The 57,671-nt window shown below is 42.1% G+C and carries 44 protein-coding genes and 1 tRNA gene (1 of these 45 only partly in view); 16 read left to right on the forward strand and 29 right to left on the reverse strand.

Annotated elements, in window-relative coordinates; genetic code table 11:
* Positions 1 to 548 precede the first annotated feature (548 nt).
* On the forward strand, positions 549 to 1,217 hold the full coding sequence (locus GGU45_RS06850; RefSeq protein WP_435223234.1) for a LuxR C-terminal-related transcriptional regulator: 669 nt from the start codon (positions 549 to 551) through the stop codon (positions 1,215 to 1,217).
* A gap of 155 nt (positions 1,218 to 1,372) precedes the next feature.
* On the opposite strand, the gene GGU45_RS06855 is transcribed toward GGU45_RS06850, so the two are convergent.
* The 17 genes from GGU45_RS06855 to GGU45_RS06935 all read right to left on the reverse strand — a co-directional run bounded on the left by GGU45_RS06855 (position 1,373) and on the right by GGU45_RS06935 (position 33,133).
* Entirely contained in the window at positions 1,373 to 1,900 is a 528-nt protein-coding gene (locus GGU45_RS06855) for a hypothetical protein (RefSeq protein ID WP_435223236.1), read from the reverse strand.
* Complete coding sequence (locus tag GGU45_RS06860; protein WP_435223237.1) at positions 1,890 to 2,288, reverse strand: fibronectin type III domain-containing protein; 399 nt, start codon at positions 2,286 to 2,288, stop codon at positions 1,890 to 1,892. Before GGU45_RS06860 ends, GGU45_RS06855 begins: the two co-directional genes overlap by 11 nt.
* Positions 2,285 to 2,821: a hypothetical protein gene (locus tag GGU45_RS06865; protein ID WP_435223239.1), complete on the reverse strand. Its 537-nt coding sequence runs from the start codon at positions 2,819 to 2,821 to the stop codon at positions 2,285 to 2,287. Before GGU45_RS06865 ends, GGU45_RS06860 begins: the two co-directional genes overlap by 4 nt.
* A complete protein-coding gene (locus tag GGU45_RS06870) occupies positions 2,818 to 4,038 on the reverse strand; it encodes a hypothetical protein (RefSeq protein ID WP_435223241.1) in 1,221 nt (406 codons plus the stop codon). Before GGU45_RS06870 ends, GGU45_RS06865 begins: the two co-directional genes overlap by 4 nt.
* A gap of 3 nt (positions 4,039 to 4,041) precedes the next feature.
* Positions 4,042 to 5,982 carry a type II secretion system protein GspD gene (locus tag GGU45_RS06875; RefSeq protein ID WP_435223243.1) on the reverse strand — a complete coding sequence of 647 codons (1,941 nt, stop codon included), beginning with the start codon at positions 5,980 to 5,982 and terminating at the stop codon, positions 4,042 to 4,044.
* 19 nt (positions 5,983 to 6,001) lie between these two features.
* Complete coding sequence (locus GGU45_RS06880; RefSeq protein ID WP_435223245.1) at positions 6,002 to 7,426, reverse strand: GspE/PulE family protein; 1,425 nt, start codon at positions 7,424 to 7,426, stop codon at positions 6,002 to 6,004.
* A complete protein-coding gene (locus tag GGU45_RS06885) occupies positions 7,423 to 8,007 on the reverse strand; it encodes a hypothetical protein (protein ID WP_435223247.1) in 585 nt (194 codons plus the stop codon). Before GGU45_RS06885 ends, GGU45_RS06880 begins: the two co-directional genes overlap by 4 nt.
* The gene (locus GGU45_RS06890) at positions 7,967 to 8,392 is read right to left on the reverse strand and encodes a prepilin-type N-terminal cleavage/methylation domain-containing protein (protein WP_435223249.1); all 426 of its coding nucleotides are present in this window, start codon (positions 8,390 to 8,392) and stop codon (positions 7,967 to 7,969) included. Before GGU45_RS06890 ends, GGU45_RS06885 begins: the two co-directional genes overlap by 41 nt.
* A 39-nt stretch (positions 8,393 to 8,431) precedes the next feature.
* Complete coding sequence (locus GGU45_RS06895) at positions 8,432 to 8,887, reverse strand: hypothetical protein (protein ID WP_435223251.1); 456 nt, start codon at positions 8,885 to 8,887, stop codon at positions 8,432 to 8,434.
* 20 nt (positions 8,888 to 8,907) lie between these two features.
* Entirely contained in the window at positions 8,908 to 9,576 is a 669-nt protein-coding gene (locus tag GGU45_RS06900; protein WP_435223252.1) for a hypothetical protein, read from the reverse strand.
* Positions 9,577 to 9,637: 61 nt separating this feature from the next.
* On the reverse strand, positions 9,638 to 10,708 hold the full coding sequence (locus GGU45_RS06905) for a hypothetical protein (RefSeq protein ID WP_435223254.1): 1,071 nt from the start codon (positions 10,706 to 10,708) through the stop codon (positions 9,638 to 9,640).
* 663 nt (positions 10,709 to 11,371) lie between these two features.
* Positions 11,372 to 11,773, reverse strand: a complete 402-nt coding sequence (locus GGU45_RS06910) for a hypothetical protein (RefSeq protein ID WP_435223256.1) — start codon at positions 11,771 to 11,773, stop codon at positions 11,372 to 11,374.
* A gap of 7 nt (positions 11,774 to 11,780) precedes the next feature.
* The gene (locus GGU45_RS06915) at positions 11,781 to 18,065 is read right to left on the reverse strand and encodes an FG-GAP-like repeat-containing protein (RefSeq protein ID WP_435223258.1); all 6,285 of its coding nucleotides are present in this window, start codon (positions 18,063 to 18,065) and stop codon (positions 11,781 to 11,783) included.
* A gap of 580 nt (positions 18,066 to 18,645) precedes the next feature.
* Positions 18,646 to 19,251 carry a hypothetical protein gene (locus GGU45_RS06920; RefSeq protein WP_435223260.1) on the reverse strand — a complete coding sequence of 202 codons (606 nt, stop codon included), beginning with the start codon at positions 19,249 to 19,251 and terminating at the stop codon, positions 18,646 to 18,648.
* A 115-nt stretch (positions 19,252 to 19,366) separates the two neighbouring features.
* Entirely contained in the window at positions 19,367 to 25,738 is a 6,372-nt protein-coding gene (locus tag GGU45_RS06925) for an FG-GAP-like repeat-containing protein (protein ID WP_435223261.1), read from the reverse strand.
* A gap of 574 nt (positions 25,739 to 26,312) precedes the next feature.
* Entirely contained in the window at positions 26,313 to 26,765 is a 453-nt protein-coding gene (locus tag GGU45_RS06930; protein WP_435223263.1) for a DUF4304 domain-containing protein, read from the reverse strand.
* Positions 26,766 to 26,788: 23 nt separating this feature from the next.
* The gene (locus tag GGU45_RS06935) at positions 26,789 to 33,133 is read right to left on the reverse strand and encodes an FG-GAP-like repeat-containing protein (protein WP_435223264.1); all 6,345 of its coding nucleotides are present in this window, start codon (positions 33,131 to 33,133) and stop codon (positions 26,789 to 26,791) included.
* A gap of 174 nt (positions 33,134 to 33,307) precedes the next feature.
* On the opposite strand from GGU45_RS06935, the gene GGU45_RS06940 reads away from it, so the two are divergent.
* Genes GGU45_RS06940 through GGU45_RS06960 form a run of 5 tightly spaced genes read left to right on the forward strand, consistent with a single transcriptional unit; the run spans position 33,308 to position 37,188 of the window.
* Positions 33,308 to 33,832 (forward strand): toxin-antitoxin system YwqK family antitoxin, encoded by a 525-nt coding sequence (locus GGU45_RS06940; RefSeq protein ID WP_435223265.1) that lies wholly within the window; start codon positions 33,308 to 33,310, stop codon positions 33,830 to 33,832.
* 3 nt (positions 33,833 to 33,835) lie between these two features.
* Positions 33,836 to 35,119 carry a hypothetical protein gene (locus tag GGU45_RS06945; protein WP_435223267.1) on the forward strand — a complete coding sequence of 428 codons (1,284 nt, stop codon included), beginning with the start codon at positions 33,836 to 33,838 and terminating at the stop codon, positions 35,117 to 35,119.
* The gene (locus tag GGU45_RS06950) at positions 35,107 to 35,511 is read left to right on the forward strand and encodes a hypothetical protein (RefSeq protein ID WP_435223269.1); all 405 of its coding nucleotides are present in this window, start codon (positions 35,107 to 35,109) and stop codon (positions 35,509 to 35,511) included. Before GGU45_RS06945 ends, GGU45_RS06950 begins: the two co-directional genes overlap by 13 nt.
* Entirely contained in the window at positions 35,498 to 36,016 is a 519-nt protein-coding gene (locus GGU45_RS06955; RefSeq protein ID WP_435223270.1) for a hypothetical protein, read from the forward strand. The genes GGU45_RS06950 and GGU45_RS06955 overlap by 14 nt, the downstream gene beginning before the upstream one ends.
* A gap of 2 nt (positions 36,017 to 36,018) precedes the next feature.
* Positions 36,019 to 37,188 carry a type II secretion system F family protein gene (locus GGU45_RS06960; RefSeq protein ID WP_435223272.1) on the forward strand — a complete coding sequence of 390 codons (1,170 nt, stop codon included), beginning with the start codon at positions 36,019 to 36,021 and terminating at the stop codon, positions 37,186 to 37,188.
* A 325-nt stretch (positions 37,189 to 37,513) separates the two neighbouring features.
* On the opposite strand, the gene GGU45_RS06965 is transcribed toward GGU45_RS06960, so the two are convergent.
* The 4 genes from GGU45_RS06965 to GGU45_RS06980 form a co-directional block, all read right to left on the reverse strand.
* Complete coding sequence (locus GGU45_RS06965) at positions 37,514 to 37,813, reverse strand: hypothetical protein (RefSeq protein WP_435223273.1); 300 nt, start codon at positions 37,811 to 37,813, stop codon at positions 37,514 to 37,516.
* Between the two features lie 87 nt (positions 37,814 to 37,900).
* Positions 37,901 to 38,143: a hypothetical protein gene (locus tag GGU45_RS06970; protein ID WP_435223275.1), complete on the reverse strand. Its 243-nt coding sequence runs from the start codon at positions 38,141 to 38,143 to the stop codon at positions 37,901 to 37,903.
* A gap of 446 nt (positions 38,144 to 38,589) precedes the next feature.
* Positions 38,590 to 39,195 (reverse strand): hypothetical protein, encoded by a 606-nt coding sequence (locus tag GGU45_RS06975; protein WP_435223277.1) that lies wholly within the window; start codon positions 39,193 to 39,195, stop codon positions 38,590 to 38,592.
* Between the two features lie 723 nt (positions 39,196 to 39,918).
* Entirely contained in the window at positions 39,919 to 40,416 is a 498-nt protein-coding gene (locus GGU45_RS06980) for a helix-turn-helix domain-containing protein (RefSeq protein WP_435223279.1), read from the reverse strand.
* A gap of 510 nt (positions 40,417 to 40,926) precedes the next feature.
* On the opposite strand from GGU45_RS06980, the gene GGU45_RS06985 reads away from it, so the two are divergent.
* From GGU45_RS06985 to GGU45_RS06995, 3 genes are read left to right on the forward strand one after another with little or no spacing between them, the layout of a single operon-like run.
* Positions 40,927 to 42,204 (forward strand): TlpA family protein disulfide reductase, encoded by a 1,278-nt coding sequence (locus GGU45_RS06985; protein WP_435223281.1) that lies wholly within the window; start codon positions 40,927 to 40,929, stop codon positions 42,202 to 42,204.
* A gap of 4 nt (positions 42,205 to 42,208) precedes the next feature.
* On the forward strand, positions 42,209 to 45,466 hold the full coding sequence (locus tag GGU45_RS06990) for a SusC/RagA family TonB-linked outer membrane protein (protein WP_435223283.1): 3,258 nt from the start codon (positions 42,209 to 42,211) through the stop codon (positions 45,464 to 45,466).
* 22 nt (positions 45,467 to 45,488) lie between these two features.
* On the forward strand, positions 45,489 to 46,850 hold the full coding sequence (locus GGU45_RS06995; RefSeq protein ID WP_435223285.1) for a RagB/SusD family nutrient uptake outer membrane protein: 1,362 nt from the start codon (positions 45,489 to 45,491) through the stop codon (positions 46,848 to 46,850).
* A 94-nt stretch (positions 46,851 to 46,944) separates the two neighbouring features.
* Here GGU45_RS06995 and GGU45_RS07000 read toward each other — a convergent pair whose 3' ends face one another.
* Entirely contained in the window at positions 46,945 to 47,325 is a 381-nt protein-coding gene (locus tag GGU45_RS07000; protein WP_435223287.1) for a hypothetical protein, read from the reverse strand.
* 310 nt (positions 47,326 to 47,635) lie between these two features.
* On the opposite strand from GGU45_RS07000, the gene GGU45_RS07005 reads away from it, so the two are divergent.
* Positions 47,636 to 47,815 (forward strand): hypothetical protein, encoded by a 180-nt coding sequence (locus GGU45_RS07005; protein WP_435223288.1) that lies wholly within the window; start codon positions 47,636 to 47,638, stop codon positions 47,813 to 47,815.
* Positions 47,816 to 48,155: 340 nt separating this feature from the next.
* On the opposite strand, the gene GGU45_RS07010 is transcribed toward GGU45_RS07005, so the two are convergent.
* Positions 48,156 to 49,157, reverse strand: a complete 1,002-nt coding sequence (locus GGU45_RS07010; RefSeq protein WP_435223289.1) for a helix-turn-helix transcriptional regulator — start codon at positions 49,155 to 49,157, stop codon at positions 48,156 to 48,158.
* Between the two features lie 143 nt (positions 49,158 to 49,300).
* Here GGU45_RS07010 and GGU45_RS07015 point away from each other — a divergent pair, with 143 nt between their 5' ends.
* The 4 genes from GGU45_RS07015 to GGU45_RS07030 are packed head-to-tail and all read left to right on the forward strand — an operon-like array spanning position 49,301 to position 52,647.
* The gene (locus GGU45_RS07015) at positions 49,301 to 49,909 is read left to right on the forward strand and encodes a GNAT family N-acetyltransferase (protein ID WP_435223291.1); all 609 of its coding nucleotides are present in this window, start codon (positions 49,301 to 49,303) and stop codon (positions 49,907 to 49,909) included.
* Between the two features lie 34 nt (positions 49,910 to 49,943).
* Positions 49,944 to 50,990, forward strand: coding sequence for a hypothetical protein (locus GGU45_RS07020; RefSeq protein WP_435223292.1), 1,047 nt, complete (start codon positions 49,944 to 49,946; stop codon positions 50,988 to 50,990).
* A gap of 49 nt (positions 50,991 to 51,039) precedes the next feature.
* Positions 51,040 to 52,335 carry a lysine N(6)-hydroxylase/L-ornithine N(5)-oxygenase family protein gene (locus GGU45_RS07025; protein WP_435223294.1) on the forward strand — a complete coding sequence of 432 codons (1,296 nt, stop codon included), beginning with the start codon at positions 51,040 to 51,042 and terminating at the stop codon, positions 52,333 to 52,335.
* A 39-nt stretch (positions 52,336 to 52,374) separates the two neighbouring features.
* A complete protein-coding gene (locus tag GGU45_RS07030; RefSeq protein WP_435223296.1) occupies positions 52,375 to 52,647 on the forward strand; it encodes a hypothetical protein in 273 nt (90 codons plus the stop codon).
* Between the two features lie 452 nt (positions 52,648 to 53,099).
* On the opposite strand, the gene GGU45_RS07035 is transcribed toward GGU45_RS07030, so the two are convergent.
* The 4 genes from GGU45_RS07035 to GGU45_RS07050 all read right to left on the reverse strand — a co-directional run bounded on the left by GGU45_RS07035 (position 53,100) and on the right by GGU45_RS07050 (position 55,619).
* Positions 53,100 to 53,570, reverse strand: a complete 471-nt coding sequence (locus tag GGU45_RS07035; protein WP_435223298.1) for a JAB domain-containing protein — start codon at positions 53,568 to 53,570, stop codon at positions 53,100 to 53,102.
* 223 nt (positions 53,571 to 53,793) lie between these two features.
* Entirely contained in the window at positions 53,794 to 54,915 is a 1,122-nt protein-coding gene (locus GGU45_RS07040) for a hypothetical protein (RefSeq protein WP_435223300.1), read from the reverse strand.
* Positions 54,916 to 55,278: a hypothetical protein gene (locus tag GGU45_RS07045; protein ID WP_435223301.1), complete on the reverse strand. Its 363-nt coding sequence runs from the start codon at positions 55,276 to 55,278 to the stop codon at positions 54,916 to 54,918.
* Positions 55,275 to 55,619 carry a helix-turn-helix domain-containing protein gene (locus GGU45_RS07050; RefSeq protein WP_435223303.1) on the reverse strand — a complete coding sequence of 115 codons (345 nt, stop codon included), beginning with the start codon at positions 55,617 to 55,619 and terminating at the stop codon, positions 55,275 to 55,277. The genes GGU45_RS07045 and GGU45_RS07050 overlap by 4 nt, the downstream gene beginning before the upstream one ends.
* Before the next feature lie 126 nt (positions 55,620 to 55,745).
* On the opposite strand from GGU45_RS07050, the gene GGU45_RS07055 reads away from it, so the two are divergent.
* Entirely contained in the window at positions 55,746 to 56,117 is a 372-nt protein-coding gene (locus tag GGU45_RS07055; protein WP_435223305.1) for a hypothetical protein, read from the forward strand.
* A 65-nt stretch (positions 56,118 to 56,182) separates the two neighbouring features.
* On the opposite strand, the gene GGU45_RS07060 is transcribed toward GGU45_RS07055, so the two are convergent.
* Together GGU45_RS07060 and GGU45_RS07065 are read right to left on the reverse strand one after the other, a co-directional pair.
* A tRNA-Asn gene (locus tag GGU45_RS07060) sits at positions 56,183 to 56,256 on the reverse strand.
* Positions 56,257 to 56,356: 100 nt separating this feature from the next.
* Positions 56,357 to 57,247, reverse strand: a complete 891-nt coding sequence (locus GGU45_RS07065) for an aldo/keto reductase (protein WP_435223307.1) — start codon at positions 57,245 to 57,247, stop codon at positions 56,357 to 56,359.
* A gap of 201 nt (positions 57,248 to 57,448) precedes the next feature.
* Between GGU45_RS07065 and GGU45_RS07070 the strand changes: the two genes are divergently transcribed.
* On the forward strand, positions 57,449 to 57,671 hold the 5' end (the start) of the coding sequence (locus tag GGU45_RS07070; RefSeq protein WP_435223309.1) for a MarR family winged helix-turn-helix transcriptional regulator. The gene runs 227 nt beyond the window's last position; only the first 223 of its 450 coding nucleotides appear in the window; its start codon is at positions 57,449 to 57,451; the stop codon falls past the right edge of the window.

The raw sequence follows: 57,671 nt of genomic DNA on the forward strand, positions 1-57,671 counted from the left end.
AACGTTCACTTGCTCTATGTATACGCTTCTTTATGGGGATGAAGAAGTTCTTTTCACTCCTTTAAAAAGCCACTGAGAGAATTCTAAACCTGAAGAACAACTGTTGCAATTTCCGCTTACTTGAACGTTCGCATATAGAAAATCTCCGTTTGCATAATACTTTTTCTTAGAAAAAGGTTTTTGTATAGATTAACGACTGAATTTATAATAGCCCTGCTTATGAAAAGAACATTATTGCGAACTATTAAAAAATCGCCTATTGGCCCTTCTAACCCAGTAGGAATGCATTTGTCGCTCCTTTCTGAGATTAATTTTGAAATAGGCTGGCCTTCCTACCGGCCGCGATTTCATATGCCATCTCATTCACCCCCATTCATATTGGCTAAATGATATTTATTGCCGAGCTTATAGAATTTCCCATTACCAAAAAGCGCCATTTACCGCTATTAAATAACATAAGCCCTCGCCAACCGTCTCTTAATTCATGATTCAAGAGATCGGAATAGCTATATCTTTTAATTTTTACTCACCCGATAAACATAGCTGCTATGAATACGACTTTACAATTGTTGATTATTGAAGATCATTATATTATGAGAGTTGGACTTAAATATACCATCCATAACTTTGGATTTGGTCACGACATACAAATTTTGGATTCAAAATCCATTGAAGAAATCAAAACCTTTCTCGCAGAGAACGCACATAAAATCGTCATCGTTGATTCAACGTTTTTTGCTAATCAATCCAAGATGTTTCTTTCTTATACTAAAAGCGATACAGCCAGGACCTCTGTTTTAGTTCTATATGAAAACTCCGATTTTGTTGACTATAACGTCACAGTTCGATTTGACAATATCGTATATATTTCAAAAAATGCACATCCCCAGGAATTGAAGCTTGCACTTAATAAATTAAAAAGAGGAGAGTCATATTGTTCGAATCCGATAAGTAATATGGTTGATCTATCCCTTACCACGGATCATCTCAAAGATTTAAATCTAACAAAAAGAGAAAAAGAGGTACTCGCCCTAGTGTTGAAGAATATGACTTCACGTGAAATCTCAGAAACAATGTTCCTAAGTCAGAGGACAATAGAAACTCATCGATACAACTTACTAAAAAAACTAAAGGAATCTCATATCTACGAAAATAATTCTGAGTACTTATATTCGATATTCACAAACAATGACACAATGCTACAACGTCGTTCATAGACTTCTAGTATTGGTTTATTTTTTAGCAGAAACAGCAGTTCTTAGTTCCTCCAAGATAGATTGAGCAGATGTAAAGAAAAACTCTTGATACAGTGATATAACCTAGGCAACATAACATACCTTTTTAAGATATAGATGGCAGTTTTTGTACAAACTCAGCCGCCTATTTGATAATCCAGCTTCTTTCCATTATGTTGTACAGTTATTTTTTGATCAGAGATCTCCAATACTTTGGTTTTGTTATCAATTTGGTCATTCACTCCTACACTCATGCTGCGGCCATTCATTGTTATCATGGCCGTTTTTCTTCTTGTTTGCGGATTGTAAATATAGCCGGCATATTTGATTTCCGGGGGTGGCAAAGGGGAAACAATTGCGGGAACCACTGTTGGCAATGAAGGTGTTGTTATATCATCTTTACTGGTCATTTGTTCAGAAGGCTCAATTTCTGTTTCATCTTCGACCTCCTCGAATGCCAGTTCATTACTAAATGGATCAGGGTACTGCATGGAGCTAAGAACATACGTGGTAAGTGTATCCTCGGGTTGAGGTGGTTTTGCCTTTGTAGCCACCGGCGGCGGATCATCACCCGCTAATCCCTTGATCACTTTGTAAATGATCAGTCCCCAGATCAGCGCTACCAGGCCGATCAGCAGGTATTTCATATTGGGATTATTCTTCAAGGGCTTGATTGTTTTGTATAAAGAACATCCAGGGTTTACTATACGGACTCACCGTGTTTTTGCCGATGGCACGCACGCGCCACTGGTATTTTTTACCCCACTCCAGTGCAGTGATCCGGATACTATTTCCGCTGGTGATGGTATCCTTTACCAGCTTTGCCAGGGAATCAAATTTAGGCTGAGCTACCTGTACCTGGTAATCGGCCGGTTGCTGAAGCGGCGTCCAGCTCAACTGCACCAGGGTGTCGGCCAGCAACATACTGTCTGCCGGCGACGCCAGTTTTACCGTATAAGATGAGTAATCATCATCAAAGATTTCTTCGCAGGAAGCCGATGCGACGAGCAATCCCGCCAGTAAAGCACCTATTATGATACCGCTGTTTTTCATTTTTTATTCACTACGTTTTGAATATATAAACTGCAATTCAACACCTCACTGTCGCCCTCCTTTATGTGCTGATATTTTATGGATGCGATCCGGCATAACTGCTCCTGTTGTTCCAGCTGGAAGGTCAATTGCAGGATCTTATGAAACGTTCCCTCCACCGTTACCACACGGGTCCAGATATCCTGGGCACTTGTTCCCAGCGGCTTGTACTCTTTAAACTGCAGGCCCAGTTCATCACACCGGCTGTTGATTGATGCAAGAATGGCGCCATCCAGCCGGGAGCTGTCTACCAGGTATTGTTTTTGCCAGCGATCGACCGCCTCCTGTTTATTCTCAAATACCAGCATACTGTCTGCCATCAGTGCACCCTGTTGCTGCAGCCGCTGATTTTTGTGGTAATCACTGATCACGGCGGCCGTTTTCCGGAATCCCATGAGGTAACAAAGCAACAACAGCGGAGCCGCCGACCATAGCAGCCGCTGCAAACGTTTCCGATATGGAACAGTTGGTTTTATGTTCATTTCTTTGCTCATGGCTGTATAGTAATTTCCAGGGTAAAAACCGCCGCCAGCAGGTCCCTCTTGTATAAATAATTATTGATGGTGGCCGATTGCACACCCTGGATGTTCCGAACAGCGCGGCTGAAGATCTCTAAGTCGGTGGGGTCTGTTGAAGTTCCTTGTATGATAATCTTATTCTGTGCGAAGACAAAATCCCCCATTCCCACCGTTTCCTGCATCGGCGCTGTTTGTAGCAAAGAAAAGCGTACCGTTTCGGGAGCCAGCGCGGCGATACGATCCGCATAATACCCATGCCGGGTATTTTTGTTCCACCCGGCGTTTATGAAAAAAACATAGGAAGAGTCAGACCGACCTTTTGCCAGCAGACTTTGCTGCGTTGCCGCCTGTACAAGACCGGCCTGCAGTGTCAATGTTTTATTCTTCCCAAAATAGTGATTGAACACAAAAAAATTACCCAGCAGCAATACCAGCAGTACGGCCAACACCGTCCATTTGGTGAAATGAAATAATTTATAGTATTTATAGTTCTCCCCAGCAGCCACTACCGCTTCTGTAACAATACTTCCTTCTAATTGATCTACCGGCTTTAATAATGCCTGCAATACTGCTCCCAGTGGATTCATACTGTAGGCAGCATATTTTTCACCACCCACTGACAGTGTTACCATACCAGCATCGTTGCGAGGTCCATAGTCGATCGCCTGGATTGCCTGCTGTGCAATCGTTACTGAATATGCAGGTGCGGTTATCACCAGCTCCGGTTCCTCAACAAAAGGCAGTGCTTTTAATAAAGGCTCCAGTCCAATATTCACAGATACCGGCATCAGGCCGGCAGCCTTCAAGGTATCCAATACCTGTGCAACCAGTGTCTTACGGCAAATAAAATGATATTGCCCGGCTACTCCGGCTGGGCTGGTGACGGCAAAAAAATCAGACGGATTGGACCCGGGGAACAACTGGTTCACCAGGTTACTCACCGGGTCTGCCGTTTGGCGCATTAGGATGCCTTTTCCATTGATCACCAGTACCAGGGGCGTCTGCTTGGGTAATTGGTCCTTTAGTACCTTCGGCTCTACGACTCCTTTATACTCCGCAACTTTCCTTAGCTTTTTATCAATAAATTTCACATAAACACCGTTGAACTGCCACTTATCATCCGCTCCAATGTGCAGCTCAATGCCAACGGCTTCCTTGATGGTAATGATGGTATCTTTAAGCTTTCGAAACATGAATCAATTATAAACAATGGTGGGTTTAATAAAGACCACGGACACTACTTTTACATTTTTCCGGTTGCGCGAACTAAACAACCATTTTAACACAGGGATCCGTCCCAGCAGGGGAATGCCGTCATAACTATCGCCTTTCTCGGTACGTTCGATTCCCCCCAACAACACCATATCATCATTTTTTACCCGGATGATCGACTTAAACTTACTGGTCGCCGTGGGAGGCGGCTCATCAATCTTGGTATCTGCCGTGAAATTGGAAATATCCATTTCCATATTTAAGGTTACATCCTCATCCGCCGATACAAAGGGGGTAATCTTTAATTCAAGGTTGGCTTCTACAGAATTGAATTGCTTTGTGGAAACGATCGTTGGATTTAAAGAACCCAGGGTATTTTGTGTAGATACTTCGTAGTATCTCGTATTTCCGATACTCAAAGATGCGGCGTGCCCATTTAGGGTGGAAAGCTTCGGCGTCTGCCGCATCTCCACATTCTGGCGGTTTTCTATCGCCTGCAACTGCAGGTAAAAATTAGGGGTGACATGCCCTAGATTAAACACATTGTTCAATCCGATCTTGTCAATGATATTATTAATAGTCCGGGAACCTAGTGTAAAATCTAGCCCGCCTCCCAATAGGTTACCACCCGTACGCATGCTGTCCGAAATGCCCGCTTTTAATCCCGCCTTTACTACGGAGCCTTTATTGATGTCCATAATGATCACTTCAATAGTGATCAGTGGTACCTTACGGTCCAGTTGCTTGACCAGTTGTTCAACTTTATTGAGCTGCGGTTCGGGACCGGTGGCAAGGAAGGCGTTCAGCTCTTTAAACTCTTTTACGGAGATATCTTTTTTGAGATCATCCGGCAGAAAATGCACCAATGAATCTACCGAGCGATGGTGCAACTGGATGAGGCGTTGGCCTCGAATGCCCTCAAAATTCTTTTCGCCAATCATATAGATACCGTCCTGCTGCGAAAAGGAATAAGGTGTTCCCAGCAGAATCTTTTGCAGCACCTCTGCATAGCGCAGGTTATGGGCTTCCGCCGTTACATTGCCATTCAACTCCGCATAAATAAAGTATGGCACCCCGGCCTGGGCAGAAAGGTTTTTTACCAGGTCTTTGAGTGGGGTGTTTACGGCACTTACATTCAGTAGTTTTTCATTTCCCACCTGGCTGGCATCGATCGACATCCGGCCAGGTGCATTTTTATCACCGGTGCCTGTCTTCCGGGCAATGGTATATCCATCCGTTGCCTGCTTTGTATTTTTGAGCACGTATTCCTCATCATCCTGCAGGGCATCCAGGATAAAATTATCCCCGTCGCCGGAGGTCATTTTAATACGGTTGGATACGGCGATCTTCCCCAGGGCTTCCCCCACCGGCAGATCTTTTACAAAGCCGGATACCAGTTTATTGATGGAGGCCGGCATTACTGCAATATTTACCCCTGTTAACTGCGTGATCTTTTTGGTAACATCATAGAGCGTATCATTGGAAAGATCCAGCGAGAGCAGCTTTGTAGCTGCATTATAGTCCGCCTTTATAACCCTGGGCGGCGGTGGCAGATCGAGCTTCGGATCGCGGTAATTCCGTACATTAATGATCGTTCCCTGGAAATCATAGGCCAGGCTGTACTGGTCTGCTATAAATACCAACACATCCCGTACCAGGGTGTTGGAAAAATGATTGGTCATTTTCTTATTGACATCCGGCGCTATATTGATGTTGAGCTTATAGGACTGGGCCAGTCCACGCATAAAATCAGCAATGGAAATATCGGCTACATCCATCTGGATGGGCTGGTTCAGTCCTGGCAGGTCTGCAGACAGCGTAGTAAGGATATTGCGCAACTGCATCATCCGGTCCTGCTGGGCCATCGCTCCCCGGGGCAGGCACCAGCCCGTCAACAATACAATGATCAAATAGTACTTTTTCATAAACGTTTCTCCAGGGCGCTCAGTTCAGCAGCATGGGATACACTTCCTCCAGGGAGGTTTCTCCCGTCTTTAGTAACTCAAAAGCGTTATCCGCTAATGTTTTTATTTGTTTTGTTTTTAAAAGATCATCCACCCGCGAACTGCCCTTTTTTATTTCATCCGCCAGCTCAGCATCTACAGGAATAACTTCATAAATGGCCTTACGTCTGCGGTACCCCGTATTATAACAATGACTACAGCCTCCCGGTACCCAGTGAGTTTGCAGTGCCTCCGGCGGCCGGTAATTTTTGGGGAAGAAAGAAGGCAAAAAGGGTTCTTCCCGTTTGCAATCCGGACAGAGCAAACGCACCAATCGCTGCGCAACTGATGTATTAAGTGTATTTGCGATTAGGAAGGAAGGTATGTTCATATCGATCAGTCGGGACACCGTACCCCAGGCCGAGTTGGTATGAATGGTGGAAAGTACGAGATGCCCCGTCAACGCGGCCCGTATGGCCATATTGGCGGTTTCCGCATCCCGGATCTCTCCCAGCATGATCACATCTGGGTCCTGCCGCAAGAAGGTGCGTAATGCCACTGAAAAGCTCAGCCCGATATTTTCTTTTACCTGTACCTGGTTGATCCCTTTGAGCGTGTACTCGATCGGATCCTCGATGGTCAGGATATTTTTGGTGGAAAGGTTCAGCAGTTTCAGCGTGGCATAAAGCGTGGTGGTTTTACCTGACCCCGTAGGACCGCTGATCAGCACAATGCCATAGGGCTTTTTTAATCCTTCGAGATAGTTAGTTAAATCATTTTCCGAAAAGCCCAGGGTTTCCAGCCGGATATCGGTGGCATCATTGCTGAGCAACCGCAGCACTACTTTTTCGCCATGCAGGGTGGGCACGATCGAAACCCGGATATCAAATTTATCATTGTCTTTCTGGAAGAAGATCCGGCCATCCTGGGGCAGCCTTTTTTCTGCGATATCCAGGTTGGCGCTGATCTTGATCTTGTTGATAAGAGCGGGATATTGCTTTTTCTCGATCAGGTAACGCAATACCAGCAATCCATCTACCCGGATACGTACACGGCAATCATTTTCATACGTTTCAATATGAATATCACTGCTCTTCAGGCTTTTAGCCTCCGCGATCAGGTCGTTTAAAAAATGATCGGGGTGACCGGTATAAAAATTATGCTGCCCGCGCCGGTCGACCGTATCCTTTTTAGCATACGCGGCGCCGATCTTTTGGGTAAGCTCCGTGGTAACCAACTTTTCAAAACGTATAGGGTAACCGGTGATCCATTCCAGCTCTTCCTGATGCTGATTCAGCGTCGATTCTGCCGCTGACGCATCCGCCCATAGCAATAACACACCGTTTTCGAAGCCAGCAAATGCCGTATGGTATTTCCAGGCCAGCTCCGGAGTGATCAGCTTTGATATGTCGGCTGTCGAATTCATAATGACAGATAGAGTGCTGTTAACAGAAGCGGTTCTTCAAAAAAGTTATAGTGAAACCCAAGCTGGTTCGCCAGGAGCAGAAGACCTAGCAGCAGAGCCTGCATACCTGCCAACGGTATGGTGACCCCTAGCTGATTCCGGCTTCCCGCAAGATGAACAGCCCCGTACACCACCAGGATAACCAAAAACGAACCGATCATCCACGAGATAAAATTAACGGGGGTAAAGAGCGGCGCGGTACCCAACCAGAACAGCAAATCGCCCATTCCCAGCTTGGTACTGAAAATCTCCCGCAAAGAAATACCCTTCCGCACTTTAAAATAGCCCCATAGCGTCGCCATTAAGAGCAGCAGCAGGCACCCATTGATGAGCATGTTTGAAACCAGCAGGTCGGCCGGGGCACGTAATACGGCATAAAAAACCACCGCCGCAGCCAGCAGCAGATAGTAATACCCCTCAATGGCCCTGAACCGGAAATCCCGGACCGCCATTGCCGCAAAAACGGCCGTTAATAAAATCAGGCTCAGAAGTTGCATAGCGTTAGTCCGGAACGGTTTCCACCAATTTTTTGTTGTGATCAATTTCCCATTGGTTAAACGTGCCATCCCCGTCGAAATCCACCACCGCCGTGGCCCGGGCCTTAAACCCCTTGGGAGAGGCATCCATAATTTCTATTTTGTAATTGGCCTGTCCGCCATTGGTCGTCAGCTGCTGCTGCTCAAAGGAAATGGCGTTCAGGTCATTGGTATAAACAGAGTTTTCGAAAAAATAAGACCGTTCCAGGGTATACACATGCTCCAGCTGCAGTTTGGCTTCCGTGCTCTTGGCCTTGGAGATCAGAGGCATCAAACTGGGCAGGGCCAATAGCACCAGGATGCCGATAATGATTAAAACCACGAGCACCTCAGTAAGAGTGAATGCAGCGTGGTTTTTGAATACAAGGGCGCGATTCTTTTTTAAATACATGTCAGTAAGAGCAACTTATTTGAACAATACAACCACCAACTATTCTTTTTTCTTCGGACCCAACGGATTAATTAAATTCATTTTACTTCTTGAATAAATTTGATACTGTTTCTCTGTTAAAACCGATTTATAAAGATTATCCCGGCCTTTTTCTATTCGCTGCAATTCCCTTCCCACGATGGCTCTGCTCGTATCAGACTTGAAAGCGAGAGCTTTCTGTTGTTCAATTCCGGCATTAATATTAATAATATCTGCCCGTTGGGTTTGGCTCAAACCCAGACTATCAGTCATTTTATCAGCAATCTTTTTCGACCGGTCCATTCGGAGTTCATTGCTCTTTTTTTCACGTAACTGTTGAGCCTGAGCTTGTCGTTGTGGCGTAATTTTGGAAGGCTTGGCCGATGATTTCGTCTGAGATGTCTTTGGTGGTGCTTGCTGACAAAGTCCCGCAAAACTTAAAAAAACAAAAGATGTAATTAAAATAACAAATTTCATGGTATATTTTTTTTTAAAAATCAGTAATAACAGGGGCTATAATTCATTTCCTCATAGTCATAGGACCAATAACCATCACTCCATTCATAATGATATGTGCATCGATACATACCATAGCTATAATCATAATAAGAGTTGGTATAAACTTTATATCCCGTCTCACAATAGCCGTAAACACAGCGATATTCAGGCCCATTAGATTCACAAGTGGAATAGGAGCAAGAAGAAGGAAGGGGACAAGAATTTGTGTCATAATAATCCAAGATCCATTGAGTCTGATTATAGGTAGCACTTCCCGGATTACTATCAACTTGCTCGGTTTCAACATACCCTGTATTATTGTAACTTCCATCAACCTGGCAACGCCAATTCCCAGTATTTACCCAATTCGGAGGAAGAGGACAAGAAGTTGTGCTATAACCACTTAAAACCCATCTTACCTGATTATAAGTACTACTGCTTGCATTATTGTCACGTTCCTCCCGTTCAATATTTCCATTATTTACGTTATTACTGTTCACTGCACATCGTGTATTACCCGTAAATGTCCATTGCGCAACGGTTGAAGAAGTAGTTCCTTGCCGATTGGTTCTATTCCCAGCGTTATCATAGGTGTATTTGACAATATTCTGAGAGAAGGCCCCCAGTGTTATCAAAAACAGTCCTAATAATATGATTATCTTTTTCATAATTGCAATTAAATTTATCTGGTGATGTTATCTAAAAAATGCGAGGCTTACATTGAGTAGGTTACAATTCCGGTGTACCTGTGTCGCCGTTTACTTTGGTCGCCTCGGCGTTGACCCCTTTGTTTCTGTAATTGTTAAGACCCAAGACATACCTCTCGTCAAAAGGATTCTGCGCATTCCACTCCTCAAAGCGACTTCCAACAGTCCCTCTCCAAAAAACACCGTTATTTTTTCTAACTTCCGGATCTAAATATTTAGAGAACACCAGGTTATTACCATAGGCTTCAACCGCCCGAAGCATCCCATCCTGGTAAAGGTAAAGTTCATTCGCAGAGGCAATTGCCCACACATTTTGAGTTGGGACTAGTGTGCTATCCTCAATGGTGAATGAGTTAATCTCAACCGTTTTGTGGCTGGTATCAGTTCTTAAGTAGAAGTGATCAAATGACGGCTTGCCCTTTTTAAAATCATCGTAGCTTAGATATATTCCCGTTGGAAAAACACCCTTGCTGATAAATGTATACTTTTCCTTTTCTCGTTTTAGTAATTCCTCCACCGATATTCCTTTTGCGATCTCTTTAGTCACAACTCCTGTTGCGCTGGATGTAACTGCTGCTACGATAGAGGAACTAAGCAGCGCCGTTGCATTCTTTATATTTGATCCATTTTCCGTAGATAGATAATCCACCTCCTTTGTTTGCGTGTAACTATTGGTTGCCGCCTGACTTTCATATAGAACACCCTTTATCCTTGCAAAAATGCCGGAACTAGTGTAGCCAACACCGACATCATGCACGATCAATATTCCCTGAACTCCTTTGCTCGCAAAAAAGCTATTTAGGTTTTCTCCTACGCAAGCTTCCAAGTACTCTTGTTTATCAACCGGTGATATTAGTGCAATTCTTTCATTTCCCTTTTCAGGCAAGGGGATATATCCTAAGATCAGGGAATCACCTGTTAAATTTACAATTTGAAACGCTTTCACTTTTTCATTTTGAGACGAAGTTCTCTCCCCGGATGTGCCTGCAAGGAGTAATGCTTCCGGCAAGCTCAACGCTTCCCTTTTCTGTTGGCCAAAGGCTCCTCCAGAAAGAAAAAATCCAAGCACCGTAACTATAAGTTTTACTTTCATATTCAAATTATTTTAATGGTTAAACACGGCTTCAAAATTTATAAGATTTGCTTTTAACAACTCGATCGAATTATTCTGAAAATAGCCTTGTAGTTTTTATATACTTTTAAAGCATCCCTTTAAATTTGATCGTTAGTCTTTCAATAATCAAATCTATCACGAGTATATCAATAAAAAAATACGTACCGGTACGTATTTTTGAAGCAAAAATTAATGCTGCCGTTTTAGCAAATCAAGAAATTATAAAAATGGGATATCCACAGGAATTTAACTTTAACAGCTTGAAGAGAATAAACCGAATTTTATACACTCGTTTCTCTTTCCTATTAATCCCTGTGACAATTTTCCATGGATAAAGTTACAGTTGGTAATTACCTTTTTATGGTATCTACGTAGGTAAAGTAATGTTGATTTTAAATCTGTTTTAAGCAGCAGATAAACAGGTTTTGGCCCAGATCATTCATTAAAAAACGGACCTCTGAAAACAAATTTCGCCAATCCAATTGGGATTAGCGAAATGATCAAAAAATTTGTTGATTTCCTCAGCAAAGCTCAACCGGCAAATTAAAAGCTTGGGTATATTCCCCATATAAGGTAAACAGGATCGTCGAAAACATTAAGCTACTACTTTTTAGGGAAAATTTCCACTACAGTTGCAATCTCTTACTCAAGGCCGAGGGGCTCTTTAAAGACATAACTTTTCATATCCGAAAAATCGATCAAGGTTGTTGTTTCTGGTATGTAAATAAAGTAATGCTTTTTATCTCCAAGGGTGTAATTTCCACCATAACGTACACCGGCAATTTTTTGCTGGAAATGTTTCTTTACTGTTGATTTCGCAATCCGATCCCTAAATAAGTTCAAATCAACACTGATCACCTTTGCTGAACTGGGAGAGTGTTGCGATAGCTTATAAACATGATTTGACAAACTAGTTGAACTCCCATTGGTTTTATCGAATTGATAAATCTTAACATCTGAAATTTGGCTACTATACGCTCCTAAGTTAACAGAGCGGCAGGACATTAAAATTCCCAAAAAACATAAAAAACTTCTAACTCCCATCACACTTTTAATTATGAACAAATGTATTCATTAACATCGCAGGCCTCAAACCCGCATTGGACAACAAAGCACTGATTCTCAAAAGATAAGGATGTATTCCACCAAATAAATATCTTCCAGAAAACAAGAGGCTTCTCGAGGCAACAGACGAACAACTCCTTAGCAGAAAATTATAACCACCCGGATTATTATTAAGCTTTTGCGAAATTGCCGTAATTCTTTTCAAATTTACACCTTTTAAGGTTATTGGAGTTTTAAAAATGTTGTCTGGTTTGGTGCTAACCGCATGGGCCCCCTGTCCAGAAACAACTTCCCATGAATTGGTACCGGGACGTATCTTAGTATAGCTTGCATCACCTGGCTTGCCTGGACCAAAATCTATCAAAAGATTCCCATTTTTATCGGTAACCTGACTATGTCCTATTAGATCTTTGCTACCCCCATTTGCTTCATTAGTTAATTTTTCCGTTTCCAAATTAACCTCTCCAGGTCTAAACCCTGCCAAAACATCTTGAATATTTGCTAAAGCGCCCAAAGCAAAACCAATATTTTCCAGCAACGAATTTCCCTTTTTGCCTAAAAAATCAAATTCTCCGCTGGTAAAGTTAAATGAGGCAATACCAAAAGCCATTGTAATATCGGTTTGGCCGCCAGTATAAATATTTGTTCCGACTGAATTTACTAAAGATGATGCCATTATTGATAATGTATTGGCGTACGGAATTCCGGAAGTCGCTATGTATCCACCTACACCGCCACTTATGCCTCCCACCAAAGCCCCACCGATCATGTAACCCCACGTCTTTCCATTCTGATAGTCCCACTTAACTGGATTATACTCTCCATCATTTGCTAACACTCCTCCTGTGTAAGCGCCAATTACAGCACCTATAATAACAGGAATCCAAAGGAATTCACCGTCAGGATCAGTAAACTTAAGAGGATTACCATTGGCATATAAAAACCTATTATATCCTCCTGGACTCCATGGATTTGCAACATAATCGTCCGGTCCAAGCATCATGCCTGTCATTGGATCATACATGCGGCCATTCATGTTAATTAGGTTGAATACAGCCAAGTGTTCATGCCCGGTAAATCCTCGATACAACCAATCTGGGACAGTTGGGATGTTATTATATGTCCAGTCTCCAGGATTTCGTTTCCTACCCCACGCATCGAAGTTCTGTTCAGCTATCAAAGTACCTGCTTCGTTAGTAACCGCAACGATACTTCCCAACTGATCTGTATATGGATAATAAATACTGATCACTCCATTCTGCTTAACAATGATATTATTGAGTCCATTACCAGCTTGTATATAATAAATTTCATACGTATTGCCATTTTTTACAAGACCCTCAATATCGCCCCAGTAGCTTTTGGTTTCAACTGTTGAACCGTTAAGTTTTAATTCGCTGGTAAGACGCTGTTGATCTGAACCATAGGTATATGTCTGAACATAGCCGTTTTCGTTAATAGACGCCGTCTTTTCAAATGCAGTGTAAGTAATATTATGAACTTGAGTTCCAATGACCGTATTAGGATCTGCACCAGATGGATTGATAGAACTAAGGCTAGCCAGTGCATGAGGCTTAGTAATGTCATAATTGTAATTACCAATATCTGTCTTTTGCAAAATTTTCCCCTGACCACCGTTATCATATGTCATTGCAAATTGTTGAACTCCGTTGACCTTTGCACTTGTCAATCGGTCAAAAGCATCATAGGTAAATTCTTCCTTTATGCTCCTAATTGCATCACGCCTGCTCAGAAGGTTCATTGTATTCGATTCATAGTCCAAATTCAAATCTTGAATGCCTGCGGTATAGTATCTTGTTGCAGCCTCTTTATTATAATCCCAAGTAACACTTTTTGCTTTTCCATTTCCCGTACTATAACTAGTATAAACTCCTCGGCTATTAATTGCTGTTGCCGTAAAAAGTGTTTTAATGGTCGCTCCTTGTTCATATTTCTTCTGAACAATTATGTCATTATCATCATAAATATTTCTGATTAAAAATCCAGCAGGGTAGGAGGTTGTCGATAAGTTTCCACGACCATCATAAGTGTAGGTTTTAGTCATACTTCCACCAGTAGCAGTAATGGTCTCCGATTGAAGCCTTTGGAGATTATCATATTGAAAGCTTCGAACATCACCGCTAAAACCGACAACCTGGGTTATATTATCATTACTTTTCCCAGTTCCACCATCATAATAATAAGTATAGGTAGTCGTTCCCTGAGGACCAGTAGTCGTAGCCACTCGCCCAAACGCATCGAATACGGTTGTATGAATTTGGTTGTTTCCGTCCGTTTGTTTAACAACTCTGCCTAATGCGTCACGTTCATAAATAATAGTCCCAGCATTTATATCTGCCTGAGAGGAAACTCGCCCGTAACTGTCATAAATATTAGTTATAAAGGTTTGCCCGTTACTACCGGCCGTCAACTGATTACCCCAACTATCATATGTAAAATTCATATTTGCGCCATTCTCAGACGTTGATATAACCTTTCCGCTAGCATCGCTAGTTTTGCTTGTCCATTGCCCCAACGCGTTAGTCGTCTGAGCAGTATAAGTTGTCCCACCAGTTGTAGAATAACTTGTTGATATGGATCCCGTTACGCTAACTGTAGAACTAGGCCTTCCGTAACTATCATAATAATAATATGTGTAATTGACTTGCTCTCCTGGATAATAAGGAGCTGTTTCACTGCTAAGCTGCCCATAATAATTGTAATATTTGGTTGTGGTTAGCCATTGATTTCCAAAACCTCGTTTTTCGGTTTTTATCTCTCGACCTAAGATATCTAAATAACTCTTCTGTGGGCTGCTCCCGTCCGTACGCTGCGTAAAAACACTGAACTGAGCAAATCCACTACTTGCCTCCCAACTTCTTGTACTGGTCACCGCATTTCCATCGGGAAGGTTCGTTCGATACAAACCTCCGTATTCATCATATTGATAGGTGGTTGTTAACCCATCAGTTGAAGTGCTGCTAAGTGGCACTCCCCACCGATCGTCATAGGTTGACGTTTCTTTTTTTGTAATGCCACTACCAGTGAGTTTTTTTTCAATTAAAAATCTACCTGTTGGGTCATATACGTTTTCAACCACTGGTGTTGTAACTCCAGGAGCTGTTGTAACAGTTTGAGTCGGAAGACCAAAACTGTTATACGTGTTTGTGACAGTTGTCGCTATTGGCGTTCCTGCATTATCTGTTACAGTTTGTGGAAGTCCATTGGCGGTATACGTATAGTTAGTGGTTTTGCTAACCTGAGCTTGGCCACTTCGAGTCTTCTCTGAGATTATTGATGTTGGAAATCCAGGGTACGGAGCACCTGCATATGTTCCGTATGTAGTGGTGGAAGTAGCCGTTTCCAGTATTGATGTAATATTAAAGTCATCCGTGGGACCAGCCTTAACATCTGTTTTGGTGATATTACCAAAATTGTCATAAGTATTCAACACCTCTTGCCCCTCGGTTGTCAGCCAATTGTGTTTAAAAACTCTGTCTTGCTTCATAAAGAATCGCTTATCCTGGTATCCCGTAGACAAAGATTGAAATGTCGTACTGTAACGAGTGCGAGTTAATAGTCCACCATAATTCAGATGTATCTGCGTAACATCTGGAAATAACATCGAGTAGGCTAAATTGATATTATACCATGTTCGATTTACATGACCCATGTCATTTCGTACATCCGTCTTAAGGAAACCTAAGGCACCACGACCCGAACTATGAATAGCTAAATCCTCATACGTGTAATACTCATTGGACTGGTAACCTAGGCCATTCGGTCTCCGGATATTTGATACAACATACGTTGCCGGGGCAGGTACTACGTAATCCGGTATGTATGGAGTTGGTGAGGACCAGTCTGATGGATTATACTCCCCTTTTGTACGACTATAGACTCCACTATAATCTTTATTATTCAATAGTCCATAATCAAAATTGGTCTGGTAGCCAAGATTGCTGGCTGCAACCAAAAGATTCTGCTCTTTAAATGGCTTAGCCAACAAAAAACGGCCATAGTAAGAAGTTGAACTTGCATTGCGGATCTTCATAAAATCCGGCTTTCCATCACCATTGAAATCACCGGTGGTATAAGCTGATTCAGTGTTAATGCTTGACCCGAGCGTGTATTCTTCCGATGAGAAGGCAGTTCCATTAAAATAATAAATAACATGGCTGCTTGACGAAGTTGTACGATCAATAGAGTGCCAAATCTCAGATTTTCCATCTCCATCATAATCCCCAACCGTGATCATATGTCCATTAGAATACCCATCTCCAAGCAGAGAAATTCTATACCGTTCGCCAGCAAATTGGGTGACATTAAACGCCTTGCCAGTACCCATGAATATTTGCCATTGTACGTAATCGTTGTCTTTAGATGGCCTAACAAACAGATCCGTAATTCCATCCCCGTTAAAATCGCCTGGGAAAATTCGATAATCAGTTTTAATGCTACTTGTGGTATATAAAACCGTGCTGCCATAACTATAGCCAGTTGAAGCGGGAATAGGCATAACCCTAAGGACATAACTTCCTTCATTCCTCACTACCAGCAACTCCATTTTACTATCGCCATCAAAATTGATAGGAATGATTGCTTTAGATTCAGCTACCGAATTAGCAGCAAAATCACCTGATGCTCCATTTACCCCCTGTCCAAAACCAAGAATCTCTTCATTAAACACCCCTTTTGATGGACTCGAAAAGAAAGCTTTGTATGCATTTGAGTATCCGCTAATTCCCGTGATCATTATATAGTCAGAGTGTCCATCGCCATCAAAATCACCCGGTACAAAAAAACTCCCTCCTTGCTTCCATTGTTTATGTACTCCATAAAAGGAACTTGGAAGTGTGTTGTAGTCCATCTCCTTATAGTCATAGGATTTATCCCCCGGATTCAAACCAGGCGACACCCGCGAATAATTAATATGTAGGCCAGTAAGGTCATAACTGTTCTGATTAAACTTTGCCAAGACCACATCATCCTTACCGTCCCCGTCAAAATCCGTTACTGCAAATGGGTTCTGTGCAGGATCAAATCCCATTACCTTTACGTCCTGGTATGGAATCTTCGCCTGAATATCATACACATATTTCCCAACACCAGTTGATTGAGTTGTAATATCATAAATCTGATATTTTCGAAACCAAGTTTCCCCATTACCCGTATTGTACCTAGTAGAAAACGATTGTACATCTGTCATACCATCGCCATCAAAATCCCCCGAGTAATTTTGATTGGTATTATAACCATGCTCATTCATTAGTGTTACCTCAGACCCACTGGTGTTTTTTCCATAGGTAAAACTGATCGGGTTCAACGCAGTACCATTAGCGCCACTCTCCGTAATACTAGCAAGAAAATACTTCTTCCGTAAATATTGATGTGATAAAACATAACTTCGAATCTGTGTTCCATCTGACTTTTTTACATCTATTCGATCCAGAAGGTTAGCTGAATACAATGCTTCACCGGATATATAAGCAGGGGAGTTTGACCAATCAGATTTTGTGGAATATGTAAAAAGTACCTGATAAGCAGGGGAGGTTCCAGTATTTATGTTGCCAGGATAAGAAATACTACTTAGGCTAAAATACCTGCTTGTAGTATTAATGTTATATGAGTATAACACATAGTTACCACTTGCATCGGTTGCTCTGCGTAGCAACCAGATAACAGTTTCTGCGCCACTAGCTGTGGCCATCTTCATATTGTCAGAGCCATATTCTAGTACTGTTCCATTCTTAGTTGTAACCTTAAACCAATCCGGAGAATTACCAGTGCCATTTATTGCTTCAATTTTATTAAAACTCTCTTGCTCTGTCCCATATACCGAGCCGGCCGCTCCGTTATTACCGCTGATTAGCATTAGACGTTGCCCGTCAAGTATGAAAGCATCATTACTGCCAGTAAAATCAACAGGCGTAGCAATTCCATTATGAAACACATTTTTTCCAGAACGAGTAATCATTGATAATGGGGATATTGACCATCCTAAACCACTGTATCCATTTCCCCCACCCTGAGAACTATAGCTTAACGCAACTTGCGGCTGCATTTCCTTTACCCCGTTAGGCACATCAATTGGGATTGTATACAAAGCGGCACCTCCACTACTACCGGCAGTCCCTTCGGTCATTCCTACAGGCCTATTAAGGTCTATTGACTGCCCATTGGCATCATTGGTTAACGTCGTTAATATGACTATAAATACTCTGTACTTATAAATCTTCTTTAACAACAGTTGAAATTTTGGAAAGCTCATAAGAGTCTGTTTATCGAGTTATTTTAAAGTTCATACTCTCCAAAGCTATAAATACAGAAGGCAATAAAAAATACGTACCGGTACGTATTTTTAACATACTTGCGAATTTAAAGAGCGTGATTTTGATCACGTGGCTAATTGCGGTTAATTATTCCTCCAACGGTTAAAAAACCCCTCTCAAAAATATCAGGGAAACAATAATAGCACACAGACATTGCTCTCCTCAGTTATGCATAGTTTGAACTTTAACAGGGTTTCGAAATTGTCATCAACATTACAAATCAAAATCTTGATGGATATGTCGTTTTAGTGAAAGCAGAATTGTTGTGTCCATAACAGAAAAAGATCCATCATCTCTTGGCAGAGATGTAGCTAACTTTTGATAGATACGAAATAGCCGGGCGAGACTGACAGTTTCCATTTTTGTCAAAAGCTTAAAAGAATAAGCTGAGAATTTCGTAAGGAGAAATTAATTTTACTATTCTCCACTGGTTAATTTGTTTCTAGAAAATTTTCAATCCTCATAGGATTCGTTCTCTATTCAAAATACACTCCATTGCATTTTGACGACTAAACTTCGTCAGTTATCTTTCAAACATTTCACGGCACTATTCTCTTGAAAATGTAGTTGGTTGGGTTTAAAAATTCTTCTATTCTGTTCATCGTTAATTTCTGTTTTTCCAACCTTATCTGGAAATGGAGATACTGCGCGCCAATTAACAATCGTATCCCTGTTTTTAATTTCTCCCTTAAAATGCAACCAATACCTTGAAAAATAACTTCCGCCCTTCATTGCAAGGGTTACTAACGCAAATGCAATGATCTCATTGTTTTGTATGTAATATCTGCCAATATCGGCGTTGTTTACATTGACGTAGGTATCGCACCTTACTGAAGGATACCCTACCGCTGTATTACCAGAAATAATGTATACTTTGTTGTTTTTAGTGAACGTGACTGGATAAATAGAAGTAAAAACGCCTTGGGTCCTTTCTCCTGAAGGTAGAATTGATGTATCAATTACGGAATAGAATCCATCAAACTTTAGCAAGGCAGTATCACACTTTGGGGGGTTACGAAAATAGCCAGGAAAAGTTAATTGTTTAGCCTTCAAACAGGAAGTTAATAGAGTCGTAGCTACTATCGCCGTCGTAAAAACCAAACTAAAACTATTTTTTTTTCTCATAATTCCTGTGTGTCTCCGTAAAACAATGATATTTTCACTTTCTAAAGGTCCACTAAATTTTTGAAAATCTGCAATTTTTGCTTTGAAGTATTCGGGTTTCTACAATAACATTCAGTTAGTAAAATAGATAATTGGGGTTAAATCCACCAATAAAATGATAATAATCGCTCTGACGATTTCTGTCTGGATAATACGGCGAGTTTACAACTTTTCGGTGTATCCAGTTTTGTACATTGTGAAGCCTTTTCTCAGAATTGTTTCCTGCAAAATACGCAATACCTCTATAAACAACCCCTCCATAAAAAGTACCCGCTCTTAAGGTAGGCAATATTTCTGTTGCTGGGTTATATAGGCCTTGTCTATTTGGCATTCTATCGTTATTATAGTTGCTTGGTCCCTCTATTACATCCTTTCCATATCCTGTCATCATACTACCTCCTGCCGCCAAAGTCAGTTGATCATTTATTTTATAAGTTATTAGTCCACCGCCAGTTCGGAACTTATCACCACTGAATGCAAAGAAATCGTTATCTAACCTAAAACCGAAATCACCAACTTGAAATTGCATGGCTCCGGTTGTTTGAGCAGCTTTACCACTAAAGCTTGTTAAGGTGTAACCAGCACCATAATTAGCGTGGCCATCATAATACCCGGTAAATCCGCTAGCATTCCAAAACGTACTTTTCCCAACAGACTCCCCAAGGCTACTTACCCCGGAATTGTACCCAAAACCTAAACTACCGGAATAAGAAAAACCTTTACCATCTCCATTTTGGTCAATCATTCCGCTTACATTTACACTTGCTCCAAAAGAGAATCCAGAACTACCTAAACCAATCATTGGGGAAATTCCTATACTGAAATTTTCAGATTGGTAAATTGGAATGTTTGGCATTAGCCTATTAAGTTGACTGACCCCTGCGTACAAAAAGGCCTTTCCAACAGATGTTATTGATCCTCCTCCAATCAGTCCCCCAATTGCACCACTGACTGCAGACATCGCAATTTGACCGAAGTTCATATGCCCCTTGCTAACAATTAAATCCACCGCCACATTTACTGCCGCATATATCAATGGAACAAACCAAACAATCTCACCGCTAGGATCTGTAAATTTGAAGGGATTGCCGTTGCCATAATTATATCTATTGTATCCTCCAGGGCTCCAAGGATTAGCGACATAGTTGTCGGGGCTCATCATCATTCCCGTCATGGGATCATACATACGGCCGTTCATATTTATCAACCGCAACTCCACTATGTGCTCATGTCCGGTAAACCCTCGGTACAACCAGGCCGGAACGGAGGGCACACTATTATAGGTCCAGTCAACGGGATTCCGCTTCCTTCCCCATGCATCAAAGTTCTGTTCAGCAACCAATGTACCGTTCTCGTCGCTAACTGCTACTATACTTCCCAGTTGATCTGTATAAGTATAGTAGATGTTGATTGCGCCATTCTGCTTCACGATTATATTATTCAATCCGTTGCCAGCCTGGATATAATAGATTTCATATGTGTTACCATTTTTAACAAGCCCCTCCACATTACCCCAGTAACTTTTACTTTCAATAGTAGCCCCATTGTATTTGAACTCACTGGTCAGCCGTTGTTGATCTGAACCATAGGAATATGTTAATTGATATCCGTTCTCAGTTACAGTGGCAGTCTTCAAAAACGGTGTGTATGTGATAATATGCGACTGGGTACCGATAATAGAGTTCGGGTCAGCTCCAGAGGGGTTAATGGCACTCAAGCTTTCAAGGGCATGAGGTTTACTGCTGTTGTAATTATAATTTCCGATATCAGTCTTTTGAAGGATTTTACCCTGCGCACCATTGTCATAAGTGATTGCGAACTGCTGTGTACCATTTACCCTGGCGCTCGTCAACCTATCATAGATATCATAAGTGAATTCTTCCTTCAAATTTCTGATTGCATCGCGACGACTTAACAGATTTGTTGTATTCGCTTCGTAATCCAAATTCAAGTCCTGTACTCCTGCGGTGAAATAACGGGTTGCAATTTCTTTATTAAAATCCCAAGAAACAGCCCTTGATTTACCATTGCCTGTGTTGTAGCCTGTGTAAATCCCCCTGCTATTCATAGCAGTAGCGGTAAATAAAGTTTTTACAGTTGCACCTTGCTCATATTTCTTCTGTATAACAATGTCATTATCATCATAAATATTCCGAATTAAAAATCCTGCAGGGTAAGTGGTGGTAGAAAGATTGCCTCGGCTGTCGTATGTGTACGATTTTGTCAAACTACTTCCCGAAGCTGTAATGCTTTCGGCTTGCACCCGTTGAAGATTATCATACTGATAAGTCTGCACATCCCCACTGAACCCAACTACCTGTGTGACATTATCATTGCTTTTACCACTTCCTGCATCATAATAATATGTATAAGTCGTTGTACCTTGAGGGCCTGTTGCAGTGGCAATTCGACCGAAAACATCGTAAATCGTTGTATGAATGTTTCCGTTACCGTCAGTTTCTTTTGTAAGCTGTCCTAATGCATTATATTCGTAGTTGATGGTTGACGCATCGGCATCGGTGGTGCTTGACTTTCTACCGTAGGTATCAAACACATTTGAAACAAAAGTTTGCCCATTGCTGCCTGCTGTAAGTTGGTTACCCCAGCTATCATAGGTAAAACTCATGTTTGATCCATTATCGCTGCTAGCCACAACCTTGCCACTGGCATCTAATGTCTTGCTGGTCCACTGACCAAGCCCGTTTGTGGCCTGCGTCGTATAGGTCATTCCTCCCGAAGTAGAGTAAGTTGTTGTAGTTGAACCAGTAACACTGTATGTTGAGCTAGGCCGTCCATAACTATCATAATAGTAGTATATGTAGTTAATTTGCTCTCCGGGATAATATGGCGATGTTTCACTACTTAGTTGCCCATAGTAATTATAGTTTTTAACAGCGGTAAGCCACTGGTTGCTAAAGCCTCTTTTTTCCGTCTTAATCTCACGCCCCAATACATCTATATAACTTTTTTGTGGATTGCTGCCATCCGTACGCTGAGAATAAATATTGAACCGAGCGTAACCATTGTTGGTTTCCCAGCTCCTGGTACTGGTTACAGCATTACCATCTGGAAAATCTGTTCTATTTAAATTCCCGTATTCATCATATTGATACGTTGTTGTTAGTCCGTCTGTTGATGTTTTTGTAAGCAGCACGCCCCAGCGATCGTCATAAGTGAACGTCTCTTTCTTTACTACACCTCCGCCACTTAGCTTCCTTTCACTTACGAACCGCCCTGTAGGATCATACACAATCTCTGCAACAGGCGTTGTCACTCCAGGAGCGTTGGTAACCGTCAGCGTAGGCAACCCTAAACTATTATAGGTATTCGTAATCGTGGTAGCAATAGGAGTTCCCGCATTTTCTGTAACTGCCTCAGGTAAGCCTTGCGTTGTATATGTCTGGCTAGTCGTTTTACTTACCTGTGGCTGCCCCGTTCTTGTCTTTTGTGTGCTGGTTGATGTCGGGAACCCAGGGTAGGGGCCTCCCGCATATGTCCCATACGTTGTCGTCGTTGTTGCAGTCTCAAGGACAGACGTAATATTAAAATCATCAGTTGATCCGGCTTTAGCAATACTCTGTGTAACGTTTCCATAATTATCATACGTGTTCAACACTTCCTGCCCCTCCGTCGTTAGCCAGTTATGTGTAAAAACACGATCCTGCTTCATAAAGTAGCGCTTGTCCTGATACCCGGTTGACAATGACTGGAAGGTGATGTCATATCGGGTTCGCGTCAACAATCCGCCACCATTCAGCCCTACCTGCAACACCCATGGGTAAAGTGTTGAATAGGTTAGGTTAAGCTCATTCCAGTTGCGGTTTACATGGTTCATGTCATTGCGCACATCCGTTGTCTGAAAGCCCAACGCTCCCCGTCCTGAATTATGAATGATGAGATCCTGGTAAGTATAATATTCGTTAGACTGGTAACCGATCCCATTCGGGCGACGGATATTTGACACCACATACATTGCAGGTGCTGGAACTATATAGTCTGGAATATATGGTGTTGGAGATGATCCATCCGGTTGACTGTAGTCTCCCTTTGTCCGGCTGTATACACCACTATTGTCTTTGTTGTTCAATAGTCCATAGTCAAAATTGGTCTGGTAGCCAAGATTGCTCGCTGACACTAGCAGGTTCTGCTCCTTGAAAGGCTTATTGAGTAAAAAACGACCATAAAAAGTTGTCTGGCTTGCATTACGGATCTTCAAAAAGTCTGGTTTCCCATCTCCATTGTAGTCACCTGTAGAATAGGCAGATTCTGTATTGATGGCAGACGATAGTGTGTTATCCTCATATACAAATGATGTACCATTAAAGTAATAAATCACATGATTGCTTGAAGAGGTTGTTTGGTCAATAGAGTGCCAGATCTCTGACTTCCCATCTCCATCAAAATCCCCAACGCTTATCAGTTGGCCATTACTGTATCCGTCGCCAAGCAGGGTGATACGATAACGCTCTCCTGCAAATTGTGTAACATTATACGCCTTACCCGTACCCCAAAAAATCTGCCACTGAACAAAAGCATTGTCTTTTGATGGCCTTACAAATAGATCCGTGATTCCATCTCCATTAAAATCACCGGGGAAAAGACGGTAATCCGTTTTGATGCCGGTTGTTGTATAAAGAACAGTACTTCCGTAATTATATCCAGATGAAGATGGTATTGGCATTACACGCAATACATAACTACCCTCATTCCTGATAACCAGCAACTCCGTTTTGCCATCACCATCAAAATTGATCGGCACAATGGATTTTGATTCAGCAACCGCATTTGCAGCAAAATCACCCGTTGCCCCATTCACCCCCTGACCAAATCCCAGGATCTCCTCGTTAAACACACCCTTTGAGGGGCTGGAAAAAAATGCTTTGTACGCATTGCTATATCCGTTGACACCCAATATCAAAATATAATCCGTATGACCATCTCCATCAAAATCGCCAGACACAAAAAAGCTTCCACCCAGTTTTGATAATGTATGCTGGCCATAAAAAGTACTTGGCATCGTATTATACTCTACTTTCTTATAACCATATTGAGGAGACCCCGTGTAGGTTTTTCGAGTGTAGTTTATGTTTACTCCTGCTAGAGTCATTGCATTTTTGTTGTACTTAGCCAAAAACACATCGTCCTTACCATCACCGTCGAAATCCGTCATCATCAAAGGCCCCTGGGTTCTGCCAATAACTCCACCTATTGCACCTCCAATTGATGGGATTTTTACATCATAACTCGGAATATCAGTGTCCATATGATAGACGTATTTCCCTTGCGTTGTTGTCTGCGTTTCTTTATCTATTATCTGATACCATCTATAAAAAGTCTCTCCTGTACCCGAATTATAAGTGGAAGCAAGGGACAATACATCGGACATCCCGTCTCCATCAAAATCTCCGGAATAATTTTCATTAGTTGTATAGCCTTGTTCATTCATTAATGTCACCTCGGGTCCGCTGGTACTCTTGCCATAGGTAAAGGTGACAGGGTTCAGCGCTGTTCCATTTGCTCCTGCTTCCGTAACACTCGTCAAAAAATATCTCTTCCGCAGATATTGATGCGCCAATGTATAGCTACGGATCTGTGTGCCGTCGGCCTTTTTTATGTCTATGCGATCCAGTAGATTTGCCGAAAACAATGCTTCACCAGATATATAGGATGGAGCACCAGTCCAATCAGCCTTTGAGGAGTACGTAAACAATACCTGGTAGGACGGCGTTGTGCCGGTATTAATGTTGCCAGTATAAGAAATACTACTTAAACTGAAATACCTGCTTGTTGTATTAATGCTATATGAATATAAAATATAGTTACCGCTTGCGTCGGTTACTCTGCGTAGCAACCACAAAACAGTTTCGGTGCCACTGGCAGTTGACAACTTCATATTATCAGAACCATACTCCAGTACTGTACCATTCTTGGTTGTCACCTTAAACCAATCTGGAGAGTTTCCGTTACCACTCATTGCCTCTATCTTGCTGAAGCCTTCCTGTTCAGTTCCGTATACGGAACCCGCTGCCCCATTGGTACCACTAACCAGCATCAACCGTTGGCCGTCAAGAACAAAAGCATCATTGCTCCCCGTAAATTCTACAGGAGTTGCTATCCCATTATGGAAAACATTCTTTCCCGTACGGGTGATCGCTGACACTGGAGATAATGACCATCCCAGACCACTATAGCCATTACCATTACCCTGGGAAGTATAAGTCAATGACACTTTCGGCTGCACACCTTTTATTCCTGCCGGAACATCAATGGGTAGCGTGTACATAGCAGCACCGCCACTACTGCCAGCTACGCCTTTCGTCATGCCTACCGGCCGGTTCAAATCAATGGACTGTGCGCCCACGATGTTCACCAACAACATCATTACAGTCAGAAATAAAATTTGCTTGTAATATCTCTCATACGACAGTTGGTATCCCGGTAGGCTCATAAGAATCAATTTAAAGATTTATCTTAAAAGTTCATCTGCCAAAACTATCAATACTGAATACAATAAAAAATACGTACCGGTACGTATTTTTGAGGAAATTTAATTGATCGTGAGCCCGAGGAACGATGACTGTAAAACTCGCACAAACGACTCTTCTACTTGCAAAAATGTTTTGAATTCCAACTCGGAACAAGATTATATAACTTGTGAACTTTAGAGGATAGAGTATGATCACAAACCGGCAATAAGTCAGTTTACACTGATACTTATTCTTTAAATACTCTTATGGATTCCAATATCACAGAGCAGGTCTGAAAAGCTAGCAAGTGCTTCTTGGCCGCAATTTGCAATTAATTTGGTTATATCGGCGCAAACCTTCTAATTGCGATCTGTTTTTTGACAAATGGGCCATTATGAAGGGTAATTCTTACTTCTTTCCCCTGTATATCAAGTCGCTTTTAAACTCATAGTCGTTCATATCCGAAAGAGTAGACGCGTCTTACAATACCATTCGTGGCTGAATGGCAGCAGTATAAATTTCCGACAGTTTCAATATCATTAAATCAGCTAATTACTAATCCATTGGTAGATTAAAAAACTGCTTCACAATTAGCGGCACATCAAATAAATGTTTCCGATTTTTCAAGTTATTTAAAACTCCTTCCTCATTTTCGACATCATTCATCTCTCTTACAACTTGATCTTGAATGTATTTTGACAAGTATATTGTACGATCATCGTTATTCATTGTATGATCCAAATCCAATAAATTCTTAATAAAAGCCTCCTCATTACGGTCACCATTCTTAGATCCAAGCCGGTTGACAATATGAAACCATTTCTCAGCGCCTATGTTTTTAATAATATATCCATAATTAATATAGAATTGATTACCGTAAAACGCCTTTTGGAGAAAAACTTTCTTAATCAGCTCCTGCTCCTCCTTAAACCATTTTTTTCCCTTCTTTTTAAATCCTTGTGGGATCAATTCTCTATCTAAAATGAACTCAATAATGTTTCCCTCCATTTTTAATAATTATCTTCACAAATCTAATAAGTATCTAAATAAATCTGAAAATTTCCACCAAATTGAATATTTGCCGCCTTTTGATACCGTAGTAATTGATTGAGTCCCTGTTGCATAGCCCTCGGATTAAAAGGTTTCAATTCATATATTGATTTATTTTGAAAGTCCATGAAATCGGCATAGTTACCTGATTTAATGTATTGATCTTTAACCCGAACCCCAGCTTCAACTTGACTTGCTCTGTAATCTTTATGCATTTGCTTTCCTAAAGATATACTTGACTTTGTATAGGAAAAGTCGAATCCTGAATTCTCATAATAACTGCTAACATACTTTGCAAGTGAAATTTCTGCAAGCATCATTTCATCATATTTGGCAATATACTCCCTAAACAGACTTTCGGGAGCCCTCATCTGCGATCCTTCACCGATACTAATGCTATTGGTTATCTGTTTCTGCTGTTTTGCCAACTTTAATCCTTGCGAAATCCCGGCCGCAGCCCCAGTTACAAGCCCCAATTTTAATCCCTGCAAAGCACCATCTCCGAAATTTCCTCCTGCAATTAAAGACATTGTTCCTCCAGTAATTGCGCCAGATGCAGACTGGAGAACCGTTTGCGTTAGTGTTCTACTTGCTACAGGACCTAGGCTGCTGGTTACTTGGCTCATTGCAGGTCCAAGGGCTGAGCTTACCACACTTCCAACACCTGCACCAACAGCACCACCAATCGCGCCTGTTATTGTATTTGTACCAACGCTGCCCCAGTTTATAGCTTGCCCAGTGCCAACACTTCCTGCGAGTGTTGAAGCGAATCCTCCCACCGCACCGCCTGCTATAGGACCAGCAACCGCAGTTACAGCACCACTAACAGCTCCCGCTCCAAAATAGCTTAACCCGGTAAGAAAATTCCCTTGCTTTATAGTTTCCCAGTTCGTCGCAACATTAATTACTCCGCCAACTACAGCAGCAATTACTATGTGCCAAAATTCGCCATCAGGATCTGTGAATTTAAGTGGATTTGAGTTTGCATAATTATACCTGTTATATCCTCCCGGGCTCCAAGGCGAGGGAACATAACTGTCCGGGCTCATCATCATCCCGGTCTTGGGATCATACATCCGGCCGTTCATATTGATTAATCTCAGCTCGGATATATGCTCATGTCCCGTAAACCCCCGATATAACCAGACAGGGACTGCCGTCACATTATTATATGTCCAGTCCACAGGATTACGTTTTCTTCCCCAGGCATCAAAATTCTGCTCGGCAACAAGTGTACCTGATTCATCTGTCACCGCTACGATACTACCCAGCTGATCAATATAAGTATAATAGATATTGATTGCACCATTCTGTTTTACAATGATGTTGTTCAGCCCATTTCCCGCCTGAATGTAATAAATCTCGTACGTATTGCCGCCTCTAACAAGCCCTTCAACATTTCCCCAATAGCTTTTGCTTTCTACAGTCGTTCCGTTGTATTTCAACTCACTTACCAATCGCTGCTGATCAGAACCATATGAGTATGTTTGAAGGTATCCACTCTCCGATACAGTAGCTGTCTTCAAAAAAGGAGTATATGTTACTACGTGAGCTTGTGTGCCTATGATTGTGTTTGGATCAGCCCCTAATGGATTAATCGCACTCAGGCTTTCCAGCGCATGAGGTTTGCTGCTATTGTAATGATAATTTCCAATATCTGTTTTTTGCAAAATTTTACCCTGTCCACCATTGTCATATGTAATTGCAAACTGTTGAGTACCGTTCACCTGTGCACTGGTTAACCTATCATAAATATCGTAGGTAAAGTTCTCCCTTAGGTTTCTGATAGCATCACGGCGGCTCAACAGGTTCATTGTATTGGATTCATAATCCAGGTTCAAATCCTGTATGCCTGCCGTAAAATAACGGGTAGCCATCTCTTTATTATAGTCCCAGGCAACGGCCTTGGTTTTCCCGTTGCCGGTGTTATAGCTAGTGTATAGACCACGGCTGTTCATTGCCATTGCAGTAAAAAGTATTTTTACAATTGCGCCCTGTTCATACTTCTTTTGGATAACTATGTCATTATCATCATACACATTACGAATCAAAAACCCAGCGGGGTAGGTGACGGTCGCCACGTTACCGCGACTGTCATAGGTATACGTTTTGGACATGCTGCTTCCCGAAGTAGTGATGCTCTCTGTTTGTAGCCGCTGGAGATTATCATATTGGTAGGTCCTTACATCTCCGCTGAACCCAACTACCTGCACCAGATTATCATTACTCCTTCCGGTTCCCGCATCATAATAATATGTGTATGTTGTGGTACCTTGGGGACCTGTGGAGGACGATAGCCTGCCAAAAACATCGTAGCTTGAAGTTTGTATATTACCATTTCCATCTGTTTGTTTTGTTATTTGACCCAACGAATTATACTCATAGCTGATCATTGAGGCATCGGCATCTGTGGTACTTTGCTTTCTGCCATAACTATCATATCCATTTGTTACAAACACCTGTCCATTACTTCCGGCAGTAAGCTGGTTACCCCAGCTATCATAGGTAAAACTCATGTTCACGCCATTATCACTGGAGCCAATAATCTTTCCACTTGCATCTGTCGTCTTACTTGTCCACTGACCAATGGCATTGGTGGTTTGTATTGTAAACGTAGTACCCCCAGAGGTTGCATAGTTTGTTGTTATCGTTCCCGTATTGTTGCTTGTATAATTTGGCCGGCCATAACTGTCGTAATAGTAATAGGTATAGTTTACCTGTTCGCCAGGATAATAAGGAGATGTTTCACTAGCTAATTGTCCATAACCATTAAAATACTTTGAACTGGTCAACCATTGATTATTATAACCTCGTGATTCTGTTTTTATGTCCCGCCCTAATATATCCACATAAACTTTTATTGGATTGCTGCCATCCGTACGCTGAGAAAGAATACTATAACGTGCATAACCATTGTTGGTTTCCCAGCTTCTGACGCTTGTAACAGCATTACCATCAGGAAAATCCGTCTTACTTAAATTCCCATATTCATCATACTGGTATGTTGTTGTTAGCCCATCTGTTGAGGTTTTTGTAAGAGGTACTCCCCAACGGTCATCGTAAGTGAATGTTTCTTTCTTAATAACTCCACCACCAGTTAGCTTCTTTTCACTTGCAAACCGCCCTGTGGGATCATACACAATGTCTGCAACTGGCGTTGTTACTCCCAATGCATTGGTCACCGTCTGCGTGGGTACCCCAAAACCATTATAAGCATTAGTAATCGTTGTGGCGATAGCAGTACCTGCATTTTCGGTAAACGTCTCCGGTAGGCCCTGAGTCGTGTATGTCTGGCTCGTTATTTTACTTACCTGCGGCAGACCGGTCCTCGTCTTTTGGGTTGTAGTCGATGTCGGAAACCCAGGATAAGGAGCTCCTGCATAAGTTCCATAGGTTGTTGTCGTTGTTGCGGTTTCCAGCACTGAGGTGATGTCAGTATCATCAGTGGAACCAGCATTGACTACACTCTGTGTAACATTGCCATAATTGTCATAGGTATTCAATACCTCCTGCCCTTCAGTCGTCAGCCAATTATGCGTAAACAAACGATCCTGCTTCATGAAAAACCGTTTGTCGTGGTACCCTGTAGACAATGACTGGAATGTAATGTCATAACGTTCGCGGCTCAACCACCCACCGTTGTTAATAAATACATCCGACACCCATGGGTAAAGCGTTGAATATGTCAGGTTAATCTTATTCCAGTTGCTTTTCACATGGTTCATGTCATTGCGTACCTCCGATTTCAGAAGGCCCAACACCCCCCGCCCCGAGTTGTGAACGATAAGATTCTGGTACGTATAATACTCATTGGATTGATAACCGATTCCATTGGGGCGGCGGATATTGGACACTACATACATCGCGGGAGCAGGAACCATGTAATCGGGAAGATACGGCGATGCTCCATCTACAGGGTTATACTCTCCTTGATCACGGGTATAAACGCCGCTGTTATCCTTATTATTCAGTAATCCATAGTCAAAGTTGGTTTGATACCCAAGATTGCTTGCCGACACCAACAGGTTCTGTTCTTTGAAGGGCTTATTGAGTAAAAAACGACCATAAAATGAAGTCTGGCTCGCATTACGGATCTTCAAAAAGTCCGGCTTCCCATCTCCATTAAAGTCTCCCCCGGTAAATGAAGATTCTGTATTAATGCTTGACGCCAAATCCGAACTCTCCAATGTAAAGAACGTACCGTTACCGTAATATATATAATGCCTAGAGCTAGACGTTGTAAGGTCGGCCGCATGAACAATATCGCTTTTTCCATCGCCATCTACATCCGCCACAACAAGCATATGCGCATTATTGTAACCATCACCCGTTAACGCAGGAATATGAGTAAAATTGAAATTGGCAGATAGAAATGCCTTTCCTGTACTCGTGAAGATTTTCCACACTCCATAAGGATTAGACGGAGATTGCCTAACCAACAAGTCTGTGTTCCCATCACCATTAAAATCGCCCGGAAAAATCTTGTAGCCGGTTTTAATATCTACAGTAGAAAATAACACTGTACTTCCATAATTGTATCCCGACGAGGAGGGTATCGGCATTACACGCAATACATAACTCCCTTCATTCCTGACAATCAGTAACTCGGTTTTACCATCCCCATCAAAATTGATCGGTATAATCGACTTTGATTCCGCAACCGCATTTGCAGCAAAATCTCCCGTTGCGCCATTCACTCCCTGGCCAAAACCCAGGATCTCCTCATTAAATATACCTTTCGAGGGGCTGGATATAAAGGCCTTGTAGGCATTACTATAACCGCTTATTCCCGTTATCATGATATAATCCACATGACCATCCCCATCAAAATCCCCGGTTACAAAAAAACTCCCTCCTTGTTTCCATTGCTTATGAACACCATAAAAAGAACTCGGAAGACTATTGTAATCCATCTCTTTATACTCGTACATATCCGGGTAACCTGGTAAACCACCGGGACGAACCCTCGAATAATTAATATGAATACCTGTCAGATCATAACTGTTTTGATTGAACTTCGCCATAACCACATCATCCTTACCATCACCATCAAAGTCGGTTACTGAAAAAGGGTTTTGGGCTGCATCAGAGCCCATTACTTTCACATCCTGATAGGGAATTTTTGCCTGAATATTGTAAAAATATTTACCCACTCCAGTTGTTTGTGCTACCATATCATAGACTGTATATTCTCGAAACAAGATTTCTCCACTGGAGGTATTATACCTGGTAGCAAAAGTTTGCACATCTGTCATCCCATCCCCATCAAAATCTCCCGAATAGTTTTGATTGGTCGTATAGCCATGCTCATTCATTAATGTCACTTCGGGCCCGCTGGTGCTCTTGCCATAGGTGAAGGCGATCGGGTTCAACGCCGTTCCATTGGCCCCCGCCTCTGTAACACTTGTTAAAAAATACTTCTTCCGAAGATACTGATGCGCCAGTGTATAGCTACGGATCTGGCTGCCGTCCGCTTTCTTAACATCAATACGGTTCAAAAGGTTATCACTATATAAGGCCGTACCTGAAATATACGATGGAGATCCCGCATCCTGCTTTGTGTTGTAGCTAAACAATACCTGGTAGGCCGGAGCCGTACCGGTATTTATATTACCCGTGTAACTAATACTACTAAGATAGAAATTGCCTCCGCCCGCTTGAACAGGCTGAATACTATAATTGTACAGCATATAGTTCCCACTTGCATCGGTTACCCTCCGCAACAACCACAGAACAGTCTCTGCCGCATTGGATGTAAGCACTTTCATGTTATCAGAACCATACTCCAGCACCGTCCCGTTCTTGGTTGTCACCTTAAACCAATCAGGAGAGTTTCCACTCCCACTTATCGCTTCTATCTTGCTGAAGCCTTCTTGCTCCGTTCCATATACCGAACCCGCAGCACCATTAGTACCGCTCATCAACATCAGCCGCTGCCCATCCAGCACAAAAGCGTCATTGCTCCCGGTAAAATCAACCGGGGTTGCAATACCATTATGAAAAACATTCTTACCCGCACGACTGATCGATGATACAGGAGACAATGACCAGCCCAAACCGCTATATCCATTACCACCTCCCTGGGAACTATAATTCAATGACACCTGCGGCTGGACTCCTTTTATCCCTGCGGGAACCTCAACAGGGATCGTATAAGTAGCAGCACCACTACCATTGCTTCCAGCAACACCTTCCGTCATGCCCACCGGCCGGTTCAAATCAATGGTCTGTGCGCCAACGATGCTCACCAACAACATCATCACAGTCAGAAATAAAATTTGCTTGTAATATCTCTCAAACAACAGTTGGTATCCCGGTAGGCTCATAAGAATCAATTTAAAGATTTATCTTAAAAGTTCATCTGCCAAAACTATCAATACTGAATACAATAAAAAATACGTACCGGTACGTATTTTTCTAATCGGGTAGAATTGATACCTTGTCAGTTATTGATAAATTTTATACTCCAAATAGATTCAGCAAATGAATACTTTTTTGCAATGAAAGTTTATTTCATAATATTCATTACGCTTTTTATACTAAGCATTCCTGACGCTCACTCCCAATATTATAATGGGCAAGTACGTATCGATTCATTGGATCGTTCCTACATATTTCAGGTAACCGATGTTAAACCTGATCTACATTCCTGGCATTTTTATACCTGGTTTAAATCCGGACGTATCCATACCACAGAGGGCGGGTACTATGGAAAACTGTTGCATGGCTATTATAAAGTGGTAGATAAAGAACGCCGCCTGCTGGAAGAAGGCCGGTTTAAACGGGGTGAAAAAAAAGGCCGTTGGCGCACCTGGCATACCAACGGAAGATTACAATCGTTAACGCACAAACGGTTTTGGGACGGTGCCTGGCGCATAGATGCGTACGCCCCCGATGGCCAGCGCATAAAAAAGGGATTTGAAAAAAACAACCAGTTTACCGGGCGCCAGGTGGAAATGGTAAAAGACAGTGCCGTGGTGGTCCTGTATAAAAAGGGCATCCGACAGCCGGCTGCAAAAAAATAACCTGTGCCGATCCGTGCTTTTTTTTACAAGAGGCTTCCGGCCGGTTCACTGATTGCTACATTGGTGCTGGCCCTCGTGATCTTTATTACCTGTGGTATGCTGCTGCTGGCCCTTTATCATTTTAAATATTTTGAAATAAAAGATCAGCTGGAACAGCGGCTGCATGATGACCTGCAATCGGGTATTGAACGGGTATTGGCTACGAAACGCATTACAGCAACGCCGGAACAGGATAGTAGCCTGCTGTTTGAGGATCAACCCGATTCATTGTATTACTGGAATGAACCCTGGGGCTGTTTCCGGGCATCCGGAATCAAGGTGACTTATAAAGGAAGGATCAAAACAACTTCCTTTTTGTACGGTGCAGAACATTTCCGTTACGAAGATGCCAGCCTCTATCTGACAGATCACGACCGGCCGTTGTCGTTAACCGGCGATACCTATATTGAAGGCAAGGCCTACCTACCTAAATCCGGCCTGCGGAGCGGCTTTTTCCAGCAGAAGGGCTTTTCCCGTAAAAATCTGATCGAGGGTACGATTGATAACAGCAGTAAACAATTGCCACCGTTGGTAACTGCGTTCAGGAAACAGCTGCGTGCGCTGGGTAACCGGATTACAGATACACTGCTGCCGCCCTCCGGCAATACCGCTGATTCCCTTGAACAATCTTTTTTAAATGCCCCCCGGCAACTTCTTTTACCCCGGAAAGGTGTACTGGCGCATCAGTACCTGAAGGGGAAACTGATCGTATTGTCTGATTCGGTGATTGAGATAGGCCCCGGAGCCTACCTGGAAGATGTGTTGCTGGTAGCACCCTTTATCCATTTTACCAGCGGCTTTAAAGGTGCCGTGCAGGCCATCGCTCTGGATAGTATTACCGTAGACAGCAGCTGTGTTTTTGAATATCCGTCAGCTCTGGTAGGCATCGGGCGCAGCAGTGCCATCGGTAATACCAGCGCCACGGTAACCTTGCACAATGGAGTTACCTTCCGTGGTATGATCCTGGGCCTCACCGAAAATGACCGCTCTAATATCAAACCCGTGGTGAAAATAAAACCGGGCGCCACGGTAAAGGGATTGGTGTATAATGAAGGGTATACCTACCTCAACGGGCGTATGGAAGGTGCATTGTTTACGCATTTTTTCTTTGAGCAGCGCGGACCGATGAGCATGGAAAATATCCTGATCGATGCGACCATTGTTCCTTCCCGATGGTTCCGGGATGCCGGTTATTTTTCTATTTTTAAAGACGCTACGCAGCAAACTCTTTTGAAATGGCTCTATTAGGCACACATAGCTATAAAACACCGATCAGGGCTTTTTCCCTGATCGAATCGATTGTGGCACTGGTGTTGGTGCTGCTGGTATTCTTTATCAGTATCCATTTTTTTGTATCGGTAAAGGAATCGGGATTCAGCATGCAACGCATGAGCGCTGCCAGCACACTGGAAGAGTATATACAGGCCTCCTTTCTGCACAAAGACTTCAGCGTTAAAAAAGAGGTTGTCAATAACTGGACCGTCAGCCGGGAAAGCAGTCCGGACGCCAAAGAAGCCGCCCTGTTGCAGGTGCGCTTTACCGTTTATAAAAGAGACAGCCTGGGTGCTCCGTTCTTAACCCGCACCTTCCTGGTCGGATCTCAAACCGCTTCTGAATCATTCCCCGATGCACAGCCTTAAAAAAATATATAGCCGGAGAATCCCGGCATTTACGCTTCCGGAGCTGGTAATCGGTTTGCTGCTGATGGCCATTCTTTTTGGAGTGATTGCAACGGTGTACATGATCCTTTCCCGGCAATCTGCGCACTATTTTGCCGGGAACCGCTTTTTCACCGATTATTATATTACCAAAAAGCTGTTGCAGCGCGATTTTGAAAAGGCCCGTACCGTAAAACTGGATCCGGAGCGTAACCAGATCATCCTGCAAACGAAAACCGGCAACGCGTTAAAGACCACGGTTTACCAGCTGGATACGGCCTTTATCGTGCGAACCGAACCGGGCCGGGCCGATACCCTCCGGCCGGGCGCGGGCATCGCTGCACAACGCAATGTGAACGACAGTACGCCCTTGCTTGCCACTTTAAAACTACGGCACCGCTATCGGGAGCAATATTTTTATACGTATCTTCAGAAACGCTATGCACGGGCAGATATCCTCAATGACTCGATCCAAACAGTACCATAAACATGCACCAACCCATCGATATACATACACTTAAAAAGCAGGGCAGCAAGGAGCAGCAAACAGCTGCCAATAAGGAAACCACTTCTTTCATGAAGCAGTTGGAGGGATTGCTCACCCGGGAGTTTTCCCTGTTTGGAAAACCGTTTTCCGATAAGATCAAGGAGTCTTTTTATTTGGAACTGGGCAGCCTGATGGACGCGGGCCTGGATATCCGCACCGCCCTGCAGCTGATCCGGGACGAGCAAACCAAGAAAGCGCCCAGGGCCATTCTCACTACCGTTCTTGAAAAAGTGGTGAATGGCAGCAGCCTTTCGGCAGCCATGCGTGAAAACAAAAATTTTACCCCTTATGAATATTTTACCGTGGAGATCGGAGAGGAGACGGGCAAACTGAACACGGTATTACAACAGCTGTCGGTTTATTATAAAGCCAAGATCAAACAGCGGCGGCAGATCATCGGGGCGCTTACGTACCCCCTCATTGTACTGTCTGTAGCATTTTGTTCCGTGTTCTTTATGATGAATTATGTAGTGCCCATGTTTGCCGACGTGTTCCAGCGTTTTGGCGGAAACCTGCCCTTTCTTACCCGGCAGGTATTAAATGCTTCCAATTTCATGCAAGCCGCTGCCGGCAAACTATTCCTGCTACTCCTAGCCGTTATCGTATTTATGAGTATTAACCGCAACAAGCCCTGGTATAAAAAATATAAAGATCTTTTATTGCAGCGAACGCCGGTAGTAAAAAATATTGTTTCCAAGATCTACCTGGCGCGGTTTGCTTCTACCATGCAGTTACTGTTAGGTGCCCGGGTACCGCTCGTACAGGCCCTAAGCCTGAGCAAACAGGTAATGGGCTTTTACCCGCTGGAACATGCACTTGACCAAATGGAGCAGGACATCCTGAAAGGGCTTCCGCTCCATGAAAGCATGAGCACCAAAAAGATCTTCCCCTCTAAAATGACGGCCCTGGTAAAAGTGGGAGAGGAGGTCAATGAACTTGAACTCTTTTTTAAAAATCTTTCCGACCGCTACAGCGAAGACCTGGATTATCAAACCACACAGCTGAGCAAATTTATTGAACCGGTGATCATTATTGTATTGGGGCTGGTCGTTGGCGTTGTGCTTATTGCCATGTACCTGCCTATGTTCAATATGGGGAATACTATACAATAGATCTATTTTCACTCTAAAAAATGGTTAAAATAGATTAAGATCATAGGCCCCGCCTGTTTATAACGCAGTATATTAATAAAACACAGATGGCCCATCAAAAGAACGAGCCTCTTTATAAGAGGTTATATAATTCTTTCAGCATAAATTAAACCCTCAGAAACTATCCCGCATTTTCGGTCACATCATTTATTTTCAGTTTTTTGGCTAAAGGCAGGAGAGCTCCATTTTTAAACTGTTCGCTTACAGCCAGGCTTTTAATGTCAAATAAAAAAGCCCTGCCCCGGAGAGAGCCGGGCGTTGCTAACCTATGAAAAACTCTTGACGTTTATTTCACATTATTATTAATTGCTTGCTGCTCCTCCTGCTTCTTTTTGCTAACGGGGCCGCTGTGCACCACAATCACCATTACATAAAGAAATATGCCGGCGAGTATCAATACCCAAGCCACTTTTCTTAACACATACTCAACGGATTCAATACCCGTCTTATGTTCATAACTCTTGAATGTTTGCACTCCCGCAAAATTGTTCCGGTTAAATCGGCGGCGGTTCATCCAGTAACGGAGTGCCGCGCCTACAATAAAAAGGACAACGGCAAACACTTTTATCGAAATCATAGAGGACATAAGGTTGGCATTTTCTCAAAGTTACAATTACCCGCAAAAAAACTCAATAAATTCATTTAAAGGATTTTCTCTTGAATATATACTTTGTTACAAAACATATATTCCGCGTATATTCTCCTCCCATCCGTCTTTCTCCATTTCTATACGCAAGCCTTCCGGCAGCTCAGCATACTCAACCTTCAGAGAATTGAAATGTTCGCTCATATCATCGCGTACTACTTCTCCGTCCTCAAAGAGGTATAAAAACCAATCATCTTCTTTATTCATCCAAAGGTAGGATGTGGGAGGTTTTTTGTATGTAACGATGAATTTATAAAATTGTTGGTTCATATGGTTTTCAATTTAGGATGAGAATTACTCACTTTCTATATTTCTCATTTGAGTGTTTCTTTTGGCTACTTACGTACTGATGAAACACCGGGAAAGAACGACAAAATATGCCGCTCTTAATGAATAGGTCTATAATGCAAGTATTCTAAAGTTAAGCTATTAAAATCAGAAGTCATATTTTTTCAAAGCAAGAATTATTATACCGGCGCCACAATATTTAAATTGTGTACACCGCCTTAATATTTTCTTGAAAGTCATCCAATTCCATTTCCCTTTTTAGACTATCGGGCAGGTTTGCATAACTTTTTTCACTTTGTTTAAAATTTTCATCCAGAACTGGTGAACACCTCTGCCATCGAAAAAAGCAAACGTAAAAAACCATTGACGGCCAGTTTTCATCTATAAATAAGATGACAACCCTTAAATATATAAATAGAAAATTACAATCATTTATTACCAAGAATCTTCTTTACAAAATTGCTATGGCTCTGAATTCGTCTTTGGCGTCTTTCCATGACTTTATTTAATTCAGATTTTAGGTCGGCTACCGGGTCCCAATTATTGTATATTTTCTTTTGAATACTATACTTCCTACAAAGTTCTTCCGACAATCTATAGGCCTCCAGGCCGAATTGACTATAGTGAAATTTGCGCTCGTTGAACCAATCTTCAAAGTCTGGTGGATCAGCAAAATTCCGTGTCCCTTTAATCAATCGATCAGCATATTCAACTTGGGATGGAAACGATAGAATTTGATACATTAATTCATGGTCTATACTCTTCCAATCAACATCGTCAGGAAAAACAGGCGCTCCTGGGGCTTTAACCTGCGGCTCTAAATATCCTTCTGATGAGCGTTGCCCAAAGGATAGGCCATCATCCTTTACGACCTCTGTACAATCTTCAAGGTACTTATCAAGAATGCATACAACGCGAATGGCAAGATATCTGGCGCTTTTCCTAGTAATTCGGTTGTCGGCCCAATAACTTTGGAACAATGAAATTGCGGACCCCATTAAAACCCCAATAAGTCCAAAAATCGCTTCCGTCATTTTAGTATGTCTATTTGATGCGAATTTAATTTATTATATTTTGTTGTAAGTTGGTTCTCAAAAACTATTTATGCCAAAGTATAAAACTGAAATTCTGCAATTGCTAAAAAAGACTAGGAGAAATATCAATATACCTGGGTTCGTTCTACGGCAAGTAGATTTAAAAAAAATTCCCGGTAGACCTTATAGATATTTGGGTAGCGTTCTAGGTGAGCACAGGTCGGAGAAATAATGCATTCAGCCGCTAATACTATGTTCCGCAATTCCTAAATTTTGTACACGGCCTTAATATTATCTTGAAAGTTATCCAATTCCATCTCCTTTTTAAGACCATCAGGAAGGTTTGCATATTTCGTCTCACTGTATTTAAACCTTTCCTTAAGCACAGGATGAACATCTCTGCCATCGAAAAAAACAAACATAAACCACTGGCTGTCACTTTTCATCCATAAATAAGACGACAACCCTTTGTCATTGTAGACGACTATAAATTTACGGCTTGGGCTCATAGAGGTTATTGGTTTTAGTTGTCCTGGTGTTGCTAATACAATATTACTTCAAATATCCCCTATAAATGTGCGGCGCTTGTAACGAATTTTAGTGACACAATTCCGCCGGATCAGGTGTCACCAATACTCCTTTTACCCTCATTAGTATAAATAGAACTCCTCCTTTTTAAGAATTCAATAATTCTTTTTTCCCTGCATTTATTTTGGAGAAAGCCTATGACTTTTTCGTCTTCTTGTAATAGTTGTATCGGCTATTACTCCTTTTAGAAACCTCTAATTTGCCGTTATTATTCAACCTACTTAGAATTACCGATATGTTTTTTGTAGATATCTTTAGGTTTGGAAACCTCTCTGCCAATTCTATTTGTACCTCCTTGGATGCCCTCCAGGTATTGAAAAAGCCACCGCCGCATAATTCCAAGATTCTGGTTGTAATTCTACTTTTCTCATGCCGAACGGCAGAAAGCTTAAACCTTGGCTTGATAACTACATCTACATTTAGAAGTTCTTTCGGATGAATTTTTAAGGCAAGTGCGATTTCGGCGATATGGCTAATGTCAGTATTTGTTCCATTCTCAATTGATATGATAACATTTCTATGAAATCCTGTCATCTCAGAAATATCCTCTATTTCCAATTTGGCGTGCTCCCGTTCCTTTTTAACTTTTGCACCAACTTTTTTTGTAAACTCTTTATTGTGATATCTGGCCACTAAGCAAAATGACCTATATATTTGGCTACAAATTATTACTTAAAAATATTTTTGTAGCCAAATGATTATATTACTATCTTTGGTAACAGAATATATAAATTTGCGATTCTTCATAAAGTAATTTGAAGCTTTCGCTTTGAGTCTTGCACAGAAACCTCGGAAATTTCGATGCCACAAGACAATAAGCAAGGGCTCACGTTAAAACCGTGGGCCTCCTTATTCGTGGCATGGTTCTCCGAGGGCCTCTGTGCGGTAAGTGAGGTTCCACGGTTTTGCTATAAATACACTTGCCGTATAAGAGACTCATCCAGCCCAAAACGGATGAGCAATAAAGCACCATACAACCATTTTTTTTCATATGCCATAGCGTATAAACTATTATATGCGTGTAAGCCACGCTTACCGGAGTAGCACGGCCGCCGGGCGGCGGGCCTGCTTTTCTCATGGGCAGCGCCCGCCCACCCCGGCATGGCAATAACCTAAACTCTTTACTCTTTATGCACATGCAATATGAAAAAAATAACGCTTGTGGGCGTACTGGTCATTTTATGCCTATACGTGCTGGGCCAGCAAAAAACAATAAAACCACTAACCATTGGAGATACCGTTCCGGATATCACGTTTACCAATCTTATCAACTACCCCTCCAAAACCGCCAAGCTATCTGATTTCCGTGGTAAGCTGGTGATACTGGATTTTTGGGCTACCTGGTGCGGCAGCTGTATAAAAGAGTTTCCCAAAATGCAGGACTTGCAGGCCCGGTTTAAGGACAGGCTGCAGGTAGTGTTGGTAAGTGCAGATACCAGTGAATCAGCCGATAAAGTAGTAGCCTTCCTGGACATGAGAAAGAAACTCACAAATTTTAAATTAACGCTTCCGTATGCAGTACAAAACCCTTTTTTGGTGGCCAGCTTCCCTTTTAAAGTTATTCCGCAATACGTATGGATCAACTCTACCGCAGAAGTTGTGGGTATTACATCTGCCGACGAGTTAACAAAGGAAAATATTGAGCGAGTGTTGGAGACACAGAAAGCCACTCTCAAAGAAAAAAATGATAAGCTTCTCTTTAACACGGACTTGCCTTTTTTAGTAAAGGACAATGGTACTAATGATAATGGCTTTATTTATCGCTCCGTATTCACTTCTTTCCAGCCAAATCTGGGAAGTACCATTGCAAATAAAACAGATGACAGGGGTGGTATAAGCCGCTATTCAGTTATCAATTACCGTTTAAAAACATTTTTACAGTTAGCTTACCCTGAAACATCCAGAATACCACATAACAGGTTAATTGTGGAAGGTAATGTCGCCCAGGGCCTGCTGGATCAAAAATATTGCTATGAACTAAACACTCCGCCCATTTCTGATTCACAAGTACGCGCTCTTTTAAGGGAGGACCTTTATCGGGCTTTCGGAACAAGACTTAAGATAGAAAAGCGGGCTTTTGATACCTATGAACTTAACACAAACAGCAATCTAAAAAAATCTATTTCAAAAGGAGAACCGGCCTACAAAAACATAGAGGACGAGGGTTCTGTCATCATCTTAAGAAACCAGCCAGTGAACAGATTAGAGGGCTTTTTAAGCGGGGTACTTAAAAAGCCTGTAATTATTACTTCAGCTACTGCCTTACTCAATATAGACGTATCGTTTCCCGCAGGTTTTACTAACTGGCCCTTTCAGCAACAGCTAAAATTCCTTTCAGCAATCGGTTTTGATTTAAAGGAAAGACAGCAAGGCTTAGACGCTGTCATTGTTTACCAACCCATTGTTAACCCCAAAAAATAAAACCATGAAAAAGACTATTGCAATAATAATCCTCATTGTACTGCTTGGGCTTTCAAATGAATCTAAAGCTTTTCAAACTGATTCCTCCGCTTTTATATCAATAACCGGAATAGTGAGAGATGTTGATCAGCTGCCTGCTTCGGGGCTTATGGTAACAGTTAAAGGTACAGTTAATAGTGCTGTTACAAAAAAGGATGGCAGCTTTTTGTTGAATAACGTTTCCCGGTCGGCTACGCTTATTATTTCCGGGCTTCAGATTGATACGTTGGAGCTGCCTGTAAAAGCTGATATGGGCGTATTAATGGTTTCGCCACGATATACTTCCGCAGAAACCGTTAATGTTGTTGCCAATACCGGTTATCAATACGCACGGCCCAATGAAATAAACGGCTCCGTATCTGTGGTGGATAATAAAAAACTGCACCAGCAGGTTGGTACCAATGTGCTTAAACGGCTGGACGGGCAGGTGCCGGGCCTGTATTTTAACATAGGGAAATCGGCCGGTAATAACCCACAGAGTGATAAGGGAATATTGATCCGCGGACTGTCAAGCATAAACGGGCCATTGGATCCAATAATTGTACTGGATAACTTTATTTACGAGGGCAGTATTGATAACATTAACCCTAATGATATTGAGAGTATAACGGTTTTAAAAGATGCAGCAGCAACTTCCATTTATGGTGCACGTGGTGGAAATGGTGTAATTGTACTAACAACAAAAAAAGGAGGGCTAAACCAACGCCTTAAAATTGATGCTTCAGCTTCCGTAATCGTTCAGCAGAAGCCAGACCTATACCGTATACCTCAAATGAATGCCGCGGATTATATTGATGTTGAACAATTTTTATTTAACAAAGGATATTTTGACGGAGATATCACCAATCAACGCTATTTGCCGTTAACACCTGCCGTGGAGATTTTTCAGCAGCACCGTTTAGGTAATATTTCTGCACAGGATTCTGCAACACAGATTAACCAGCTAAAACAAATTGATAACAGGAAAAACCTGGAACGCTATTATTACCAAAAGGCAATAACACAACAATATGCATTAACCCTTACCGGGGGCAGTAATAACTTAGCGTGGGTGATTTCTGCGGGGCACGACCGAAGTGAAACGGCCCGGGCGGCCAGAACAGAAAGGTCTGCAATACGTGCTGAGAACCAATACAGGCTACTTAAAAATCTTGATTTTACTATTGGGATTAACTATAACGTTAACCAAACCACAGGCGGCAGGCCGGATTATACTACTGTAACAACGGGCAGCCGTTCAAATATCCCTTATCAAAACCTTGTTAACGACCAGGGGGCGGCTATGCCGATAGCAACAAATTACCGGCAGCAATATATAGATTCGGTAGGTAGGGGAGCTTTGCTGGACGGAAACTTTTACCCATACAAGGATTATTTGTCTGACAGGATTACGGAAAGGAACCAGGATCTTGTTGCCAAGGCGGGGTTGCGCTGGAAGCCGATAAAAGAGTTGACGGCATCCGTAAATTATCAGTTGGAAAAACAAACTTATACCAAAACGAGAAATGCAGATGTAAGCAGCTTTTATACGCGTACTCTTATTAATAGGTTCACAAGTATAGCAGATGATGGATCTATTACTTATACCCTACCAAAAGGCGATATTTATAATGAAGGTGCAGGCACTTTAACGGCTGAAAACTTAAGAGCGCAATTAGATTTTAGCAAAGGATGGGGGATACATAACGTTGCTGCCTTGGCCGGGTTGGAAGCCAGGGAAATGGAAGCAACCGGAAGCAACTATACTTTATACGGTTATCAAAAAGATCCGCTACAGTATTCCAGTATGAATTATGATATGGTTTATCCTGATGTAATTACCGGTTTTTATATGGGAATACCCGGCAACCCGGTACAAAACGCTGTAATCATCAACCGGTTTCTGTCGGCTTATGCCAATGCCTCTTATCAGTTTAAAGGCCGCTATCTTATAACAGGTAGTTTCCGGAAAGATGGTTCTAATATTTTTGGCCTTAAAACAAATGATAAGTGGAAGCCGCTTTGGTCGGCTGGTATTGGGTGGGTTCTTTCAAAAGAGGGTTTTATTACTTCTACTGCAATCAATTATCTAAAATTGCGGCTGACCTTTGGCTATAGCGGCAATGTGGATCTAAGTCGGTCTCCGCTTCCAATTGCTAATTCGGCAATCAATTACACCACGCAATTACCTTACCTAAGAATATCCACGATAAATAATCCTTCGCTTAAGTGGGAGCAAAGCGGTCAGTTAAATATGGGAGTTGATTTTTCTATGTTAAAAGACCGGCTATCCGGTACGTTGGAGTATTATTTAAAAAAAGGTAGCGACCTTTACGGATTAACAGCCTATGACTATACAACCTGGGGATTTGTAAGCCAAATAGTGACCAATACCGCCAATATGAAGGGCAAGGGTATTGACTTTTCGATTAACAGCAAGAATATTATTGGCGATTTTAACTGGAGTACGGGCTTCTTGTTCAGTTATAATAATTCAATTACTACAAAATATAACGCTACTAAAGCCCAGCAAATAACGACCTTACTGGGAGGCAACTCAAATTACATAAGACCCGTAGTGGGCAAGCCCCTTTACGCAGCAGTTGCCTATAAGTGGGCTGGCCTTGATAATAATGGTAACCCCCAAGGTTTTCTAAACGGGCAAAAAAGCACCGACTATACCGCGATGCAAAAAGCGGCCCAGGATAAAGGGCTGGAAAGCGGAGTTATAAAATATCTGGGGCCTAGGAACCCCACAATCTTTGGGGCATTAACAAATACATTTTCTTATAAACGCCTGTCATTAAATGCCGCTGTTACTTATAAAATGGGCTATTATTTTGCCCGGCCTGCTTTGTCCTATTCCAATTTATTTTCAGGCGGGATAGGCAACAAAGATTATGCAAACAGGTGGCAACATCCAGGAGATGAATTGAAAACTAATATCCCAGCCTTAGTTTACACAGATGATCCTCAATTTAACTACAGGGATAATTTTTATTCCTTTTCAGAGAACAATTATTTGAAAGGCGACCATATCCGGCTTCAGTATGTCAATTTGGAATATGATTTTTTGATAAAAAGAAGAAAAGGAAATAATACACCTATACAAATCCAGGCATACATAAACTGCGCCAATCTTGGGATTATCTGGAGGTCGAATGAGGAGAAGCTGGATCCCGATTATCCGGGAACTCCGGGTTTACAAAAGACCTATGCCGCCGGAGTACGATTGAAATTTTAACACCCATAAAATCTTAAAATTCATGAAAGCATTTTTTATTTATACGATAGTAGTGACAATAGTTTTACTGCCTTCCTGTAAAAAGTTTCTTGATAAGAAAAACGACTCCTCCGTTTTGGTTCCTTCATCTCTGGACGACCTGCAAGGCCTACTGGACGATGCGGACTATATGAATTTAGAACAAACCCCTTCTTATGGAGAGTCTTATGCAACGGACTATTTTTTGTTGCCAAAATCTTATGACGGACTACGCACTGACTGGAAAAAAGTATACCAGTGGAACCCGGATGATAGTTATGCGCCTGACGATTGGCAGTATGCGTATTTTCCAATATATAATGCTAATTATTGTTTGGATGAAATTGGGAAAATATCGGTTTCTGAGGCAAATAAGATGGCGTGGAATAATGTATATGGCAGCGCTTATTTTTTTAAGGCATATTATTATCTGAATCTTCTTTGGATTTATGCAAAAGGATACGATAAAAATCAATCCGGCACTGATCCGGGAATTGTATTGCGAGCATCTTCGGACTTTAATGTACGGTCAGTTCGTTCAACAGTTGAAGAATGTTATCAGAAAGTAATCAATGACGCAATGAAAGCTGCGGCATTTTTACCCGATAGAGCTATACATCCTTACAGGCCATCAAAATGTGCCGCCTATGGACTCTTGGCCAGGACGTACCTTTCAATGAATATGTATGATAGCGTATTGAAATATTCAGATCTTGCACTTTCTATTACAGACACATTAGTTGATTATAATAGCGTTGATGTAAAAGCTGCGAGTTCCGTACCGTTTAAACCGTTCAACCCGGAGATTGTTTTTTTTACAACAATGAATATTCTGATCAGATGTCATGCTACGAATATTGCTTCTATCGACACTGTTTTATACTCCAGCTACTCAGAAAATGATTTAAGAAAAACTATCTTTTTTAAGGCCTCACAGGGATATCGCGCATATAAAGGAAGCTATGCTGCAAGCCCTAGTTTGTTTTTTACGGGCATTGCTACTGATGAGTTAGTACTAATGAAAGCAGAGAGCCTTGCCCGGCTGGGGAAGATCAACGAAAGCATGGAGGCTTTAAATGGCCTGTTAGTTAGTAGGTGGAATAAGACTTCAGTCTTTATTCCATTGTCTGCAAGTGCATCCGATGAGGCACTCACGATAATTCTGGCGGAACGACGTAAGGAGCTTTTAATGAGAGGTCTTAGATGGCCGGATATAAAGCGATTGAATACACTTCATGCTAATACAACATTGAAAAGAATCATAAGCGGCACAGAACACGACCTTCCTGCCAATGATAATAGGATGGCTATCCCGTTACCCAAGGATATTATAGATCAAACGGGGGTGCCCCAAAATCCTCAATGATAAAATAAGCTTTGAACGTATGGGTCTCGTTATTGTAAAAAAGCAAACACGAGCCATCTTGACATGGCTCGTGTTTCTGCTATTTTTCCTGACCTCAATCTTTGTTCTGTATACTGGAAAGATTGGTACCACCGGATACATAGTAATTGTCTGCCTCTGACCCTTCAGCTGCTGTGATGGTTACATCTGATTTCAACTTCCCATTGGTATCAATATGAGAAGGTTCTACCTGAAGTGTGCAGGCTTTATCACTACCTGTTGGACAAGACGCCGTTCCTTGGCTCCAATTGTTTCTATCTACTACAGCGTCGTGGCTGAAATCACCAGGAGAGGGCGGCGTATAATTAAAAGTCACGGGAACAAGTTTTGTGGCCTCAGCCTTTTTTCCAGGAGCGGAAAATGCAACACTGGTTATAGCAATACCTAATGCGGCAATTGCAACCAGTTTTGTTTTTAGCAAATTGGTAATTTGCATGTGATGGTCTTTTTTTAGTTCAAAAAAAGATTACCAATAAAAAACTTTAAATTTGAAAATGTAAAGATGTATTAACCCATTAGTCTTTTGGCCGACCAGCCCTTAGCGCTTGCCATCACCGATGGAAGGCGCTTTGTTTTTTTTAAAGAGTTACATCCATAGGCAATCCGTTTTAAGATTAAAAATTTTACCCTCCCGTTTATCTTATCATAAGTAATGATGCCTGTTTTTCTTTGTGAGCCTGGTTGGTAAAATATCTTTTGCTGGCCAGATACCACCAGCGCCATCGGGTCAGGTGATAACCACTACAATGAGAGCAATAATAGACCCTCCGGGGACGCGGCTTCAAACATCGATGCTTTATCCGTTTTCCCTGCCCATCTTTTCTTTTGACTATATTCCGGATGGTTACCAGAGCGATGGCGGCATCCTCCTGGCTAGAGAATATAACTTTCCCAGTATGATAGCAGATTGCTTTCATCTTTTTTGAATCATTGATGTGGAAACAATTTTTCTTTTTGTGTCAGATGCTCCGGCTTTCTGTCACCCCGGCTGTGCAACAGATTACTCTTCGTTTTTGGTGAAATGTCCTATTTAAAGAATGTAGGTAGAGGTAAATAAACAGGTCTGGTTAAAATTTCCGTTACATTCTTGTAATACGAATATACGATGCCAAATAAGGGAGATGTTTGTCAATTCGTATCAAATCTAAATTTTCTAAAACTTTTATTTTTTGCCACGTTTTTTCTCTTTGCAGCTGTTTTCGGGTCCTATTAATCATTTAGTTGGCCAAAATTTACGGGGTGTATTAGATAAATGGGCCTTATTTGTCAATTCGTATTATTTTTTGGATTCCGTAGCTCACCGGGAGAATGGCCAAAGCGGCTTTTAAATGCCTTTGAGAAGGAGGGTAGATCAGGAAACACTAGGTCCAGGGCAATATCACAGAGCGAAACGTTGTCGTTCAAAAGCAGATCCCGTGCTATATTTAACCGGTTGTTCATCCAGAATCGGTAAGGAGCTTCCAGTACAACTTCTTTAAAAATTGTCTTGAACCTGGGCAGGCTCATATGCGCTTCCCGCGCGAGATCTTCCAGCCTCGGGATGCTGGAAAAATCGGTTAGAAGCCGGTTGCGTATGGCGTAAATCGCGCTAATTTGTTCAAGGGTTATCTTTCTTTTCTTGAGATTGAGTTCATATTTACAGCTCAGCGCATAACTGAGCAGTGTTTTTACATCCAGTTCCAGCAGGAGATCGTTGTCCGACCCGGTTTTTAATGAGTGTAGTATTCTATCAGCCAGGAGCAGCATGAAACTGGTGGCAAAAAGCGGTGCTGAAAATAGCTGTACGGCTGTCCCGGCTTCTGCCTTATCCAGGAACGGATTGATAAGATCCGGAAAGGTTCTTGAAAACTCTTTTAAGTAATCTAAGCCGAAATGAATATCCAGTGTAGTGGTTAGTTGCCCTGCCTCAAAACAGGCTTGGCTTTCCATGTAGGGCAGGTAAAAAATATTGAACTGGCTGTTTTTAATGATCTGGTGACTAAATGGGGCTGCCTTATAGGATGTATTGCCATCCACATGCAATGAAAATTCCAGTAATTTTACATCACCACGCGCCTCAAAAGACCTGCGCAACCTGTTATCATAACGACTGCTCCAGATTCCAAAGTGTTGTTTTTGAACAGATTGAAGAAGCATATTTCCCCAGCCACCGTAAGCGGTCAGAGGCTGGCTACCGGGGAGATATAATCCCGAAGCGTGTTTGTGATACCTGTCTGTCCATGTCATAGAATCTCCCTGGAGACAGATGATTTCAAAGGGTTGATTCATACGAGCAATCAAAAAACAATACGAATTGACAAATAAAATAGCTGAATTGACAACGATAAGGACATATACCGGATGTAGCTTGCAATCAATTCAGAGGGTCTTAACGATTATAAATCTACTGATTTTTTAAAAAATGAAATTTTATGCCCTATTCACTATTTAAAGAACCACATCACTTTCTGTTTCGTAAGCGATTTGCAAGATCGTATCTGTATATACGCAGGCTTCGGTTGGAAACGGATCTTTCCACTATCCACCGGTGGGTTAACCTACCTTATGCACACCGCTATTGGCAAATGCAAGGAAGTTTACATGATTTAACGCGCTATCTTATAAACCAAACGGCGGAATGTGTGACCAGCTCTTTCATTGTCTGTCATGGCAAATATCCAATTGCTTTATTTGAGACCTACCATGTTATGCAGACAGAACTGGCAGCAAAGTATGCATCAGAAAAAGAAGACTATGGAATTCACTTGTTGATGGCCCCATACGTTGAGCTTCGTTCCTTAAAAGATAAGGTGGACAAAATATCAGAAAAGGTGCTTGTAACCATCCTGGAAATGCTTTTTTCCAATCAATCCGTAAAAAGAGTGATTGCTGAGCCGGATATTAATAATATTCATGCTCACCGGCTGGCAGAAAAAGCAGGGTTTGAGTTTCAAAGCGTGATTGAATTAAAAGATAAGACGGCGAAGTTGTATAAAATAACAAAAGACCAGTTTCTCAAACCTACTACAACTAACAGCTAACCAACCAACTTCTCTAAACTTTAAATGTTTTTCTATGAACGCTATTGAAAGCAGGGGGCTCGCCCTTGCAAGGGGATTTATTGTCCTGATCATGCCCGCCGTCCACTCTGTATTGCTGTATAGCTCTCCTGATGTAAAATCAGGCCCGATTGGAATAATGCTTGGATTCCTTGCTGAGCAGCCCGGCGCACAGTTTTTCATGTTACAAATGGGATTATTTATTGGTATCGGACGGCCAAAAAGCACAAAGGCAATTCTGAAACGCTTTCTGACTCTCTTTCTGGCCGGCTACCTGCTGAATTTTTTAAGGTTGGTATTACCATACTGGTGGGGCGGAGTTCCCCAAACGTTCCTTGCGTACAATAATATCCCACATGACCAATACACCGCGTTTTATCTAATGCTGGCGGGAGATATATTACAATTTGCGGCGTTGGCTTACCTGTGTTGCCAGCTCGTGCAGCGCCTCATCAAGAACGTTTATCTCAAAGCCGGGCTTCTTCTTATTCTCATCTTTTTAACGCCCCTAACCTGGGTTGAGCAATCTGGTCATTCAATTTTTCAATACATTTTAGGGTTATTCAACGGGCTTCCGCCCAGAGCATTTTTCCCTTTCTTTCCATGGATCTGCTATCCACTTACGGGGTTAATTATAGCACAAATAATTACAGCCAACCACAATCGTTTTAAAACACCGTTTTGGTTTGTTGTATCTGTTATGTTACTGGTTACTGGTATAGTTGTTAGCAGCATAGAACCGGCCTCTTGGGAAACCAGTTTTTACAGACTGGGGCCTGGTGGAACATTATGGCATCTTGGTGCGGCACTGGCATGGATGGTACTGTTTATTTTCCTGTCAAAAAAATTAAGCCGGAATAGCTTCTTGACCCTTCTTGAATGGCTAAGTGCCAGGATAACGCTGATCTATTTTACGCAATGGATCGTAATTATCTGGCTCCTGCCGTTTTTTGGATTTAGCAGGCTGGGACTCCCAATGTCTTTGGTTGCTATAACAACAACCAGCGTGATCAGTTTCATGTTGCCATATTTATGGGACAGGTTTATTAAAAACAAAAACTGATTACCGGAGGGACCTAATTGTACATAAGCGTTAAAATAAATAGTTGAACATGAGAAACGAAATCATCTACGACATAGCCGGGATCGGTATTGGCCCGTTTAACCTGGGGTTGGCAGCGCTCTCAGAACCACTGAAAGACATTAAAACCATTTTTATTGAACAAAAACCGGAGTTTAGCTGGCATGAAGGAATGATGATTCCCGGCACAACACTGCAGGTGTCCTACCTGGCTGACCTGGTAACGCTTGCAGATCCTTCCAGTAAGTTCAGCTATCTGAACTACCTGAGAAAAAGCAACCGGTTACTGCAATTCGGTATTCATGAAAAAAGTTATATCACGAGGAGCGAGTATAACCGGTATTGCCGGTGGGTTTGCACTCAGTTGAATAACCTGCAGTTTGGCTGTTGCGTTAAAATGATTGCTTACAACACTGCTCATAATTATTTTGAAATCAAAATGAAAAATACCGTGGATAATAAAACAGATACAATCCTGGCAAAACATATTGTTGTAGGCGCCGGCACAAGACCAGCTATTCCAGAGCGCTTCGATGACTATTTAGGGGAAAACGTTATTCATTCTTCTTCCTATTTATACTATAAGGACGACATCATGAGGGCTAAAAATATTGCTGTTGTCGGATCCGGTCAAAGTGCTGCTGAAATATTCTTCGACCTTTTAAACTCAGTGAATAGTTCATCAACGAGACTTAACTGGCTTACTAAATCTGACAGGTTTTATGCCATGGAGCACACCAAGCTGAACTATGAAATGACCTCACCTGATTACATTGACTTCTTTTATGGTCTTGATCGTGAAGTAAAAGAGCAGTTACTCAAAAATCAATTTTCTCTTTATAAAGGCATCAATCACCAGTTAATTGATGCTATTTATGATAAGCTATACTATATGCATATGGAGGAACAAAAGCAACAGGTAGCTATCCACCCGCATGTTGAATTAACTGGTATTATAAAACGAGCAGATAATGAGTATGCATTAACCTTTTACCATAATGCAGCAAAGAAAAACTTTGGGGTGTTGTCTGATTTTGTGATACTCGCAACCGGATATCAATATGGGTTTCCGCATTTTCTACGTCAGCTCAAAAACCTGATTCAATTCGATCAATCAGGTAACTATAAAGTGAATCGAAATTATTCCATAGATGATGCTGATCGCCTCTTTGTTCAGAATGCTGAAATGCATACGCACGGCTTTAATACTCCAGATCTGGGCTTGGGAGCCTACAGGAATGCTGTTATCATCAATAGCATTTTAGGCGGGAAGACATACCCCATAGATGAAGCGACCTGCTTCCAGACTTTTGGGGTTGCTGTGTAAAGACGCGCGCATTTATTATTCAAAATAAACCTCTATTCTATGACCCGAACCTATCAATTGTGGTTTACAAAAGCCGTTGCTCTTTGTTTTAAACCATGGCTCAAGCCCGATGAAGCCATGATCTATTGTAATTTGAACCGTACACAGCTCTTAAGCCGCTGCCGGTTATTTGGAATTAAGAAAAACAGCAGCGGCTATTTTAATCGGGAGGAGCTAAACAAAATGCTCTCAGGAGAATATATATCTATGGCCCAAAGGTGGGATGAACTTTTGAAACCCGGCAGGGCCGGCGGCAGTAAGCGGGGGAAATAAGGCCCGTTTTGCTCTCAAAAATTTCGCGCCGGGTGCTCTTTTTTCTTCCTGATGATTTTTTCTCTGAAAAATTTTCATTGATTTTATTCATTTCCTGTGAACAACCCTCGTAGAAACCGCTACAAAAAAAGCATCCTTCCTAAAAATTTTTTACTTTGATTATCTTATTTGTAATATTTGTTGATTTGTAGGGAGCGTGTAATATAGATGGGGTCATCGTTTCAGCGAATTACCCGCGACAGGTTCCGAACAGTACCGCGACAAATACCAAATACCAGGGCGACAGATTCCGAACATCCGGCGGGGCAGATTCCGAACGATGCACCTTGAACCGCGACAAAAACCGAATAGGGATTTTAATATGTGGATAACGTATCACCCTTGCCAGGCTTCTTCCCGGGGAAAGAAATTAAAGAGGCGAGGAATTTCACGGTTTCAGGACAAAAAAAGGGCTAAAGCAGCCCTTGATCACGAAATGAAAAATACCCGTCTGGAGTAATGATCAAATGGTCGAGTATTTCTATGTCCAGTAATCGCCCAGCTTCTGTAAGCTTCCTAGTAATTCGTTCATCAGCGAGACTAGGCTGCAAGTTTCCGCTCGGATGATTGTGAGCAAGTATAATCCCCACGGCACTTGCCTTTAAGGCTGCTGTAAATACCAGTTTAGGATCAACAACTGTACCGCTGATGCCACCTGAAGAGAGCTCATAAATTCCTAATACATGGTTAGAACGATTCAACAACAGTATCTTAAACTGCTCCAGGTATTGAATGCGCCCGGCATCCCAGTTATCCAGTAGCCGGTCGTAAGCACTGCCAGAGCTGGTTATTTTAGGCCGCTCGGCAACCGGGATGGGGTTTCTGTACACCAGTTCCACTTCTGCAATCACATTCATGCTTTCTTTGATCGATACACTTTCCATAATTAAACGTTTAAAAGATTTAAGAAAATAATTATGGTGCTCACGCCCGGTTAAAGGAGACCAGGTGCAAAAAGCAACGGAATAAAAGATAGCCCCGGCCCAATCCGACTTCCCGCAGCGGCGGAGAAGGGATTGGGCTGCGTATAGATCCCGTGTTTATGCCGGAATTTTTTGTCAACGCCGGAGCCGGCAACCGAACTTTGTACCAGAATAATGTTCCTGATTAAATGTTCTTCTGAGTTTGGTTAACCCATAACGCCTTTTTGTTCAACCATTCTGTAATAGATTTAAGCACATAACGGGAGATATTATTTACAGGATTAGCTGTCTTGGTTGCCTTATGTATGTACTCATTTAACGCCATTAATTTTTGCAGAATCAATTGGTAGCTGTCTTCGTAGGAAAGAGCATCGTTTAATGTGCCTGCAATGGATCGGGTATCGTTTTCAGCAAAATCAAAATGCGTTTTTAATAGATGTAGTACATGGTTCACTCTGCTATCTACGACAGCAGCAGGTGTGGGAACAATGATTTTAAAATTGAGCCATTCAACCGTTTTATTCTTTCTTTGCTCAAATCCCTCGGCGGCACAATTAAACCAGCAATCAGATTTTTTCTCCAGATCTTTTTGAATCGGTAGAAGTACCCTTCGCTTAAATTCTTTGTATTCCTTATAATCGCTTACAGGTATGCCCAGCTGTAGTTTTAAGGCTTCAAAAGATATTCTAAAGCCTCCCTTTTGTTTCCAGCTGGCAATGATCATGTAGAGCTTGTAAGTATACTTGTTAGTAGCGCTCATCGCTACCTCGTAGAGATATTTTGTAAAATACCCAGGGCGGCCATTACCAGTACGGTCAATCTCGATCAACTTACGGGCTGCATCTTTAAATAGCTCCACGTACATAATACTGTTGCCAGCTACTATTTTTGGCAGCTCAACTCGTGGAAATAATGTGGCAATGCAATAATAGTCTTTGCTGATAGAGGAGGGGAGTTGTATGCTGGCCTTGCCCAATTCCAATGCAGCCTCATACACTTCTTTGTACTGGCGGGGGTGTGCAATATCCTTTAAGCGGATAGGGATACGTATCAGGGTACTTTCTTCAGAGATAAAAAGATTAAGCTGAGTCCAGTCCTTGCCGTTCATGCTGGCGAGTACCGCTTCCTGTAATTCCTTTATCAGAGTAACAAGGATGCGGCCTTGCATTAGTGTAAATCCTCCTTCACGGCGCCGCAATTTACCTTGACCGTAAGTGAGCCGGTTGGGCTGGTAAAGCTCCGTGCATCCCGGTAGTATTACCGAGTAGTCGCTTTTCTTAGGCTTTTTTTCATTTAGGGTTCTCATCTAAAAGATAAGCTCCATCGGATCTAACAATTCCTGGCCGGTGTTTACATACACTGCGTTCTGCAATTCATGAAAAAAACGAAGCCGGTAAGTAATGGATTCATCAATTGTTACTGATACCCGCTTATCAGCGAAATTCAGCGTTATTTCATGCTCGCCGGTGTAAATGGTGGTTTCATAGCCCAATTTCTCAAGTAAGGTTTCACTGACCTCCAGTCCGATAATATCCCGGATGTTGTCGGCATTTTCTTTGTTTCCCAAATGGATGGAGCCGGTCACGTCCATAGCGATAACCACCCCGAATTTTTCGGGGTCATAAGAAAGGCTGATAAGGTTGCCTAGGCGAAGTTCCTGTGGTTTCATCTGTTAGAGCGTTTATTATTTTGTACCATCATCGTTATTGCATTTTCCTGCAATTCCGCTTCCGTAAGGATTCTCCCTTCTGCAATCCAGTTAAATATCTCCGTCCGGTTAAAATAGAGCGCCTTACCTTTCTTGGAAAAAGGGATCTCCGACTTATGAGTTTTCTGATAGAGTGTGGATCTTTTCATATTTAGCAAACGGCACACCTGCTCTACATTTAAAATTTCCGGAATTTCGGCAGGCTCCTCTTTGATCGTGTTTTTCTCAATCACATTCTGAACAGCTTCCTCTACCAAAAGCCGGAGTTCGTCCTTTTCCAGTTCTATGATAATTCTGCTCATTTTTATTCAGTTTTATTTGTTTTTGTTTAGTTTTTATACTATATTTGGATATAACAAACAGATAATATCGTTATTTGAATAAATTTAATCAAATAGTGGTAATTGGCAAACTTTTTTTGAGTGTTTATGGTTTTGGCAGAAAAGTTGAAGAAAGCCCGGAAATTACTCGGTGAAACTCAAGCAGTTGCTGGAACGAATAGCGGAGTGGCTCAAAGAGATATATCCTATCTGGAAGCGGGAAAAAAGAAATATTTGCCGACCGAATATATTTTGTATTTGCAAAAAAAGGGGTTTGATCTAAATACCGTTTTTGACGAAACTAAAGAATTGGCAACTATCGAAAAAAATGATGGAGAGGAGGTTCGGGTTCTTAAAAAGAAAATAGAAGAGCAGGAAGAATTTATCCGGTTGCAAAAGGATGCTATTGCACTTCGGGAACGTAAATTAAATGATCTGGAGACACGGCTGATTGTATCAGGGAAGGCAAAAATGGTTTAGTCGCATTTTTAGTCGCAAAAATAAAAAAGAGCTATGAATAAATTCATAACTCTTTGATTTTCTTGCTCCCCCTGCTGGACTTGAACCAGCGACCCTCTGATTAACAGTCAGATGCTCTAACCAACTGAGCTAAGGAGGAATTTCTTCCATTTAATCACCTGGATATATATCAGGACGATTAAGGGCTGCAAAAATAAGGATATTTTTATTTGAAAAGGAATTATTTCGAATATTTTTTATTACCGGTGCTGCCCATAAACTAGAGGGAGTAGAACGGCCGATAGCTGTTGCAGATCAGCGGGTTCTACAGGCTTTACGGCAGCCAGTAATTCCTTCAACTGCCCGCTGGTACGTACCCCTGCAACAACACTGGTAACCGCCGGGCGCTGCAATACGTATTGCAGCGCCATTTGCTGCGGAGGGTAGGAGCTGGTAAGCTCTTTGAGCGCCTGCTGCAGATGCTGTACATCGCGCACATTGTGGCCCAGGTATTCCTTTGCCGGTTTGTTGATCAGCAACCCCTGCGCCAGGGCACCTCTTACCAAAACACCTTTATGGTGTTCTTCTAACAAGGGAAGTACGGTTTCCTCCGGTCGCCGGTCAAGCAGACTATACTGCAGCATTACCGATTCAATAGAAGAACGGTTCACATACTCCCCTATCACATTGGGGCGGATGCTGCTGATACCATATTCCCTGATCTTTCCCTGTTGCTTCAGCGTTTCAAACGCATCAATCGTGTCGTCAATATCGTCTTCAATAGTACCTCCATGCAGCTGGTACAGATCAATATAATCGGTACCCAGCCGTTTCAGGCTTTGTTCTGCACAGCTTAATATATAGTCGCGGCGCGGATTCCAGTCCCAGCCGGAGCCATCCGCGCGCCATTGATTTCCCGCCTTGGTGGCCAGGAAAATATGCTTCCGGTAAGGTTTCAATGCCTGTCCCACCAGTTTTTCATTCTCGCCCTTTTCATATAAATCAGCGGTATCAAAAAAGTTAATTCCCGCTGCTATTGCTTCCTCTATAAGCCTTAAGCCCTCTTCTTTTGCAGTACTGTCTAACGACATACAGCCAAAACCAAGCACTGATACCGAAAAACCGGTGCTCCCTAAAACACGATACTCCATAACAATAAGTTTTTAAAGATCCGGATACTGCTGCCTTGAAACCGGTACTACTCAAAGTTTCCTTAAAATACGGGACGAGTGCGCGTTTGTATCCTTTTTTTTTATACTTTCCATGGTAAAGTTAAGCAGGATATTATTGCAGCCTCCTGGTTAACTGCACAACGCCGCCTTTCGGTGGCACACAAACTAAACATGGAATCTATGTCCATTGAGGAAAAAATAAACCAACGACAGTTCAGGAGCAGCTATCATAAGCTTGCATTAAACCTGATCTATACTGCCAGCAATCTTCAGGCCTTCCTGAAAGCCGGGTTTAAAAAGGAAGACCTGACGGTACAACAATATAATATTTTAAGAATTTTAAGAGGTGCCTTTCCACAGCCACTTTCCACACTCCAGATACGGATAAGGATGATAGACAAAA

The organism is Niabella hirudinis, assembly GCF_051201075.1.
GTDB classification, from domain to species: Bacteria; Bacteroidota; Bacteroidia; order Chitinophagales; family Chitinophagaceae; genus Niabella; species Niabella hirudinis.

Coding starts and splice junctions, on each gene's coding strand:
- GGU45_RS06850 (WP_435223234.1), top strand. CDS start 549: ATGAATACGACTTTACAATTGTTGATTATTGAAGATCATTATATTATG.
- GGU45_RS06860 (WP_435223237.1), bottom strand. CDS start 2,288: ATGAAAAACAGCGGTATCATAATAGGTGCTTTACTGGCGGGATTGCTC.
- GGU45_RS06865 (WP_435223239.1), bottom strand. CDS start 2,821: ATGAGCAAAGAAATGAACATAAAACCAACTGTTCCATATCGGAAACGT.
- GGU45_RS06870 (WP_435223241.1), bottom strand. CDS start 4,038: ATGTTTCGAAAGCTTAAAGATACCATCATTACCATCAAGGAAGCCGTT.
- GGU45_RS06875 (WP_435223243.1), bottom strand. CDS start 5,982: ATGAAAAAGTACTATTTGATCATTGTATTGTTGACGGGCTGGTGCCTG.
- GGU45_RS06880 (WP_435223245.1), bottom strand. CDS start 7,426: ATGAATTCGACAGCCGACATATCAAAGCTGATCACTCCGGAGCTGGCC.
- GGU45_RS06890 (WP_435223249.1), bottom strand. CDS start 8,392: ATGTATTTAAAAAAGAATCGCGCCCTTGTATTCAAAAACCACGCTGCA.
- GGU45_RS06895 (WP_435223251.1), bottom strand. CDS start 8,887: ATGAAATTTGTTATTTTAATTACATCTTTTGTTTTTTTAAGTTTTGCG.
- GGU45_RS06900 (WP_435223252.1), bottom strand. CDS start 9,576: ATGAAAAAGATAATCATATTATTAGGACTGTTTTTGATAACACTGGGG.
- GGU45_RS06905 (WP_435223254.1), bottom strand. CDS start 10,708: ATGAAAGTAAAACTTATAGTTACGGTGCTTGGATTTTTTCTTTCTGGA.
- GGU45_RS06910 (WP_435223256.1), bottom strand. CDS start 11,773: ATGGGAGTTAGAAGTTTTTTATGTTTTTTGGGAATTTTAATGTCCTGC.
- GGU45_RS06915 (WP_435223258.1), bottom strand. CDS start 18,065: ATGAGCTTTCCAAAATTTCAACTGTTGTTAAAGAAGATTTATAAGTAC.
- GGU45_RS06920 (WP_435223260.1), bottom strand. CDS start 19,251: ATGAGAAAAAAAAATAGTTTTAGTTTGGTTTTTACGACGGCGATAGTA.
- GGU45_RS06925 (WP_435223261.1), bottom strand. CDS start 25,738: ATGAGCCTACCGGGATACCAACTGTCGTATGAGAGATATTACAAGCAA.
- GGU45_RS06930 (WP_435223263.1), bottom strand. CDS start 26,765: ATGGAGGGAAACATTATTGAGTTCATTTTAGATAGAGAATTGATCCCA.
- GGU45_RS06935 (WP_435223264.1), bottom strand. CDS start 33,133: ATGAGCCTACCGGGATACCAACTGTTGTTTGAGAGATATTACAAGCAA.
- GGU45_RS06940 (WP_435223265.1), top strand. CDS start 33,308: ATGAAAGTTTATTTCATAATATTCATTACGCTTTTTATACTAAGCATT.
- GGU45_RS06950 (WP_435223269.1), top strand. CDS start 35,107: ATGGCTCTATTAGGCACACATAGCTATAAAACACCGATCAGGGCTTTT.
- GGU45_RS06955 (WP_435223270.1), top strand. CDS start 35,498: ATGCACAGCCTTAAAAAAATATATAGCCGGAGAATCCCGGCATTTACG.
- GGU45_RS06960 (WP_435223272.1), top strand. CDS start 36,019: ATGCACCAACCCATCGATATACATACACTTAAAAAGCAGGGCAGCAAG.
- GGU45_RS06965 (WP_435223273.1), bottom strand. CDS start 37,813: ATGTCCTCTATGATTTCGATAAAAGTGTTTGCCGTTGTCCTTTTTATT.
- GGU45_RS06970 (WP_435223275.1), bottom strand. CDS start 38,143: ATGAACCAACAATTTTATAAATTCATCGTTACATACAAAAAACCTCCC.
- GGU45_RS06975 (WP_435223277.1), bottom strand. CDS start 39,195: ATGACGGAAGCGATTTTTGGACTTATTGGGGTTTTAATGGGGTCCGCA.
- GGU45_RS06985 (WP_435223281.1), top strand. CDS start 40,927: ATGAAAAAAATAACGCTTGTGGGCGTACTGGTCATTTTATGCCTATAC.
- GGU45_RS06990 (WP_435223283.1), top strand. CDS start 42,209: ATGAAAAAGACTATTGCAATAATAATCCTCATTGTACTGCTTGGGCTT.
- GGU45_RS06995 (WP_435223285.1), top strand. CDS start 45,489: ATGAAAGCATTTTTTATTTATACGATAGTAGTGACAATAGTTTTACTG.
- GGU45_RS07000 (WP_435223287.1), bottom strand. CDS start 47,325: ATGCAAATTACCAATTTGCTAAAAACAAAACTGGTTGCAATTGCCGCA.
- GGU45_RS07005 (WP_435223288.1), top strand. CDS start 47,636: ATGAGAGCAATAATAGACCCTCCGGGGACGCGGCTTCAAACATCGATG.
- GGU45_RS07010 (WP_435223289.1), bottom strand. CDS start 49,157: ATGAATCAACCCTTTGAAATCATCTGTCTCCAGGGAGATTCTATGACA.
- GGU45_RS07015 (WP_435223291.1), top strand. CDS start 49,301: ATGCCCTATTCACTATTTAAAGAACCACATCACTTTCTGTTTCGTAAG.
- GGU45_RS07020 (WP_435223292.1), top strand. CDS start 49,944: ATGAACGCTATTGAAAGCAGGGGGCTCGCCCTTGCAAGGGGATTTATT.
- GGU45_RS07025 (WP_435223294.1), top strand. CDS start 51,040: ATGAGAAACGAAATCATCTACGACATAGCCGGGATCGGTATTGGCCCG.
- GGU45_RS07030 (WP_435223296.1), top strand. CDS start 52,375: ATGACCCGAACCTATCAATTGTGGTTTACAAAAGCCGTTGCTCTTTGT.
- GGU45_RS07035 (WP_435223298.1), bottom strand. CDS start 53,570: ATGGAAAGTGTATCGATCAAAGAAAGCATGAATGTGATTGCAGAAGTG.
- GGU45_RS07040 (WP_435223300.1), bottom strand. CDS start 54,915: ATGAGAACCCTAAATGAAAAAAAGCCTAAGAAAAGCGACTACTCGGTA.
- GGU45_RS07045 (WP_435223301.1), bottom strand. CDS start 55,278: ATGAAACCACAGGAACTTCGCCTAGGCAACCTTATCAGCCTTTCTTAT.
- GGU45_RS07050 (WP_435223303.1), bottom strand. CDS start 55,619: ATGAGCAGAATTATCATAGAACTGGAAAAGGACGAACTCCGGCTTTTG.
- GGU45_RS07055 (WP_435223305.1), top strand. CDS start 55,746: ATGGTTTTGGCAGAAAAGTTGAAGAAAGCCCGGAAATTACTCGGTGAA.
- GGU45_RS07065 (WP_435223307.1), bottom strand. CDS start 57,247: ATGGAGTATCGTGTTTTAGGGAGCACCGGTTTTTCGGTATCAGTGCTT.